This window comes from bacterium SCSIO 12844 (assembly GCA_024397935.1).
In the GTDB taxonomy this organism is placed as follows: domain Bacteria; phylum Pseudomonadota; class Gammaproteobacteria; order Francisellales; family Francisellaceae; genus M0027.
Map to the genome: position 1 here is coordinate 2,592,817 of CP073743.1, position 57,671 is coordinate 2,650,487.

General features: G+C 33.1%; 56 protein-coding genes (2 of these 56 only partly in view). 16 read left to right on the forward strand and 40 right to left on the reverse strand.

What is annotated here, in order from left to right:
* On the forward strand, positions 1 to 718 hold the 3' portion of the coding sequence (locus KFE69_11655; GenBank protein ID UTW42134.1) for a class I SAM-dependent methyltransferase. It extends 149 nt beyond the left edge of the window; 718 of the gene's 867 nt are visible here — the last part of the coding sequence; its start codon lies beyond the left edge, outside the window; it ends in the stop codon at positions 716 to 718.
* Positions 719 to 819: 101 nt separating this feature from the next.
* Here the strand turns inward: KFE69_11655 and KFE69_11660 are convergent, their stop codons facing one another.
* Both KFE69_11660 and nhaA read right to left on the reverse strand, forming a co-directional pair.
* Complete coding sequence (locus KFE69_11660; GenBank protein ID UTW42135.1) at positions 820 to 2,076, reverse strand: serine hydroxymethyltransferase; 1,257 nt, start codon at positions 2,074 to 2,076, stop codon at positions 820 to 822.
* A gap of 143 nt (positions 2,077 to 2,219) precedes the next feature.
* Positions 2,220 to 3,587, reverse strand: a complete 1,368-nt coding sequence (gene nhaA / locus KFE69_11665; protein ID UTW42136.1) for a Na+/H+ antiporter NhaA — start codon at positions 3,585 to 3,587, stop codon at positions 2,220 to 2,222.
* A gap of 122 nt (positions 3,588 to 3,709) precedes the next feature.
* On the opposite strand from nhaA, the gene KFE69_11670 reads away from it, so the two are divergent.
* Positions 3,710 to 4,228, forward strand: coding sequence for a DUF615 domain-containing protein (locus KFE69_11670; protein UTW42137.1), 519 nt, complete (start codon positions 3,710 to 3,712; stop codon positions 4,226 to 4,228).
* Here the strand turns inward: KFE69_11670 and KFE69_11675 are convergent.
* On the reverse strand, positions 4,220 to 4,477 hold the full coding sequence (locus KFE69_11675) for a succinate dehydrogenase assembly factor 2 (GenBank protein ID UTW42138.1): 258 nt from the start codon (positions 4,475 to 4,477) through the stop codon (positions 4,220 to 4,222). The two genes, KFE69_11670 and KFE69_11675, sit on opposite strands and share 9 nt — an antisense overlap.
* A gap of 211 nt (positions 4,478 to 4,688) precedes the next feature.
* Between KFE69_11675 and KFE69_11680 the strand changes: the two genes are divergently transcribed.
* The 6 genes from KFE69_11680 (at position 4,689) to KFE69_11705 (ending at position 9,374) form a co-directional block, all read left to right on the forward strand.
* Positions 4,689 to 5,369 (forward strand): DNA-binding protein, encoded by a 681-nt coding sequence (locus KFE69_11680; GenBank protein UTW42139.1) that lies wholly within the window; start codon positions 4,689 to 4,691, stop codon positions 5,367 to 5,369.
* Between the two features lie 80 nt (positions 5,370 to 5,449).
* On the forward strand, positions 5,450 to 6,172 hold the full coding sequence (locus KFE69_11685; protein UTW42140.1) for a TVP38/TMEM64 family protein: 723 nt from the start codon (positions 5,450 to 5,452) through the stop codon (positions 6,170 to 6,172).
* Positions 6,153 to 7,574, forward strand: coding sequence for an FAD-dependent oxidoreductase (locus KFE69_11690; protein UTW42141.1), 1,422 nt, complete (start codon positions 6,153 to 6,155; stop codon positions 7,572 to 7,574). The genes KFE69_11685 and KFE69_11690 overlap by 20 nt, the downstream gene beginning before the upstream one ends.
* A gap of 14 nt (positions 7,575 to 7,588) precedes the next feature.
* Positions 7,589 to 8,281, forward strand: a complete 693-nt coding sequence (locus KFE69_11695; GenBank protein ID UTW42142.1) for a metal-dependent hydrolase — start codon at positions 7,589 to 7,591, stop codon at positions 8,279 to 8,281.
* A gap of 42 nt (positions 8,282 to 8,323) precedes the next feature.
* Complete coding sequence (locus KFE69_11700; GenBank protein UTW42143.1) at positions 8,324 to 8,575, forward strand: hypothetical protein; 252 nt, start codon at positions 8,324 to 8,326, stop codon at positions 8,573 to 8,575.
* A gap of 73 nt (positions 8,576 to 8,648) precedes the next feature.
* Positions 8,649 to 9,374: a hypothetical protein gene (locus KFE69_11705; GenBank protein ID UTW42144.1), complete on the forward strand. Its 726-nt coding sequence runs from the start codon at positions 8,649 to 8,651 to the stop codon at positions 9,372 to 9,374.
* 105 nt (positions 9,375 to 9,479) lie between these two features.
* Here KFE69_11705 and rlmB read toward each other — a convergent pair whose 3' ends face one another.
* The 4 genes from rlmB to hldE all read right to left on the reverse strand — a co-directional run bounded on the left by rlmB (position 9,480) and on the right by hldE (position 13,626).
* Positions 9,480 to 10,226 carry a 23S rRNA (guanosine(2251)-2'-O)-methyltransferase RlmB gene (rlmB, locus tag KFE69_11710; GenBank protein ID UTW42145.1) on the reverse strand — a complete coding sequence of 249 codons (747 nt, stop codon included), beginning with the start codon at positions 10,224 to 10,226 and terminating at the stop codon, positions 9,480 to 9,482.
* Positions 10,227 to 10,271: 45 nt separating this feature from the next.
* Complete coding sequence (locus KFE69_11715) at positions 10,272 to 10,742, reverse strand: hypothetical protein (GenBank protein ID UTW42146.1); 471 nt, start codon at positions 10,740 to 10,742, stop codon at positions 10,272 to 10,274.
* Between the two features lie 101 nt (positions 10,743 to 10,843).
* Positions 10,844 to 12,205 (reverse strand): UDP-N-acetylmuramate:L-alanyl-gamma-D-glutamyl-meso-diaminopimelate ligase, encoded by a 1,362-nt coding sequence (gene mpl / locus KFE69_11720; protein ID UTW42147.1) that lies wholly within the window; start codon positions 12,203 to 12,205, stop codon positions 10,844 to 10,846.
* Between the two features lie 2 nt (positions 12,206 to 12,207).
* Complete coding sequence (hldE, locus tag KFE69_11725) at positions 12,208 to 13,626, reverse strand: bifunctional D-glycero-beta-D-manno-heptose-7-phosphate kinase/D-glycero-beta-D-manno-heptose 1-phosphate adenylyltransferase HldE (GenBank protein ID UTW42148.1); 1,419 nt, start codon at positions 13,624 to 13,626, stop codon at positions 12,208 to 12,210.
* Between the two features lie 122 nt (positions 13,627 to 13,748).
* On the opposite strand from hldE, the gene KFE69_11730 reads away from it, so the two are divergent.
* Positions 13,749 to 14,459 carry a UDP-2,3-diacylglucosamine diphosphatase gene (locus KFE69_11730; GenBank protein UTW42149.1) on the forward strand — a complete coding sequence of 237 codons (711 nt, stop codon included), beginning with the start codon at positions 13,749 to 13,751 and terminating at the stop codon, positions 14,457 to 14,459.
* The gene (mutM, locus tag KFE69_11735; GenBank protein ID UTW42150.1) at positions 14,452 to 15,264 is read left to right on the forward strand and encodes a bifunctional DNA-formamidopyrimidine glycosylase/DNA-(apurinic or apyrimidinic site) lyase; all 813 of its coding nucleotides are present in this window, start codon (positions 14,452 to 14,454) and stop codon (positions 15,262 to 15,264) included. The genes KFE69_11730 and mutM overlap by 8 nt, the downstream gene beginning before the upstream one ends.
* Before the next feature lies 1 nt (position 15,265).
* On the opposite strand, the gene ruvA is transcribed toward mutM, so the two are convergent.
* From ruvA to KFE69_11750, 3 genes are read right to left on the reverse strand one after another with little or no spacing between them, the layout of a single operon-like run.
* The gene (ruvA, locus tag KFE69_11740) at positions 15,266 to 15,904 is read right to left on the reverse strand and encodes a Holliday junction branch migration protein RuvA (GenBank protein UTW42151.1); all 639 of its coding nucleotides are present in this window, start codon (positions 15,902 to 15,904) and stop codon (positions 15,266 to 15,268) included.
* On the reverse strand, positions 15,901 to 16,422 hold the full coding sequence (gene ruvC, locus KFE69_11745; protein ID UTW44067.1) for a crossover junction endodeoxyribonuclease RuvC: 522 nt from the start codon (positions 16,420 to 16,422) through the stop codon (positions 15,901 to 15,903). The genes ruvA and ruvC overlap by 4 nt, the downstream gene beginning before the upstream one ends.
* Positions 16,422 to 17,168, reverse strand: a complete 747-nt coding sequence (locus KFE69_11750) for a YebC/PmpR family DNA-binding transcriptional regulator (protein ID UTW42152.1) — start codon at positions 17,166 to 17,168, stop codon at positions 16,422 to 16,424. Before KFE69_11750 ends, ruvC begins: the two co-directional genes overlap by 1 nt.
* Positions 17,169 to 17,313: 145 nt before the next feature.
* Here KFE69_11750 and KFE69_11755 point away from each other — a divergent pair, with 145 nt between their 5' ends.
* Positions 17,314 to 17,757, forward strand: a complete 444-nt coding sequence (locus KFE69_11755) for a CBS domain-containing protein (GenBank protein UTW42153.1) — start codon at positions 17,314 to 17,316, stop codon at positions 17,755 to 17,757.
* Positions 17,758 to 17,764: 7 nt separating this feature from the next.
* Here the strand turns inward: KFE69_11755 and KFE69_11760 are convergent, their stop codons facing one another.
* The 6 genes from KFE69_11760 to KFE69_11785 form a co-directional block, all read right to left on the reverse strand.
* Positions 17,765 to 19,093: a hypothetical protein gene (locus KFE69_11760; GenBank protein UTW42154.1), complete on the reverse strand. Its 1,329-nt coding sequence runs from the start codon at positions 19,091 to 19,093 to the stop codon at positions 17,765 to 17,767.
* A gap of 27 nt (positions 19,094 to 19,120) precedes the next feature.
* Positions 19,121 to 20,455, reverse strand: coding sequence for a hypothetical protein (locus KFE69_11765; GenBank protein UTW42155.1), 1,335 nt, complete (start codon positions 20,453 to 20,455; stop codon positions 19,121 to 19,123).
* Positions 20,456 to 20,628: 173 nt separating this feature from the next.
* Positions 20,629 to 21,924 (reverse strand): hypothetical protein, encoded by a 1,296-nt coding sequence (locus KFE69_11770; GenBank protein UTW42156.1) that lies wholly within the window; start codon positions 21,922 to 21,924, stop codon positions 20,629 to 20,631.
* A 168-nt stretch (positions 21,925 to 22,092) separates the two neighbouring features.
* The gene (locus tag KFE69_11775; GenBank protein ID UTW44068.1) at positions 22,093 to 22,830 is read right to left on the reverse strand and encodes a helix-turn-helix transcriptional regulator; all 738 of its coding nucleotides are present in this window, start codon (positions 22,828 to 22,830) and stop codon (positions 22,093 to 22,095) included.
* A 316-nt stretch (positions 22,831 to 23,146) separates the two neighbouring features.
* Entirely contained in the window at positions 23,147 to 23,890 is a 744-nt protein-coding gene (locus KFE69_11780) for an endonuclease/exonuclease/phosphatase family protein (GenBank protein ID UTW42157.1), read from the reverse strand.
* A complete protein-coding gene (locus KFE69_11785; protein UTW42158.1) occupies positions 23,887 to 25,242 on the reverse strand; it encodes a PLDc N-terminal domain-containing protein in 1,356 nt (451 codons plus the stop codon). Before KFE69_11785 ends, KFE69_11780 begins: the two co-directional genes overlap by 4 nt.
* A 214-nt stretch (positions 25,243 to 25,456) precedes the next feature.
* Between KFE69_11785 and KFE69_11790 the strand changes: the two genes are divergently transcribed.
* The gene (locus KFE69_11790; protein ID UTW42159.1) at positions 25,457 to 26,857 is read left to right on the forward strand and encodes an amino acid permease; all 1,401 of its coding nucleotides are present in this window, start codon (positions 25,457 to 25,459) and stop codon (positions 26,855 to 26,857) included.
* Here the strand turns inward: KFE69_11790 and KFE69_11795 are convergent.
* The 24 genes from KFE69_11795 to KFE69_11910 form a co-directional block, all read right to left on the reverse strand.
* On the reverse strand, positions 26,836 to 28,221 hold the full coding sequence (locus KFE69_11795) for a S41 family peptidase (GenBank protein UTW42160.1): 1,386 nt from the start codon (positions 28,219 to 28,221) through the stop codon (positions 26,836 to 26,838). The genes KFE69_11790 and KFE69_11795 overlap by 22 nt on opposite strands.
* Positions 28,222 to 28,325: 104 nt before the next feature.
* Entirely contained in the window at positions 28,326 to 28,637 is a 312-nt protein-coding gene (locus KFE69_11800; GenBank protein ID UTW42161.1) for an integration host factor subunit alpha, read from the reverse strand.
* 4 nt (positions 28,638 to 28,641) lie between these two features.
* Entirely contained in the window at positions 28,642 to 31,017 is a 2,376-nt protein-coding gene (gene pheT, locus KFE69_11805) for a phenylalanine--tRNA ligase subunit beta (protein UTW42162.1), read from the reverse strand.
* Between the two features lie 63 nt (positions 31,018 to 31,080).
* Entirely contained in the window at positions 31,081 to 32,094 is a 1,014-nt protein-coding gene (pheS, locus tag KFE69_11810; GenBank protein ID UTW44069.1) for a phenylalanine--tRNA ligase subunit alpha, read from the reverse strand.
* 131 nt (positions 32,095 to 32,225) lie between these two features.
* Entirely contained in the window at positions 32,226 to 33,086 is an 861-nt protein-coding gene (locus tag KFE69_11815; GenBank protein UTW42163.1) for a phosphotransferase, read from the reverse strand.
* 7 nt (positions 33,087 to 33,093) lie between these two features.
* Positions 33,094 to 33,486, reverse strand: coding sequence for an 8-oxo-dGTP diphosphatase MutT (mutT, locus tag KFE69_11820; protein UTW42164.1), 393 nt, complete (start codon positions 33,484 to 33,486; stop codon positions 33,094 to 33,096).
* Between the two features lie 13 nt (positions 33,487 to 33,499).
* Positions 33,500 to 34,993: a CoA-acylating methylmalonate-semialdehyde dehydrogenase gene (locus KFE69_11825; GenBank protein UTW42165.1), complete on the reverse strand. Its 1,494-nt coding sequence runs from the start codon at positions 34,991 to 34,993 to the stop codon at positions 33,500 to 33,502.
* Positions 34,994 to 35,039: 46 nt separating this feature from the next.
* Positions 35,040 to 36,032 (reverse strand): Gfo/Idh/MocA family oxidoreductase, encoded by a 993-nt coding sequence (locus tag KFE69_11830; protein ID UTW42166.1) that lies wholly within the window; start codon positions 36,030 to 36,032, stop codon positions 35,040 to 35,042.
* 12 nt (positions 36,033 to 36,044) lie between these two features.
* A complete protein-coding gene (gene iolE, locus KFE69_11835) occupies positions 36,045 to 36,944 on the reverse strand; it encodes a myo-inosose-2 dehydratase (GenBank protein ID UTW42167.1) in 900 nt (299 codons plus the stop codon).
* A gap of 16 nt (positions 36,945 to 36,960) precedes the next feature.
* Positions 36,961 to 38,832 carry a 3D-(3,5/4)-trihydroxycyclohexane-1,2-dione acylhydrolase (decyclizing) gene (gene iolD, locus KFE69_11840; protein UTW42168.1) on the reverse strand — a complete coding sequence of 624 codons (1,872 nt, stop codon included), beginning with the start codon at positions 38,830 to 38,832 and terminating at the stop codon, positions 36,961 to 36,963.
* A gap of 18 nt (positions 38,833 to 38,850) precedes the next feature.
* A complete protein-coding gene (locus KFE69_11845) occupies positions 38,851 to 39,672 on the reverse strand; it encodes a 5-deoxy-glucuronate isomerase (protein UTW42169.1) in 822 nt (273 codons plus the stop codon).
* A 36-nt stretch (positions 39,673 to 39,708) separates the two neighbouring features.
* Complete coding sequence (iolC, locus tag KFE69_11850; GenBank protein UTW42170.1) at positions 39,709 to 41,634, reverse strand: 5-dehydro-2-deoxygluconokinase; 1,926 nt, start codon at positions 41,632 to 41,634, stop codon at positions 39,709 to 39,711.
* Positions 41,635 to 41,637: 3 nt separating this feature from the next.
* Positions 41,638 to 42,615, reverse strand: a complete 978-nt coding sequence (gene iolG, locus KFE69_11855) for an inositol 2-dehydrogenase (GenBank protein ID UTW42171.1) — start codon at positions 42,613 to 42,615, stop codon at positions 41,638 to 41,640.
* A gap of 31 nt (positions 42,616 to 42,646) precedes the next feature.
* Positions 42,647 to 44,026, reverse strand: coding sequence for a sugar porter family MFS transporter (locus KFE69_11860; GenBank protein UTW42172.1), 1,380 nt, complete (start codon positions 44,024 to 44,026; stop codon positions 42,647 to 42,649).
* A gap of 147 nt (positions 44,027 to 44,173) precedes the next feature.
* Positions 44,174 to 45,487: an MFS transporter gene (locus KFE69_11865; protein UTW42173.1), complete on the reverse strand. Its 1,314-nt coding sequence runs from the start codon at positions 45,485 to 45,487 to the stop codon at positions 44,174 to 44,176.
* 50 nt (positions 45,488 to 45,537) lie between these two features.
* On the reverse strand, positions 45,538 to 46,197 hold the full coding sequence (locus KFE69_11870) for a response regulator transcription factor (protein ID UTW42174.1): 660 nt from the start codon (positions 46,195 to 46,197) through the stop codon (positions 45,538 to 45,540).
* 3 nt (positions 46,198 to 46,200) lie between these two features.
* Positions 46,201 to 46,545 (reverse strand): carboxymuconolactone decarboxylase family protein, encoded by a 345-nt coding sequence (locus KFE69_11875; GenBank protein UTW42175.1) that lies wholly within the window; start codon positions 46,543 to 46,545, stop codon positions 46,201 to 46,203.
* A 44-nt stretch (positions 46,546 to 46,589) separates the two neighbouring features.
* Positions 46,590 to 47,375, reverse strand: coding sequence for a tRNA pseudouridine(38-40) synthase TruA (gene truA / locus KFE69_11880; protein UTW42176.1), 786 nt, complete (start codon positions 47,373 to 47,375; stop codon positions 46,590 to 46,592).
* Positions 47,376 to 47,408: 33 nt separating this feature from the next.
* Positions 47,409 to 48,923 carry a hypothetical protein gene (locus tag KFE69_11885; GenBank protein UTW42177.1) on the reverse strand — a complete coding sequence of 505 codons (1,515 nt, stop codon included), beginning with the start codon at positions 48,921 to 48,923 and terminating at the stop codon, positions 47,409 to 47,411.
* Positions 48,920 to 49,789, reverse strand: a complete 870-nt coding sequence (locus KFE69_11890) for a hypothetical protein (protein ID UTW42178.1) — start codon at positions 49,787 to 49,789, stop codon at positions 48,920 to 48,922. The genes KFE69_11885 and KFE69_11890 overlap by 4 nt, the downstream gene beginning before the upstream one ends.
* A 13-nt stretch (positions 49,790 to 49,802) precedes the next feature.
* Entirely contained in the window at positions 49,803 to 50,030 is a 228-nt protein-coding gene (locus KFE69_11895) for a prepilin-type N-terminal cleavage/methylation domain-containing protein (protein ID UTW42179.1), read from the reverse strand.
* Entirely contained in the window at positions 50,008 to 50,268 is a 261-nt protein-coding gene (locus tag KFE69_11900) for an acyl-CoA-binding protein (protein UTW42180.1), read from the reverse strand. The genes KFE69_11895 and KFE69_11900 overlap by 23 nt, the downstream gene beginning before the upstream one ends.
* Positions 50,269 to 50,304: 36 nt before the next feature.
* Positions 50,305 to 52,137, reverse strand: a complete 1,833-nt coding sequence (locus KFE69_11905; GenBank protein UTW42181.1) for an alpha/beta hydrolase fold domain-containing protein — start codon at positions 52,135 to 52,137, stop codon at positions 50,305 to 50,307.
* A gap of 296 nt (positions 52,138 to 52,433) precedes the next feature.
* Positions 52,434 to 53,222 (reverse strand): outer membrane protein assembly factor BamD, encoded by a 789-nt coding sequence (locus KFE69_11910; GenBank protein UTW42182.1) that lies wholly within the window; start codon positions 53,220 to 53,222, stop codon positions 52,434 to 52,436.
* Between the two features lie 112 nt (positions 53,223 to 53,334).
* Between KFE69_11910 and rluD the strand changes: the two genes are divergently transcribed.
* The 4 genes from rluD to KFE69_11930 form a co-directional block, all read left to right on the forward strand.
* The gene (gene rluD, locus KFE69_11915) at positions 53,335 to 54,363 is read left to right on the forward strand and encodes a 23S rRNA pseudouridine(1911/1915/1917) synthase RluD (protein ID UTW44070.1); all 1,029 of its coding nucleotides are present in this window, start codon (positions 53,335 to 53,337) and stop codon (positions 54,361 to 54,363) included.
* A 24-nt stretch (positions 54,364 to 54,387) separates the two neighbouring features.
* Positions 54,388 to 54,825, forward strand: coding sequence for a D-tyrosyl-tRNA(Tyr) deacylase (gene dtd, locus KFE69_11920; protein UTW42183.1), 438 nt, complete (start codon positions 54,388 to 54,390; stop codon positions 54,823 to 54,825).
* A 2-nt stretch (positions 54,826 to 54,827) separates the two neighbouring features.
* On the forward strand, positions 54,828 to 55,667 hold the full coding sequence (gene tyrA, locus KFE69_11925) for a bifunctional chorismate mutase/prephenate dehydrogenase (protein UTW44071.1): 840 nt from the start codon (positions 54,828 to 54,830) through the stop codon (positions 55,665 to 55,667).
* A 161-nt stretch (positions 55,668 to 55,828) separates the two neighbouring features.
* Positions 55,829 to 57,671, forward strand: partial view of a hypothetical protein gene (locus KFE69_11930; protein UTW42184.1) — the 5' portion only. The gene runs 26 nt beyond the window's last position; 1,843 of the gene's 1,869 nt are visible here — the first part of the coding sequence; it begins with the start codon at positions 55,829 to 55,831; the stop codon falls past the right edge of the window.

The window sequence follows — 57,671 nt, forward strand, 5'->3', positions numbered from 1 at the left end:
CCAAAAGGTTCAATTACCTGACAAACTCGTTGGCAAAGATATTATACCAACCTATGCTCAACAAGAGTTTCATAACCTACCTAATGGTAATTATTCCAATACTTTAGCAACAGGTTATATCAAAGGGTTTGATATAGCAATGCTTGGCAAAATGAAACAATCAAGAAAACAAATTGCTCAAGCACTTAAATCTTGTCAAAGTGTTTTGGATATCGGCTGTGGTGGCGCTAGAACAACACAATCTATTTTTGAATCAGGTGTTAATGATATATGGGGGATTGATATTAGTCCCTATTTACTTAAACAAGCAGCCATAAATAATCCAGGTATTAAGTTTATTCATGCAAAAGCTGAAGATTTACCCTTTCGAGATGAACGCTTTGATGGTATTTCATGTTGTTATGTATTACATGAAATTCCACCTAAATATATCAGCCAAGCTTTAGATGAAATTCATCGAGTTTTAAAACCAAGTGGTTTATGCATCTTTGTTGAACCATCGCCTATCCACTATTATGGTCAATACTGGAAATTATTCAAACAATATGGATTTAAGGGAGCTTACTTTCGATTTCTATCACATTTTGTTTATGAGCCATTTGTCAAAAGCTGGCATAAATTAGATTTTGAATCATTATTAGTGAATAAATCATTTGATATTATTGAAACGATTAAAGAGACACCCAATTATTTATGGGTGGTTAGGAAAAAGGGTTAAAATAATATTTATTTAAACTGAAATACTAACAACATAAAAACATTTCAAACAAGACGCGATAAAGTCGCGTCTCTACAAATTATTAACCTATAAAGCAATCATTAATGATAAACTGGGAATTTTTCACAAAGTGTTAATACATTTTGCTTCACTTCCATCAACTTATCTTCATTTTCTAAGTTATCTAAAATATCACACATCCAATTTGTCATTAATTCGACTTCATCTTCTTTAAAACCACGCGTTGTAATTGCAGGTGTTCCCACACGTAATCCAGAAGTAACAAATGGAGAGCGCTGCTCATTGGGGACGGTATTTTTATTCACTGTGATATTCGCTCGACCTAATGCGGCTTCTGCTTCTTTTCCTGTAATACCTTTGTCCGTTAAATCAATTAAGCATAAATGATTTTCAGTACCACCAGAGACAACTTGATAACCACGTGATTTTAATACCTCAACCATTTTTTTGGCATTATGCATTACTTGTTGTTGATAGTCTTTAAACTCAGGCGATAATGCTTCTTTAAATGCAACAGCTTTTGCTGCGATCACATGCATTAATGGCCCACCTTGTGTACCAGGAAATACAACAGAATTTAATTTCTTCTCAATTTCAGGATTGCTTTTTGCTAAGATTAACCCACCTCTTGGACCACGTAACGTTTTATGTGTTGTTGTAGTGACAACATCAGCAACAGGTACAGGATTCGGATAAAGACCAGCTGCAATTAAACCTGCAACATGTGCCATATCTACCATTAAGTAAGCACCAACTGAATCTGCAATCTCTCTAAATTTTTGCCAATCAGCGACACCTGAAAATGCTGAGAATCCAGCAATAATTAGCTTTGGTTGATGTTCTTTGGCTAAACGCTCAACTTCTTTATAGTCAATATCACCTGTCTCTAAATCAAGGCCATATTGAATGGCATTAAATAACTTGCCTGAAAAATTAACCTTAGAGCCATGGGTTAAGTGACCACCATGAGGTAAGCCCATACCTAAAATCGTATCGCCTGGGCTAATAAGTGCTAACATTGCAGCTTGGTTTGCTTGTGAACCTGAATGAGGTTGAACATTAACATAATCTGCACCAAAAAGTTCTTTTGCACGTTCAACTGCTAACTCTTCAGCTACATCAACATACTCACAACCACCATAGTAACGCTTTCTTGCATAACCTTCTGCATATTTATTCGTTAAAACAGAACCTTGTGCTTCCATAACATTTTTTGATGCATAATTTTCTGATGCAATTAACTCAATATGCTCTTCTTGACGGCGCTTTTCCAATTCAATAGCTTCATATAATTCACGATCATACATTGCAAGTGACTCCTTTGGTTTAGAAAACATAATATTGGTCTCCCAATTCAAATCTTAATAGCTTAAACATTATTGATAATATGCAAACCAAGTACAAGTATTAGTCGTAAGCTTTTATTAAATTAACGATTAATCAGATATATAGTTAAATAAAATGATTATCAACGCACCGTTTATGCTGCAACTGCTCTTGTTTTATGTTTTGGAAAGCATAGCCATAATAACAAAAATCCTACTATGGCACAAATCACTGACGCACCAAGAATTCCCATTTTAGCTTCAACCATCAACTGTGCATTTTGACCAAAGCTTAATTCAGCAACAAAAATTGACATGGTAAAACCAATACCCAAAAGAATACTCAAAGGAAGAAAGTATATTAATTTCATACCTTCAGGTAACTTAGCAATTTTTAAAAATACACATAAACTGACTATAAAAAATATCCCCAATGACTTACCTAAAACTAAGCCTAAACCAACACCTAAGGTTAATGGTGAACTTAAAAGCTCAGCATAATCGATACCACCGAGCGCAACACCCGCATTGGTTAATATAAATATAGGTACAATATAATACATTACAGGTACATGTAGCTTATGTTCAAGCTTTTCTAATGGTGTTTCATAATAAGTTACAGCTTTTTCTAAGGCATTTAAAATTGCATGTGAGCTTTCAACAAAAGCCTCACCTGTTTTTTCCCTTAAGCCATTAAATTTACAAGTTAAATGCTCTAAGACCTTTTGTACTTCTTCGGGGTTATAAATATCTTTAGCTGGTACTGCTAAGGCAACTAAAACACCTGCAATCGTTGCATGAACACCACCATATAATAAGGCATACCATAATACTGCACCAACTAATAGATAAGGCCAGATATGTCGAACATTAGCACGATTTAAAATAAACAAAATAATCATCATGGCAAATGCTAGCCCTAAATAACCCCAAGCTAATGTTTGCGTATAAAATATAGCGATAATGATCACAGCTAAAATATCATCAACAACTGCAGCAGCAGAGACAAAAATAAACATAGGTTTTGGTATTCGTGAACCTAATAGCGCCATTACACCTAAAACAAATGCTAGATCTGTCGTCATAGGAATCGCCCAGCCAACCAAGGTTTCATGACCATAATTAATCCAAACATAAATCAAAGCTGGCACAACCATACCACCAATGGCAGCAACAATAGGCAATAGTGCTTTTGACAATGTTTTTAACTCTCCGGCAACGATTTCACGTTTTACTTCTAAGCCAACAAGTAAAAAGAAAAATGCCATTAAGCCATCGTTAATCCAATGACTAATTGTTTTTTTCAATGAGAATGTACCGATACTAATACCTGCAATTGCTTTTTGCATATCAAAATAACTTGCTTGATACTGTGTATTTGCCCAAATCATTGCCAAAATTGCGCAAATAAATAAAATCACAGCACCAGCAACTTGGCTTCGAGTAAATGACTCAAATACATCTTTAACTTTTAATAACTTTTTAAGCCTAGATATACCGTTACTTGTTTTGTATGCCTGCATAAGCTCTACTCTCATTAATTTGACTTAAGATAACTCAAGTCTACCAACAAGCCTGTTTTATTTCAGTAAGTTTTGCTATCCTAGGCATAAGAAAAATTTAAAAATATAATTTAATAATTCCAATGAAAGAAAATAACTCTATTGATGAAGAAATTAAAAGCAAAACACAAGTTAAGAAAGAATTACTTGAAATTACAAAAGTAGGTGAACAACTGATTGCTCAATCAACTACAGTTCTCAGTCGCCTACCCTTAAATAATGAAATTAAAAATGCCATTTTGGATGCGAAAAAGATGAAAAAAATCGCACTAAAAAGACAAATTGGCTATATTGGAAAATTACTCAGAAATAGTAATTTTGATGAAATTAATGCCGCTTGGCAAATTATTCAAGCAGAAAACCAACTAGGTAATCAACGATTTAAACAAATTGAAGCCGTCAGAGACAAGCTAATTAATGATCAAACAAAACAAGCACTTGAAGCTTTTTTTAATCAATATCCATTAGCAGATCGACAATTAATCCGTCAATTAGTCAAACGTGCTAGAATCGAAATTAATGAAAATAAAGAATCTAAAAAAGCTTACCGTGAGCTATTTCAGGCAATTAAAAATGTTATCGAAAAAGAAACTTCAGAATGAATTTTTCTTAGCTTCTAATATGATTTCAACCATTTTCTGATGTGCTTTATCAACTGGTTTTGACTGGATAAACCAACCAAAAAGCTCCTGATCCTCACAAGCTAATAATTGATGGAATGCATCCTTTTCTTTTTCTGTTGCGTTTAGATAATGATGTTCTACATAAGGTTTAAGTACTAAATCTAACTCTAACATGCCTCGACGAGCAGCCCAACGAATACGATCTAATTGTTTGTTTTCTTCTGACATAGATGCCTACTTTATATAAGTTATACGATTAATTTTTATTAACTCTATTATAACGGATATTTGACTGAATAAAATAAATTGCTATACTAGTTCGATAAACTTCAACTGAAGTACCTCCATGAGCGAAAAAAAAAGTATTAATCTTAAATTTTATAATTATTGAATTCAACCATGATAAATTCAGCTAAGTAACATTTAAAGGAGCAAATACATGGCACGTCCCGGTCTGACTTTTGAAGAAGTTCAAGAAGCCGCAGAAAAATTAATACAACAAGGTGAAAACCCAACAATTATGCGTATTCGTGAAACATTAGGTGGTAAAGGTAGCCCGAATACAATCAGCAAGTATCTAAAAGAGTGGAAAATGAAAACACAAGGTAAATCTACCACTATAGAATCAAGTCAAGAAATAGAAGCTACGCCAACTAAACCAACAGAAACGATAGAGACTGAGACGATGACACAAACACCTCACCAACCAAAAGCAACCTTTAGAATTGATACTTCAACAGATAAAAATATTCAAATGCTTGTTGCTCATGCCCAAGAATTTAGCCAAGAGATTTTAGCTTCAATGTCAAATGAGTGGGATAATATCTTAAATGAAAAAGATACTAATATTAAAATTAGACGCTTGCATGCAGCTTTAATCAAAGAACAATCAAGAAGAGAAGCAGCTGAGCAAATTGCACGAGAGACAAAAACCTACTCAGCAATGATCAAAGATCAAGTTAACCAAAGAATTCATGATGTTAAAGAATCACTAGAAGAGCAAATTACCTTTTTGAAAAATCAAATCAAATCATTGAAAAAAGAAGCTGAAGAGAATTTACTTTACTACCGTGAAAAATTAGATAACGCAAATAAAGCATTAGAGAATAAATTAAAATAAAATTAATTCACTACTAGGCTTTTTAGCTATTTCATCATAGAATCAATTGATTATCATTTTTAAAAGAGCTTGATTCTAGGATGAAACGCTTAAAAAAATTACTCCCTTTAATAATCTTAATTATTCTATTGGTTATTGCTTATTTTCTTGATTTACAAAAATATTTCTCCTTTAGTTACTTACAAGAACAACACGTAGCACTAGCTCAATGGACTGAAACGCATTTTCTTTTAGCTTCTATGATATTTTGTGTTTGTTATATTATTGCCGTTGCTATTTCTATTCCAGGTGCTTCATTTCTAACCATTACAGGTGGTTTTTTATTTGGTGTTGTATTGGGAAGCATTTATGTTGTCATTAGCGCAACGATTGGTGCTGTTATTATTTTTCTAGCAGCTAAAACAGCACTTGGTAGCTGGTTTGAGAAAAAAGCTTCCAGTTATAAACTCGATAAGTTTGCTCATGGGTTTGAAGAAAATGCGTTTAGCTATTTATTAGTATTAAGACTTGTACCATTATTTCCATTTTGGTTAGTTAATATTGTCCCTGCTTTATTTAATATTCGTACTTCTATCTATACACTATCTACTTTTTTAGGCATTATACCTGGTAGTATCGTCTATGTTTTAGTTGGTAATGGTATTTCTTCTGTTATTGCTGAAAATAAAACACCCAATTTTGGCATTATCTTTGAGCCTTATATCCTTGCGCCATTAATTGGCCTTGCTATTTTATCGCTAATACCTGTTGTTTATAAAAAGATTAAAGCTAGGAGTAAACTTAATGCCAACAAAGAAAGTTGATTTATGTATCATTGGTGCTGGTGCTGGTGGATTAAGTGTTGCAGCTGTCGCATCCCAACTTGGTGTTAATACAGTTTTAATTGAAAATCATAAAATGGGTGGTGATTGCCTTAACTATGGCTGCGTCCCATCCAAAGCACTATTAGCTGCAGCTAAAAAAGTTTACTCAATGAAACATGCAACTAAGCTTGGCGTGCATACAACAGGTATTGAAGTCAATTGGCAAGAAGTTAAAGCACACATTAAAGCTACCATTAAAACCATTGAGCCACATGACTCTAAAGAACGCTTCGAAGGTTTAGGTGTTGATGTAATATTTGGTAATCCAACCTTTATAGATGACAAAACCGTGACAGTTAATCAAGATGAAATCAAAACAAAATATTTTGTTATTGCCACAGGTTCCTCAGCAAGTATTGCACCTATTGAAGGCATCGATACTGTTGATTATTTAATTAATGAAACTATTTTTGATATTGATCACTTACCAGAGCATTTAATTACCATTGGCGCAGGCCCCATCGGTTGTGAATTATCGCAGGCGTTTAAACTATTAGGCAGTGAAGTAACCCTTATTGATATGGGTCTACTACTACCTAAAGATGATCATGAATTAACTGATATCATTCGCCAGCAGTTAATTAGTGATGGTATTAGACTATATGAAAAAACTAATATTATCTCTGTTAAAGAAGATGATAATAAAGAGATCATTGTCACCATTGATAAAGATAATCAAAAGAAAGAAATTAAAGGTAGTCATTTATTAATGGCAACTGGTCGAAAGGCGAATGTTGAAAAGCTTAAGCTTGAACAAGCAAATATTGAATACTCTAAAAAAGGCATTCCAGTTGATAAACGACTAAGAACAAATAAAAAACATATCTATGCAATTGGTGATGTGACAGGTGGATTACAGTTTACCCATATGGCAGGCTTTCATGCAGGTATTGTTATTCAAAATATGTTATTTAAATTACCTAAAAAGCATCTAACGAATGCAACGCCTTGGGTAACCTATACAGAACCAGAACTTGCGCATGTTGGCCCATTATTTTCAGAGCTTCAAAAACAAAACCCAGATATTAATATTATGTCACTTTCATTAAGCAATAATGATCGAGCACAAGCAGAAAAAGAAACCAATGGCAAAATTAAAGTTGCCGTTGATAAAAAAGGCCATATATTAGCAGCATCAATTGTCTCCCCTTGTGCTGGGGAAATGATTTATCCATGGATTATGGCTGTTAATGAAAATATGAAACTAAGTAGAATCACAAGTATAATTGCCCCTTATCCAAGCTGGGGTGATATTTCTAAACGCATTGCAGGAAACTACTATACGCCTTTATTATTCTCAAATAAAATGAAGAAATTAGTGCGTTTTCTTTTAAAATTTTAAGAAATGAGCAGTGTATGGCTAATTTTAATACCCACCTAAGTTCAAGTGTTTGTCTATCTTCAATCGCTTCTATTTGTTTTTATAATATTGATATGTTTTCGCTTCATCAAGCGATTAATCTTGCTATGATTGGCATTTTTTCAGGTTTTATTGCCGATATTGACTCTGATGATGACTATGCCAGTGAATTAATTTTTACATTGTTTGGATTTATTTGTGCCATTTTTATAGTATTAAATTTTACACTTCAGCAATATTCTATATTACTTAATCTAATTATTTTTATCGTTATTTACGCTAGCTTCCGTTATGGATTAACTCATCTAATACCGAGATTTACACAACGTAGAGGTGTGTTTCATTCGATTCCATTTGCTTTCGTTTTAGGCTTTGCAACGACATTGATTGCTGTTCATATGATTAAGGTAAGTATTGAAATTGCCTGGTTTGCCGGCCTATATGTTTTCTTTAATTATCTACTACATTTAATTTTAGATGAAATTTATGCCGTTGACTTAGCCAATAACAGTTATCGATCAGGTTATTTTTCATCCATTAAATTCATTAGTTTAAAGCCCTGGTGGCCTTATCTTATCTGCTATGTTTTAATTGCGATTATGATTTATTTTCTACCAAGCTTTAATTCTCTTATTAAAGGACCATTAGCATTGTCTAATTTTGAAGCTATCTGGTATCATTTAGTTTAATATATTAAGCATAATTTTATTGATCAATTAAATAGGTGAAAAATGGATGCATTCTACTCACAACTAACCAACTCTCTAAGTCATATCAGTATTGTTTTTGGTATTTTAACACTCATTGTCAATTTGATATTCTCTGCAGGTGTTGCTAAAGATATCGGTAATTTACACCAACGAGGTATTCCTACACAGTTTGTTCCTGGTTTTGCTTGGATTATTGCAACTTTAGCAATAGGAATTTGGGCAGCACTTATTTATTGGTTGATGCATCATTCATCTTTAGCTCGTAAATTCTAACTATATTATGCTTGTTGAAAGTAAATAGTATTTATAATCTATAGATAACATCAATCATCATTTATAATATCTAATGAAATCACAATTAGTTAATATTAAAAAAGATCATTCAACCAAAAACAAAAATCATCTATATAGTGTACTTTCTAAAGTCTTTGATGATGCGATAACTCTACCATTAATTGACCAATTATTAGATCAAAGCTGCTTTTTAAATCAAATTGAATTTTATTTTAATGATGATAATCAAGTTATCGGTTTTAATTCCTTTAGAACATTTAAATTAACTTTTAATTCAAAAACATATTATATCAGTAGAGGTTTTTCTAACATCGCAAAGGGTTTTAGGGGTAATAAAACAGCAGCTATTTTTGTTGCTAAATCAGTACTGAAAGTTAAATTTAAAACACTTTTTTCAAATAAAAAACACTATTTTTTCTTTATTGCTTCAGGTGTTGGTAATTTTTATTCATCATATAAATACCTCAATCAAAAGCTATTATACCCAAATATTTTTGCCTCTATAGAGAATGAGCACTACAAACAACTAGCTCAAACAGTCATACATCATTTCGATTATCAAATAACTGATAACAACCCAATTAAAATTAAAGATCCCTATGTGATTAAAGAGCGGCTTGATTTGAATTTTAATAATAAAACGTCTAAGGAAAAAGCAATATTAAGCTACTTTCAAAATCATTCTCAGTCATCTGAAAATTCATTAACTACTATGGTTTATATTAATTGGCAAATGATATTTTCAGTATGCCTAAGATATCTTAAAATAAAAATTTAATTCAAATCTCAAAGCATTACACAGATGTTAGTTTTGAACTTACAAGCCAATTAAGGCTAATTCCTCATTCAGCAGCTTTAATAGCTAATAACACTTGATACTAAATTAACCTACACTTAGACGCTGGCGATAAATCTCATAAAGTGTCACACCTGTAGCAACTGATACATTTAAACTTTCGACTTGACCTGCCATTGGCAGTTTAATTAAGTAATCACATTTTTTACGTGTTAATTGGCGTAATCCCTTACCTTCTGAACCCATCACGATCGCTAATGGTATCGTACAATCATGTGTATAAAGCGTATCTTCTGCTTCACCTGCTAAGCCCATAACCCAAACCCCCATTGCCTTTAATTGATCAATAAAGCGAGCTAGGTTTGTTACATAACTAACAGGAATCACTTCAGCTGCGCCTGAAGCTACTTTACTAACCGTTGCATTAATCGGTGCTGATTTATCTTTCGGCATGACAACGCAAGTTACTTTTGCCGCTTCTGCAGTCCTTAAACATGCACCTAAATTATGCGGATCAGTGATACTATCTAATATCAGTACTAAAGGCTTCTCATCTTTTTGAATTAAATCGAGTGCTTGTACTTCATCTAATAAATTATCACAAGGCTGACAGAGCATAACAATCCCTTGATGAATGCCACCTTCACTACGTAAATCTAACTGTTGGCGCTCAACAAATGAGTAATGTAGATTTCTCGCCTTTATGATATCTAATAATTCCGATAGCTTTGTACTGTCTTGCTTACCTGATTGGATTAATACTTGTTCTACTGATTCCGGAGCCGATTTTAAGCGACTTTTCGCTGCATGAATGCCATAAATAACTGATTTCATAATTGTGATCCAAAAATATCAACTGTCTTTTTTATAATGCTTAAATTAGCGTCTTTTTACTAGATAAAGACTACGAATAGGAATTTGAAAGTGATGTAACTGAATGATAATTTCATCAAGATAACCTTGGCATATTTGACGAATATCTGCTTCATGATATCCTTCTTCAAGCAATTGTTCTGCAAAATCATTAATATACTTAACGATCTCTTCTTTTATTTGATCAAGACGTTGCTGTGGGCTTAAAATATATGCATGACGATTTTTCGGCTTTGACCATGCATCATAGCGATCTTGTAAATATTCAGCAAACTCTTGAATTGATTGATGTAATACCGCTGAAGCCGTTGTTCCAATCTCATCCTGGCGCTTTAATTGTAGTAATGTTGCCTGTTTCTGTAGATAGACATCATCTTGATTGACTGTTTCTATTGGCATTTCTGTACAAGCACTGTCATGAGATAGCTCACTAATTCTTTTTCTACCAGCTAATGTCGCTTTTTTAACTCTTGACATGAATAATACCCTATGGATTCCCTCTATTAGCTCTCTAAAACCATTTTATCTTATATCTTAAATAATATCATAAATTCCCAAGCTACAGTAATTTTACAAGCTTAAAGCGACATTTTCTTAATTTTTTTATAAATATCATCAAAAGCACCATTACTCATAATCACAATATGACTTGGTTTTTTTATAATTTGCGGTAATTTATCCAATAAAGCATCAACACTATTAAAAACATCGCTTCGCTGCTGTGCGCCATTAATTAATTCATCCCATTTAAGCCCAACACCTTCAGGTTGAAATAACATTAAATGATCCGCATCTTGAAGTGCGTCAAATAGCTTTTGACCATGTACACCCATTTTCATTGTATTTGAACGAGGCTCTAATATAGCAATTAATTGATCATTACCTATATTAGCTTTGACTGCCTCTAACGTTGATTTAATGGCTGTTGGATGATGTGCAAAATCATCATAAACATAAACATTATCTTGAGTAACTATTTGCTCTAAGCGTCGTTTCACACCCTGAAAATTTGATAGTGCTTCTATTGCAACGACAGGCTCAATACCCACAGTTGATGCAACTGCAATTGCTGCTAAAGCATTATAAACATTATGACGCCCTAATAAATTCCACGTTAGTCGACCCTTGATTTTATTCTGATAATAAATATCAAAAACACTACCATCTGCCTCTAATAATTTTGCTTGCCAATTGCCAACAGATAACCCGAAAGTCATGACAGGACTCCATACGCCTTGAGCCAATACATCGGTAATTTCTTGATCATCTGCATTGATAATCAGTTGACCACACCCTGAAACACCACGCACCATATGATGAAATTGGCGTTTAATTTCATCTAAGTTTTTAAAAATATCGCCATGATCAAATTCTAAATTATTAATTACCGCAATCTCAGGATAATAATGGACAAACTTAGAACGCTTATCAAAAAAAGCTGTATCATATTCATCTGCTTCAATTACAAACCACTCTGAATCTGTTAGCCTTGCTGAAACATCATAATCATTAGCAACACCACCAATTAAAAACCCTGGATTTAAGTTCGCATGATCTAAAATTTTAACCACCATAGATGTCGTTGTTGTCTTGCCATGTGTACCAGAGATTGCAATGACGCGTTTATTGATTAATATTTTTTCATAAAGCCATTGAGCGCCTGACTTTAAAGGTACCTTTTGATTCATCATTGCTTCAATTATATCAACACCTCGTCTCATTGTATTACCAACAATGACTTCATCTGGTTTATAAATATCCAACTGTGCCTTGTCATAGCCTGAATAAATCTCAATGCCTTGACTTTCTAATAGAGGTCCCATTGGTGGATAGCTTGCTTTATCTGAGCCTGAAACTTGAAAGCCAAGCTGACGTGCTAACAATGCGAGTGACCCCATAAACGTACCACAAATACCTAAAATATGAACTTTTTTCTCCATTATCAAAGCCCTTCAGATTTGATTTTATTAATTATATTTGAGGTTGATAAGCCTTCTGTTAAACGAATTGTCTTCACTTGGCCACCATGTTTTAATACATGTTCATTGCCAGCAATTTCATGAATTTCATAATCAGCACCTTTAACTAAAACATCTGGTGATAATTCACTAATAATACGCTCTGGTGTCTCTTCTTTAAATGCGACAACCCAATCTACACATTCTAAAGCACTTAATAAAGCCATTCGCTCAGCTAGTGGTACAATTGGGCGTGATGGGCCTTTAAGGGTTTTTACTGACTCATCAGTATTAACGCCAACAATAAGTCGATCCCCCATTGCTTTTGCTTCTTTTAAATAATCGACATGGCCCTGATGCAAAATATCAAAACAACCATTGGTAAAAACAACTTTTTCACCTTGTAAATGTGCTTGATGCATGGCCGCTTTAATTTCACTTTCACTCAAAACACCAAAAGGGATTTGTGTTGATACATGTAATGCATGATATAATTCTGGCAATGTTAATGTTGCAGTTCCAAGCTTACCTACAACAACGCCAGCTGCCGTATTGGCAAACTTCATTGCTTCTTGATAACTATAACCAACAGATAATGCCATACCCATAACTGCAATTACTGTATCACCAGCACCTGTCACATCATAAACTTCTTTAGCATGTGTCGGGATGCTATAAGTTTTACCTGTATGATGAATGATCATCATACCTTTTTCACTGCGTGTGACTAATAGTGCTTCTAAATCTAATGTTTGAATTAAAGCTAAAGCTTTTGATTTTATTTCTTCTTCACTGTGACAAAATCCAACAACGGCTTCAAATTCTTTCATATTCGGTGTTATCATCGTAGCACCCTGATACTTTTCAAAATCAGTACCCTTAGGGTCAACTAAAATACGTACTTGATGATTTCGAGCTAATTGAATTAATGCTTGGGGATTACTTAATGTGCCTTTGCCATAGTCAGATAAAATAATTGCGCCAACTGACTGAATAACTGCTTCTACATGCTGAATTAATTTTATTTTATCTACCTGATGAAAACCTTCTTCGAAATCCATGCGAATCAATTGCTGGTTCTGCGATAAGACACGAAGTTTTGTGATCGTTGGTAATCCAGTTTCGACAAAGTGAGTATTAATTTGTTGTTCTTGTAATTTATTTTTAAGGCTTATTGCAGCTTCATCTTCACCTACACAACCACATAAATAAGCCTTGCCTGATAATGCAGCAATATTTAATGCCACATTACCTGCCCCACCTGCTCGCTCTTGTATTTTATTAACATGAATCACAGGTACTGGCGCCTCCGGTGAAATTCGCCTGGTTAGCCCTTCCCAATAACGATCTAGCATCACATCGCCAACTACCAAGACATTAGCATTTTCAAGTGTTAAACTCATTCTTAAGCCTTAAATTAAATGTTAGAATAACTTGATTTGAATCGATTTTACGTGAAAATAAGAAGAAGTTACACCCCCAACCATTCTTAAAAGAGAAGATAAACATAAAGATATATAAAAATATGAGCATTTACATTATTTCTGATTTACATCTAAAACAAAATGACCCTGAGGTCTTTAATCAGTTTAAACAATTTTTAAAGCAAATTTCGAATAATAAAAACACATTATATATCCTCGGTGATTTTTTCGAATACTGGGTTGGCGATGATGTAGAAGATCTATTTTCTCAATCGGTCATTGCCTTATTAAAATCTGCTACAGAGCATGGTTTATCAGTTTATTTTATGCATGGTAATCGTGACTTTCTTATTGGTGAAATATTTGCACATAAATGCGGCATTCAATTAATTGATGACCCCTTTTATCTACATTGGAAAAACCAATCGATTTGCTTAATGCATGGCGATTTATTATGTACCGATGATACAAGTTATTTACATTATCGAAAAATTGTACAGTCATCATGGTTTAAATGGTTTTTTCTAAACCTACCACTTAGATTGAGAAATAAAATGGCCAATAAAATGCGCATCAAAAGTAAAAATCGTAACCGCTATGAAATAAATTTTGATGCTACTGAAAAAGGCATTAATCATTATGCTAGAGAATGCCCTATTATCATCCATGGTCACACCCATAAATTAGCCATTCACAAACATGCCAATAAATTACGTTATGTTTTAGGTGACTGGCATAAAGATCAATATAGTTATATTCAAATCAATGATCATATAACATTATATAACTCTGGAGTTATGCAAAATGCCTGAATTACCTGAGGTTGAAACCGTACGAAATGGTCTTGCACCTAACCTTGAACATAATACGATTAAAGCTATTGATATCCACTTTCATACCTTAAGATACCCAATTCCAGAACTTAAGCACTTAGTTGGTCAAAGCGTTGAAAAAATTTACAGACGAAGCAAGTATCTTATATTTGAGTTTCATCATGGCAACTTACTGGCTCATTTAGGCATGAGTGGCATTTTTCGCCTCTATGATTTACCTGCACCACAAAAACTTAAACATGATCATCTTGAGTTTTATTTTGATGATTTTGTATTACGCTACCATGATCCAAGACGCTTTGGTGCAATACTTTGGAGTGATCAACCCATCGAACAGCATCAGCTAATTAAATCACTTGGCCCAGAACCATTATTAGATACATTCAATGTTAAATACTTGCAGTCAAAACTTAAAAAAACGAAAAAAGCGATCAAACTTGCAATTATGGATAGTCAAATTGTTTGTGGTGTCGGCAATATTTATGCTTCTGAAGCACTATTTAAAGCTAAAATTCACCCACAATTACCTGCCAATCAACTAACATTAGAACAATGTAAACTACTGATTGATTCAATTAAACAGATTCTCACATCTGCAATCAAACAAGGTGGCACAACACTTAAAGATTTTAAAAACTCCAACGGCAAGCCCGGTTACTTTGCACAGCAACTCTCTGTATATGCTCAAGATAAAAAAACTTGTCCTAACTGTAAAAGTACAATTGAAAAAATAACACTTGGGCAACGTAGTACTTTTTATTGCCCAACTTGCCAACAATTATAACTTAATGACGCATTAACTCTTTTAGTGCTGATTTAATTAATCCTTCCGTCGTATCAGCTTGATCTTTAATTTTAAAGATCACCTTTTGCGCTTCGCTTTTACGATAACCAAGTGCAATCAAAGCTTCTGTCGCCTCATTAGTTTTTCCAGATTCATTACCTATAGCTATTTGTGGTTGGTCTTTTGATGATGTATTTGAAGCCAATGCTGTATTAATCTCAGATAGTGATAGTGTAATTTGTGGAATCTTATCGCGCATCTCAACAATTAAGCGCTCTGCTGTTTTTTTGCCAATCCCAGGAATACTCACTAATAAAGCACTGTCATCACTTTCAATACAAGATAAAATCGTATTTGCATCCATCCCAGATAAAATAGCCAATGCCATTTTTGCACCAATACCATTGACTTTAATTAATTCCTGAAACAGCTTTCTATCTGTTTTACACTTAAAGCCATAAAGAAGGTGCGCATCTTCTCTAACAATTAAATGTGTATATAAGATGGTCTCATGATCTAATTCAGGTAATTGATAGATGGTTGTCATCGGTGCAAGTATTTCATAACCAACACCACCGACCTCAACTAATAATAAAGGTGCTTGCTTTTCAATTAAAATTCCTTTGATTCTTCCAATCATTCTCTTAATCGTCCTCTTACAATTTTTGATGCACCAGATAAATGCTTTAGTGATTGCGCCGTATGAAAGTGACAAATTGCAACTGCTAATGCATCTGCTGCATCCGCCTGTGGTTTTGCACTTAATTTTAAAAAACTCTGAACCATATGTTGCACTTGAGATTTTTGAGCTGCACCTTTACCTACAACGGCTTGTTTAATCTGTTTTGCTGAATACTCAGAAGTATCTAGCTTATGATGTGATAAAGCAACCAATGCAGCCCCTCGGGCTTGGCCTAATTTTAATGCTGCCTGAGGATTTTGAAACATAAAAATTTGCTCAATTGCAGCTTCATCTGGCCTATAAGCTTGAACAATTTGTGAAATACCATCAAAAACCTCATGCAAACGATCATGTTGTAACTCACTTTTGATACGAATACAACCGCTTGTAACATACTCACACTGTCGGCCAATCGCCTTAACAATACCAAAACCAGTTATCCTTGAACCTGGGTCTATCCCTAAAATTAACATAATTATTGTGCCAGTAATGCTAAAACATCCGCTGAAATCTCGGCATTACTATAAACATTTTGAACATCATCTAAGTCTTCTAATCTTTCAATCATGTTTAAGACTTTTTCAGCTGTATCTTTATCTAAATCCGCTTTGGTTGATGCAATCATCGTCACTTCTGCATTTTCTGCTTCAAAGCCTGCCTGATCTAGCGCATCTTTTACATCAGAGAAGTTATCCGCTGCTGTAATAACTTCAACACCATACTCATCTGATGTTACATCTTCTGCGCCTGCTTCTAGTGCAACTTCAATAATTTCATCTTCATTAACTTCTAAGCTAAAGCTAATAACACCTTGTTTAGAAAATAAATAACTAACTGAACCATCGGTGCCTAAATTACCACCTGCTTTTGTAAAGGCATGACGAACTTCTGCAACCGTACGATTACGATTATCAGTCATACAATCAACCATCAATGCAACACCACCTGGTCCATAACCTTCATAACGAATTTCTTCTAGTTGTGTTGTATCATCACCGCCTGCACCGCGCTTAATCGCTCGATCGATTGTATCACGCGTCATATTCTGACTTAATGCAGTCTGCACTGCTGCTCTTAATCGTGGATTTGCAGTTGGGTCATCACCACCCATTCTAGCAGCAACGGTTAATTCACGAATCAATTTGGTAAAAACTTTCCCTCGTTTGGCATCTTGAGCAGCTTTTCTATGTTTGATATTTGCCCATTTGCTATGTCCTGCCATGTAACCACCTGTTTTTCTATTAAATATTTTATTTGAATCTACGCTAATGGTTATTGTAGCAATCTTGCAAGCATTTGAAAACTCATCTAATCTTTCTAAAAAGTAAATTTAATTTTAACTCAATGATAAAAGGATTCGATGTATAATGGATACACCGCTTAAAGAAATATTAAATCCCAGTAAGAAAGTCTTTGTTGTCAATGCAGATGAAACATTATTAAAAGCAGCTCAAATTATGGCAGAGAATAATGTAGGCTCATTATTAGTCAATGATCATAATGGTGATTTTCAAGGTATTGTGACTGAACGTGATTTTGCCTTTAAAGTTGCAGCTAAATCAATTGATACAAAAACAACACTTGTTAAAGCAATTATGACACCTGATTTAATTACAATGAACTATAATGCTACTGCATATGATGCCTTTAAAGTAATGACACAAAAACGCATTCGCCACTTACCAATCTATGATGATAACCGTACATTTTTAGGTCTGTTATCTATTGGTGATCTAATCAAGCATATCAGTTCTCGTTATGCTGAAAAACATGAAGAAGTTGAGCACTTATATCAGTATATTAATCAATAAAATATTTTTATTCATTACCGCTGGGGCTTGGCAATATTGGTGTTGATTGAGAGGATAGATATGTTTTCTCCAAAAATGGGGTTGGTAACAAAAGCTCCTGCATTGATTGAGCTTCTGGTTTAATAGAGCGCCGCCATGTTGTTTCGACATGATGTTTACTTATTGTATTTTCATTTTCTTTCAGGCATTTATACAATGCCGAACTATTATTACTAGAGTATTGATCAATAACAGCTAATGTCTGATCAAATAGCATACTTAATAACTTTAATGATTTATCAGGCAAACTTAGGCTATCGGACGATAGGGTATCAATTAGTAATTTTTGGTATACAGTTGCGTATTGGTACATACATTCTCTTAAAAACTCAAATGGTGGAACCATTTTTTTTGTTGCTTTATATTTATCTGCTTGCAAAATATCGAATGAATCAATGAATTCTTTGAGGTCGTTGATATGCTTTTTCTCAAATTCTAAAAAGATTGAACTGTAATTTTCTAATGTATTCAATATGCTTGATAATAATTTTGTTTTTAATTGTGAAGTTAATTCAGCAAAAATCATTATCTCTTTAAAATCTATTGTTAAATAATTAGTTATATCAATTCCACTAGAATGATTTGAGTGCTTTAAGGCCAAAAGCAATTGTCTAAAACAGTGACTTTTCATTGCAATAAGTTTTGCATCGTGATCAATTAAAAGGCTATACTCAGGCAGCTGGGTTGTTAATTGAAATAGCTCTTTTAATTTGCTTAAGTCCTTTGAAAAGGCTTGATTATTAATAGACTCATAATCTCTCTTATGATTCTCAGATAAATATGGCAAATTTAAATATTTGTTAATAAAACTTTTTTCACTTTCTAAATAATATTTAGTTTCTACCAACCAAAGGTTTAACTGATGACTTTGTAATTTAAAATACCTCATAGCACTACTAATAAGGAGAAGATTACCGTAGAAGTTAGTATCAATACATTCAAGCATTTTGTTATGCATTTCTTCATTTTGAAAAATTTCTACAAATGCATTTAAAATATGTAGTAACTGATCAAAATTATGCTGAGGACCAGTTTTTGTTTTGGCAATTTCACTGATAATTAAAAATTTTAATTCTTTAAATTTAACCTCAAACAAATTAACTAAATCTTGTTGTATTGGATTTTCCATATAATTATTCAAATCAGTTAAACGGTTAACTGAAACCTTATAAATATGCTTTAAGTTACTTGAAAGAGCATCATGTCTTTTACTGTCAAAATCATTTAAATATTTTTCTACTAGAGACAATTTTTTAAACTTAGCATTGCCTTTATGAGTTGTTTTATTTCCATACATATACAAATTCCTTATTATTTTGATTTACTAAGGCTCACAAGAGTTTGAAAATTTTTGATACGTTATAAATTGTTCAAAAAACGGCTTTTTTTCTAAAGCAATAGAGCGTTTACGTCTTGGTACTGGGAATTCACTTTTCGTTAAAATCAACGCCTCTTCTTGGTCAATTTCCTTATTTAAGCGATTAAATGACTCAAGTGAAACTAATAATTTAAAGCTATTTGAGCATTGATAGCGATTTAATAGATCTAAAGATTGATTAAGTAATTCACCTAACAGTGACATTTCATGATCAATTGTCACCTTCTGATTTAGAAAAATATTAAATAATTCTGTAGCTGATATTATGATTTTATTCACACAAAATACTAAAAAATCAAATAAATCTTTCGATTGCTTTTGACGAATATAACTTTCTATATATCCATTAATTGGGTATAACTTTATAAAACCAGCTAACTCAACCATTACTTGTTTTACTTTATCTTTATCTTTATCCGTAAAATATAGTTGAAATATCTTATATTCAATATTTAATTGTAAGTTATTACACTCATTTGCAAACTTTTGGATATTAGCAAGATGAACCTCACTACCCAATAACTTACTCTGGCTAAGAAAGTTAATGATATTTTCTTTATTCCCTTTATCCATAAAATGACTTTCAATTGTCTTAGACAACAAAGCAAGATAATCAACCAATGCACTGCGTTTTGTATCATGTAAATATAGAAATACTGGAAAACCCACTTGTCCTTCATATTCTGGCAAACTTAAGCATAAGGCATACATTTCTTTGTAATTTTCAATAACATACTTAACACCCTCTTCAGTAATCTTGTTTGTTGTTATATTAAATAAAATATTTTCTGAATATGATTTAAATTGATTTTGGCCAGCTTGATTAATTTTTAATAATTGTTTAAAAATATGATTATGATATTGGCACGTATTAGTTATGTATTCATACTCTCTAATAAAACTATCTTTATTAAAAAAAGAATTTGCTAATATCAACGTAAAACCATTGAGCATATAGCCATTAAATAACTTGCCCAAAATATCAACTAAATCAATATAATTTGAGCGAATACTAGCCTGACTTTGAAACGAATCATTAGCAATTAATTTATAGAACTCTATCAAATCTTTTTTTAATGTATCTATTACGATAGATATTAATGAGCTCATATTTTCTGAAATAGTTTTTGAACGTATAATCTCAAATAATTCATTCAAAAAAAGTTCATAAAGCGCTTTTTTACCATTTGATATCTGAAGTTTTTTAACTTGAGCTTTAACTTCATTAATCGATTTTATCATCTCAGATTCTAAACTATATATAACTTTAATTTCATCCATAAAATTTCTACTACTTTATATAAATCATTTAAGGTTTTAGTTTTCTTAAATAATGGTAATTTCAGCACTTATAATATATGATGCATTGCTTCTTATCTTTATTCAATAGAAGATTTATTACAGAGATGATTAAAAATTAAACAAAAAAATTATTTAAAATATATACTTAAAGATTAAGCCATTTCTGGGGTTAGAGTTGATTGTATTTGTTCATCCTCATTCTTTTCTGCAAATGGTAGAGGGGGAGTATTAGATTGTAAATTTGCTATTTGATTAAATTTATCAATAGCTTTTAAAAAACCAGCATCTTTAGCACAGCTAAAATCATTTAAAATTTTCAATGATTGATTAAATAATTCAACTAAGGTTTTAAATGACTCACCTAAACCTTCAGTATTTCTAAGTGATATTTCGGTAATTTTAGCTGCAGTAATTGCTAATGCATTAATGCATTTTTTCATAAAGCTAAAAGGTTCTAATATTTTATTTTTCTCTGAATGCTTTTCATAATCAGAAGTTATAGTATATTGGCTAATAAATTCTTTTAATTGTCGCATAGCTTCTAGCTTTTCTGGATCAAATGATTTAAATTTTGAGGGTTTTCTGTTAAGATAGCTATCTATATCAATTATAAATTTCTCTTTAAATTCCTCGCAATTCTTTTGATATTTGCTAATAATATCTTTAAATTGAACTTTGGTATTTTTATCAATACCATGTGCTGTTTTATAATTAATTATTTCGCTATCTTGGATATCCTCTTCTAAGAAACTTTTTGCTCGCTCTAAAGCATCTTGACTACTTTTCCTTTGGGGGTTCGCATTTACACACATTGCAATATGGGATAAAAAATTATTTAAATGCTTTGATTTTACTGGTTCTGGATAGGTCATATCACGTGGTGGTGCAGAATATTCAGGTAAATTTCTTATCATTTGCAAGGCATTATTTATATTAGTTAATTCCATAAATTGATCATTCTGCATATTTCCCATAGCATTAAGGTTATAATTAACCGTGGCAGTATTTTTGTCAAATTGATTTAATTTTAATAATTTAGTATATAACTGAGCACTTGATTCCAATGCCTTAATCAACTCGTTATATTGATTTTTAACTGGACTAGCGACACTTGCCTGATCTACTGCATATTGTATAACTAATTCATTCTTTAATAAATCAATTACTACATTTGCTAAATATAATATAGATTTATTTAGGCTAACTGGATCATTTAAATTATGATTAGCTATCATCCTATATTCATCTTGAATCATTATTTTAAAATTCTTTATCTCTCTCTTTAACGTAGAAAAATTCCATATAGGATTTTTAATATAGCCAACAAATGCATTAAGTAACTTTAAAGTAGTTTCTTTTTGGTTATTATCCAAACTTACTACTTCTTGGGACTCAATATCCTTAATCTTATTTTCAAATAGTTCAATTAACTCTTTATTATTTGCCATATTTAACACCTTCATATTAAACGCAATGCTTCATTTAATGTAAAATTAATGATACGCGTTCTTATCAATTTAACAATTAAACATTTATTACAAAACTGATCAAATAAAATACAAAACTTTTTGCATCTATTTTAATTTGCTGTTTTACATTAAGAAATAAATAGTAAATTATAGTTTTAGCTTATCTTGAGATGCTCTGTATTTCTTAGAAACCCATTCAAAACCAATATGCTTTAAAATACTAAACGTTGAAACTAATTCTAATTTATTACGCGCATTGAGTTTTTCTTTAGCTTTTTGAAGGTGAAACTCAACCGTTTTATTGGATAAAAACAAAATCTCAGCAATCTCTTTAGCTGTTTTTCCTTGAGAGGTTAATTGTAAAACCTGTTGCTCTCTATAAGATAAGTTTTGTTTAGCTGCAAGTTGATTAAATACACCAATATCATGCAAAAAAGAAGCCTTTCTATCATTATTTGATCTTACAAATGGCTCATTACTTTCTTCAATACAATGATTTTTTAAAATAATATTATTATTTGAATAATAGTGATAGTCATAAACTGAATAATGCATCTGCATTAACTCTTCTCTTAAAGGCGTACTTTCTTGAATAAAATAATGAATGAATTCACGCAATGCACCTCGTTCATTATGAAAAATATCTTTAACACCATCTTTAGTATGACCTGAAAACCAAAATTGCTCTCGGCCATATTCTGTATTCTCACAAAGACATAAAGCAATATCTTCATCAGGCAACCATTTGGCTGCATCCATTTCAACTTGAAGTTTAGGTAAATTCGCATTTAATTTAGCTAATGGCAAAACCAAAGAATCATACTTTGGCCAGGGAATATCTTGATAGTATAAATATAATTTTCCCTTAATAAAATCTTCTGCCATTTTAGGCCGGCTACCATAAAAGAAAAATTCACCGCTATAAGAATAGGCAACACTTCTAAAACCAATAATATTAAAATGCTTAGACAATGGTTGGGCAAGCTTTTGAATTAAATTGCAATATTTCTTAGCGCCTTTATTATGCATCTGCATTAAATAATCACCATACTGCGAGTTATTTGCATCAAAATTTTTTAATGTCTCTGGAAGCTTTATCATTTGATATCAACTTAAGTTACCTGTTATACCCATAATCGAACAAACGCAACATAATATATGTCTGATTAAATACTGTCAAATTGATTACAGCAGCTTAATTTTAGCAAAATTTTACATACAGTGGATTATGATCTGATAATTTATGACAGTCCAAAACAAATGACTCATCTACTGTTAAGTTTCGATAGAGAATATGATCTAATGGTGATGATATAAATGATTTAATTAAACGGCTATTTTCAAATTTAACAGAGTTTAGATTTAACTGATGAATTAACTGATCTAATAATAATAATCGACCTGTTCCCCAACTATTAAAGTCACCAGCAATGATTAATGGTCCTTGATGTGATAAAGCAAATTCATATAATTGTTGCAATTCTTTTTGATAAATTTGAACGCTTCTAAAATTAATTGCATGCACATTAATTAGCATAAGTGCATCAGCTGATGTTAAAGGGTAAATACTCACCAAAAATGCTTTATGCGTTCTAAAAATAAACTCTTTATAATGGCTAATTACATAATTACTATGCTTACTTTCTGCATTTGATGCTGTTAGTAAACCAAATGATCTATTTTTAAATTCAAGATTAGAAAAATAATACTTTTCATATGCTTCTAATGCTGAGGTTGATTGCGCAATACGTTTTAATGATGGGCTTTCCTGAAAAGTCAATAAATCTGGTTTATATTGAGATAATAATTTCATTAAATAAGTAATTTGTTTTGGTTTATGTAACTTTTTATAGACATTCCAACAAATAAGTGAAAACGACTTTTTTAATACTGGATTTAGCATAGCTGGCGAATGACGTTTTAAATCAACAGCAGGTTTAATCATAATAATGGCACAAATACTTTCATTAAATTGGCAACAAATTGCTTAATAGGACCCGTTTTCTTAATCTCATGACGTGCATTTAAAATAAACCCTTCCATCCAAACTTTAATTTGGTTTAAGATTACTTCAGAGTGAAAAAATACACCTAATTCATAATTTAAAAATAAACTTCGATAATCTAAATTAACAGAACCTAACATCACGGCATCATCAAATAGCACTGCTTTTGCATGCACCATTTCCCCTTCAAAAAGGCAAACATCAATATTAGCATCTTTTAAGCGCTCTAAATAATGACTTCTACCAATATCTGCTAGTAAATGATTGGACTTAGATGGCGTTATTAATTTAACATCAACGCCTCGATAGTTTGCTATAACTAAAGCTCTAACTAATTCACGAGGTGGAATAAAATAAGGAGTCATAATCCAAATACGTTTTTTTGCCTGGTAGATTTTACTCATTAAAACATTATATACAATATCTTTTTGGATATCAGGCCCCGATGGTGCAATCTCCACTAAATAATTACCACCTGAAGCTTCAGGTAAAATACTTTTTAAACGCTCACCCGTTGCAAATTGCCAGTCATCAATAAATAATCGTTCTAATGTTTTTAAGGAATTTCCCTTAAGAGAAAATAAAATATCTTGCCAACGCTTTTTATTGGGCTTAGCACCCATATATTCATCGCCTAAATTCATACCACCGGTAAATACACAGCGATTATCAATAATATAGATTTTTCTATGATCTCGTAAATTAATCGCATTTTTAAATGGATTTCTAAATATGGGCATAAAAAAACGTAAGTTAATACCAAAGCTTTTTAATTTTCTTCTTAAGAAAAAGCTAAAATATAGCTTCCAAGAGCCTACACCATCGGCTAGTATTCGAACATCAACCCCCTCTTTAACCTTAGTTTTAAAAATATGTAGTAATGATTTAGTCATAACATCATATTGAAATACATAGGTACTGATATAAATACGTGTTTTTGCTTTCTTTAATTCATCAACAAATGCTTGATATGCTTTAACACCATCAGTATATAAAGTAAAATCATTACCACTAGATGCCGTATCTAAGCCATAACCTTTAAATAAGGTTGGAATTAATTTGTCTGACTCAAGTATTATTTTATCTTGGTTTAAACTTGACTGTGTCGGTGTTGGACGCTTTCTAATACCTATGACAAAATAAAGTGGCACAGAGATATATGGCATAAATGCCAAAGCTAATGTCCATGCAATAATACTGGTAGGCGTTCTTTGCTTTTGACTGATCACGCGGATAAATGCAACTAATGATAGAATATGACAAATTAACAAATAGATATTCCAAAATCCCATTAACTACGTATCTCTTTTGATCTCTCACTTGGTTTAAGTATAGCAACAGCTTCATCCAATAAGAATTGTTATATTAATATTAAGGCCTATCTTTAATCATTTTAGTTCCTAAAGTCGCCAAATACCTACTGATCATTAATTACTACTTGCAATTGATCATCACTAACCTATGATAGTATCATCTTAATTTAATTACACAGATACTAAAATCATTATGTCCACAGCTAAAATTGGCTTTTTTATGCTTGCTATGTTAATGGCTGGCGCTATCGATAATATGAGAAATTTACCAACAACAGCATTATTTGGTACTTACTTACCCTTCTTTTTTATTTTTGCTGCTTTATTTTTCTTTATTCCAGTTGCACTTGTTTCTGCTGAACTTGCTTCAACCTATACTGAAAAAGGCCATGTTGGGATTTATGGTTGGGTTTATGAAGCTTTTGGAGATAAAATCGCTTTACTGGCGATTTGGTTTCAATGGATTAACACCGTTTTTTGGTTTCCTACTGTATTATCCTATTTAGCAGCAAATATTGCTTATTTAATCTCACCTGAGCTGGTTAATTTCAAGCTTTATTTAATTACAACAATGCTCGTACTTTTTTGGATCATAACGATTATTAACTTAAAAGGGTTAAGAATATCTGCTGAAGTTGCAAGTATCTGTACTGTAATTGGTGTTGTTATTCCGATGGCTTTAATCATCATATTAGCCATTATTTGGCTTATTATTGGAAATCCTAGTGAACTGCATTTTACGCTACAAAATACCTTACCATTTCATAACGGCCATCAACAACTATTAACATTAACTGCCATTATCACTTCATTTTTGGGGCTTGAATTGGCAACAGTACATATCAGAAGTGTAAGAGACCCTAAAAAAACAGTACCTAAAGCACTCATCTTTGCTATGATTTTTGTTTTAATTACGATGGGATTTGGTTCTTTATCGATTGCCATGGTTGTACCAAAACATCAATTAAACTTAGTTGCTGGGGTTTTCCAGTCTTTCCAAAATTTTCTTAATCACTTTCATATTGGCTTTTTATTACCCATTTTAGTTATTATGATTTTAGTTGGTTCGCTTGGAACTATGATCAATTGGATCATCTCACCAGCTAGAGGCTTAATGCATGCTGCAGAAGATGGTTTTCTACCATTATTTTTACAAAAACGTAATAAAGCCAATGCACCTGGACGAATTTTAATATCCCAAGCAATATTAGTTTCTATTATTTCTCTTGCTTATCTTTTAATGCCGAGTGTTAATGGTTCCTACTGGCTTTTAACTGATTTAAGTACTCAAATTTATGTTATGATGTATGTATTAATGTTCCTTGCTGCAATTAAGCTTCACTATAAACATCCTAATATCGAACACCCTTTCTGTATTCCTGGTAAAACCGCGGGTATGTGGATTGTCACAGTGATGGGACTAATTGGTACTACAATTACATTAGCTGTCGGTTTTATTCCACCAGAGAATATTGATGTGGGTAGTAAAATTCATTATGAGATTATTTTTATCAGCGGGTTACTTATTGCAATTTTACCTGTAAGCATTTTATATTTTTATAAATCACTTAATTATCGTTCGGCTAAGTTCTGAATAACAATCATTGCTTTTAAAACATTTAAAGCTTCATTCAATTGATAATCTTCATGAACTAAATGTTTTTGAACTTTATCCTTATCTTTAATTTTATTGGTATACTCTTCGACTATTTCTTGATCATTAACTTCTAACACTTCTTCAGTATTATCATCATTTTGTTCTAATGCATGGTTTAAATGTTCTTCTCTAATTTGCCACTGTGCCATTAATTTTGACTTTTCTTCATCGAAAGGTACTTCTAATTCATTTACTGTAATATCAGGCATAACACCTTCTGCCTGAATACTTTTTCCTTTTGGTGTATAATAGCGTGCTGTTGTAATTTTTACAGCAGAATTGCCATTGAGTGGTAATACCGTCTGAACTGAGCCTTTACCAAATGTTTTAATTCCCATAATAATTGCACGACCATGATCTTGTAGTGCACCTGCAACAATTTCTGATGCACTTGCTGAGCCACTATTAACTAATACAACAATAGGTAGCCCTTCTGAAGCATCTGATGTTTCTGAAATACCTTCAAACTTTGATGCTTTTAATCGCCCTTTTGCATAAACAATCTTTTTATCATATTTAAGCTTATTAGCATCCAAAAACATATCAGCTACATCAACTGCAGCTTGTAAAATTCCACCTGGATTATTTCTTAAATCAAGAATGATTCCTTCAAGCTTGCCATTTGACTCTTTTTCAAGATCTTCTAATGCTTTAAATAAATTCTTTTCTGTATTCTCTTGAAATGCACTAATACGGATATAACCATACTTATCTTCAATTAATCTTGATTTCACTGAAGTGATCTTAATAATATCACGATAGATTTTGAATGTTAAAGGTTTAGCTGAACCGACTCTAACCACCGTTAAAGTAATTGGTGTACCTTTTTTGCCACGCATTAAATCAATTGCTTCAGTTAGTGTTAAGCCTTTAACTTGGTGGTTATCAATCCTTACAATTAAGTCACCTGCTTTAATACCTGCTTTTTGTGCAGGTGTATCATCAATTGGAGCGACAACTTTCACAACTCCATGCTCAATGGTCACTTCAATACCTAAACCACCAAATTCGCCTTTTGTTGCAAGACTAAGATCGGATAACTCTTTTTCATCCAAATAAGTTGAATGTGGATCAAGCCGCTCAAGCATGCCCTCAATCGCATTTTCAAGCATTTCTTTGTCAGTTATTTTTTCAACATAAAGTGTTCTAATAATTTCTAATACTTGAGTAAACTTCTGTACCTCTGCAACAGGCAAGCGTTCTTGACTATCTTCACCTTTAGCATAAACATTTGTAAAGCATATCATAATCAAGAAAATTATGATCATTCCCCCCAAACGGAATAATCGATATGTAATCATAATAAACATATCCTCCCTTCTACTCAGGGCAAAATACCAGATGAATTTGGTACCGAAATAGATTTTTTTAAGAAAAGTTAGAAGCTTGATTAATCTTCTACTACTTAATAGCCTCTTTTTCTTCTATCCAATGCTACTTGTACTTCACCTTTTAATTTCTGCCCTGGTTTAAATGTAACTACAGTACGTGGTTCAATCGCCACTTCCTGACCTGTTTTAGGATTTCTACCGGGGCGTCCCGATTTACGACGTAAATTAAAATTACCAAACCCTGACAGTTTCACATCATCCCCTGCAATTAATGTTTTAACAATATCCGTATAAAACTGATCTACAAACACTCTAGCTTGGTCTGGGGTCATGTGACATGATTTAACGACAGCATCTATCACTTCAGCTTTTGTCAATGTGCTCATACGCTTACTCTCTTAGTGTTGCTTTATAATTTTCTTCAAGTCGTGCCACCAATTGACTGACTACTTGATTGACATCTTCATCTTTAAGTGTTTTCGATGAATCTTGTAAAATCAAGTTAAATGCGACACTTTTTTTATTTTTTGGCATATTTTCGCCCTGATAAAGATCAAAAACACCCACATCTAATAATAATTCTCCACCTGTCTCAATGATGGTTTGTCTGATATTTTCAACGGCAATATCTTCATCTACAACAATTGCAATATCACGAGAAATAGATGGATATTTTGACCAATGTTTAAATTTTGCTAATTTAATATGGTTTAGTACATTCCAGTCAAGTTCAAACACAATCGGTGCTTTACCTTTTAAGGCAACTAATTTTTGCAAATTCGGATGTATTTGACCAATCAAGCCAACTATATCACCTTCTTGATTTAAAATGGCTGCACTACGCCCAGAATGTAAATAAGGTAAATTAATTGGTTTAAAGCTAAACTGACTATTTGTCATAGCCAATAGCATTGAAACATCACTTTTTACATCATAAAAATCACTTTCATGCATATTTGACCACTGAAGCGGTGTTAATGTACCTGAAACAACACCTGCTAGCATCTGTTTTTGCTCTAATACCCCTTTTTTATCATATATAAAACAATTGCCCGTCTCAAAACTACGGATACGACTTTGCTGGCGATGAATATTATTCTTCAATGCAGTTAATAAACCAGGTAGTAAGCTTTGTCTCATTACAGCCATATCAGAAGCTATTGGATTTTTTAATGCCAAGCTTTCATGATGCAACGCAAAAAACTGATCGAACTTTGGATCAATAAAACTATAGGTAATCGCTTCTTTATAGCCGCGTGCAGCTAATAAATGCTTTACTTTTGATACTTCAATTGCTGATTCTTGCATAGTAACTGTTGGCATTGTTAGTTTAGGCAATGTTTGTGGCAAATTTTCATAACCATATAAACGTGCAACTTCTTCAATTAAATCTTCCTCAATTGCAATATCAAATCGCCATGATGGAACATTGACCTGCCATTGATCTGATTGAATATTTTTAAGTGTGAACCCTAAAGCAGTCAAAATACTGACTACCTCATCAGCAGTCGTCTCAAGGCCCAATAAACGTTTAATGCGCGTTAAATTTAATGTAATAGTATCTCTTTTAGGTAAATACATTTCATTTGACTTAACCACAACGTCACCAGCCTCTCCACCACAAAGGCTTACTAATAATTCAGTTGCTCTTTCTATTGCTCGCTCAACTAATACTGGATCAACACCACGCTCAAAGCGATGTGATGAGTCCGTGTGAAGACCATAGCTACGTGCTTTGCCTGCAATTGCTAATGAAGAGAAAAAGGCTGACTCAAAGAATATATCGACTGTTTGATCTGTTACAGATGAACCTTCACCGCCCATAATACCAGCTAACGCCAGTGCTTTTTTATGATCTGCAATAACTAAAGTATCCTTGTTTAAGTTAACTTCATTACCATCTAATAAGATCAGTTTTTCGTTTTCTTTAGCCATTCTTACGATTATACCATCATCGATTTTGCCTAAATCAAACGCATGCATGGGCTGGCCTAACTCAAGCATAACATAATTGGTAATATCAACAATAATACTAACCGGTCGAATACCACAACGGCGTAGTTTTTCAGTAAGCCATAATGGTGATTCTACCTTTGGGTTTACATTACGAATAATTCGCCCAGCATATTTAGGGCATGCTTGATCATTTTCAAGCTCAATGCTTACTATATCTGATATCTCTGCTTGAACTGGTTTAACATCAACTGGACTATACATAACACGATTTAATGCAGCAACTTCTCTTGCAATGCCTTCAACACTTAAACAATCTGCTCTATTTGGTGTTAAGTCAACTTCAATAGAACTATCATCTAACTGTAGATATTGACGAACATCATCACCAATTGGAGCGTTTACAGGTAGTGACATAATACCACTATGCTCATCAGATAGGCCTAATTCTCTTTCTGAGCATATCATCCCATTAGAGGTTTGCCCTCTTAATTTACTTTTTTTAATCTTTAAGCCTGGTAGCTCTGCTCCAACTAATGCAACGGCAACTTTCATACCTTCAGTTACATTTGCTGCTCCACAGACAATATCTAATACTTCATTGCCTACATCTACCTTACAACATGAAAGCTTATCTGCATCAGGGTGCTTAGCTTTTCCAATTACTTGACCAACAACTACGTTCGAAAATTCTGCAGCAACAGGTTCAATACTATCAACTTCTAAACCTGCTAAAGTTAATTGTTCAGTTAATGCTTTTAATGATAAATCTGTTTGAACAAACTTATTTAGCCACTGGTAAGATACTTTCATTTAATTTCTACTCCGAAAATCATCCAATTGTCTCTTTAAAAGAATCATTATTTTCAATTCATATTAAAACTGTTTTAAAAATCTTAAATCATTCTCAAAAAACAATCTTAAATCATTAACGCCATAACGTAACATCGTTAAACGTTCAACCCCCATTCCAAATGCAAATCCTTGATAAACACTTGGATCAATACCACAAGCTTTCAATACATTTGGATGCACCATACCACAACCTAATACTTCTAACCAACCAGTTTGCTTACAGACTCGACAACCTCCACCTTGACACATAACACACTCAATATCAGTTTCAGCAGATGGTTCTGTAAATGGGAAATAACTTGGACGAAAACGTAACTTGATATCCTTTTCAAAAAAAGCATTTAGAAACTGCTGCAATACGCCTTTTAGATCTGCAAAGGTAGCACTTTCATCAATCCATAGACCTTCGACTTGGTGAAACATAGGTGTATGTGTAATATCTGAGTCGCATCGATAAACTCGTCCAGGTGCAATAATGCGAACTGGCGGCTTATGATTTTCCATATAACGAATCTGGACATTGGAAGTATGCGTTCGTAATACTGAATTTTCTTTAAAATAAAACGTATCATGCATAGCTCGAGCTGGATGATGCTCTGGGATATTTAATGCCTCGAAGTTATGAAAGTCATCCTCTATCTCAGGTCCTTTCTCAACAGAAAAGCCCGCTTGGGTAAAAAAGCTTTCAATGCGATTTAATGTATGGCTAATTGGATGAATATTACCTAATTCATAGCCTCGACCACTTAAAGTAACATCAATTTTTTCAGCTTGTAGTTTTAATTCTAACTCTTCATTTAATAACGTATTTCTTTTATTAGAAATCGCTTGATGTATTTTTTCTTTAACCACATTGACCGCTTGCCCTGCTTGAGGGCGTTCTTGTGGAGATAGTTTTCCCAAACCTTTTAAAATATCTGTTAATAAGCCTTTTTTACCCAAATACTCAATACGGATATCATCTAATCTTTTACTATTATCTGCACTTTCTACTGCATCTAATGCTTCCTGTTCAATCTGCATGATTTCCTGCATCTTCAACATACGCCTCACTTTGTAGTTATAATTAAAATTTCTAGTATAAGAAAATGATTATAACGCTTATATAGCTTAAGCTCTAGCGTAAAATAAATTAAGTCAGGTAATATCTAAATGTTCTGTAACATTTAATCAATTATTTCTAATAAATTTTTAAAATAACTTGGATCTAGGTTATCTTCTAAATCCCAAACCCAGCCTAAAACTGCTTCTACAAAGAACCACTTATCAATTCTATCTTCCGATAAACTAAGTAATCTAGCACAATGAACAATTCGTTGATTGATTACGGCTTTCGAATTATTTTGCTCTAATAAATCAGGAATTGGATTTCTGATAAATGCACAAACATCAAATGCAGGTTCTCCAATAATGCCTTTTGGATCAATCATCATCCAGTCGTTTTGATGCTTTATAATATTATCATGATGTAAATCACCATGAAGTAATATTTCTTTTTCTTGAGTTTTTAATAACTCTTTATATAAAATTCTTGCTTTCGATAAATATTTCAAAGGAATATCATAGTCTTTATCCAGTGCTACCAACCATTTCTCTATCGATTGAAAACTATGATTATTAGGCAATTTTACTTGATGTAATGCATTCAAAATGCCACAAAATATTTCGATTGAATCAGTTTCTTTATTTGGGAAATGATTTTTTAAAGTATCACCAGGTATTGCCTGAGCTAAGATTAAGAAATCTTTTTCTTTAGCATAAATTTTAGGTGTGTAAAATCCTTGAAATGCTTCTAGTGCATCAGCTTCATTTTCTAAAGATTTTTCATCGATTGCTATTTTTAAAATAATTGCCTGACCATTTTGAAAACCTTTTAAAATATAATTAAAACTAAGATTTTCAATTGGTTGTAGCTTAGTTAAATGATATTGATCTTTAATTTGTTGAATTCGATCAGGCAGTAAATCCAACCAAGTTTGACCTTTTTGGCCATAAATATTAATAATATTGTTTTTGAATGTATGCATAAGTCTATCATACAAATTCAGCCACAAGCATCTCAACTACTGGTTGATTAGCTTCTGGTAATTGAACTGATGTTAATTGATTGACTTCAACCCATTTTAATGCTTGATTTTCATTTGCTTTTATTTCTCCCACGTAATCATCAATCAAATAGAATGATAAACAAACTGACCGTTCAGGATAGTCATATTTAAGCTTATGATAAGCTTTATAATTTAATGGTTTAATATTAATTTCTTCTGATAATTCTCGTACTAATGCGCGCTCACTCGTCTCATTATTTTCTACTTTACCACCCGGAAATTCCCAATACTGGGCCAAATGAGTATCTTTTTTTCTCTGTGTTAAACAGACTTGATTATCTTTTAAAATAATACCAGCGACAACTTTTATTGTATTCATTATACTCCTTAAATTAATCTAGTGTCGGCATAAAAAACTGATTATCTGAACTTAATTGGCTTGCAGACCACTTAGATGTTACTGTTTTTAATCGGGTATAAAAACGAACACCTTCTGGCCCATGCACTGACATATCACCAAATAAAGAGTTTTTCCATCCACCAAAACTATGAAATGCCATTGGTACTGGAATGGGTATATTAACACCAACCATACCAACTTGAATATCTGAAGCAAATTCTCTTGCTGAAGCACCGTCTCTTGTATAAATAGCAACGCCATTTGCATACTGATTATGATTAATTAATTGAATTGCTTCTTTTAAACTTCCCACTCGTACAACACATAAAACAGGACCAAAAATTTCTTCTTTGTAAATAGTCATATCTGGCGTTACTTGATCAAATAATGCAGGTCCAACAAAAAAACCATTTTCATGCCCAGAGCAAGTAAAGCTTCTACCATCTTTAACTAACTTAGCACCTTCTTTAACACCTAAGTCAACATAACCAATGATTTTTTCTCGGTGCGCTTTGGTAATGACAGGCCCCATTTGAGCACCTTCTATATCACCAGGGGCAACTTTTAATTGATCAATCTGCTCTGATAATTGATTAATTAAATTATCTGCTGTTTCTTCTCCTACAGCCACAGCAACTGAGATCGCCATACAGCGCTCACCTGCCGAACCGTAAGCTGCTCCCATTAAACCTGCCACTGCATCATCCATATTTGCATCAGGCATCACAATACAATGATTTTTAGCACCACCTAATGCTTGAACTCGCTTAGCATTTTTAGCTGCTGTTTCATAAATATACTGAGCAATCGGCGTTGAACCGACAAAGCTTACGGCTAAAATATCTGGGTGATGTAATATTGCATCGACAACTTTTTTATCACCATGAACAACATTTAATACACCATCAGGTAAACCAGCTTGTTTAAATAATTCAGCTAAATACATTGAAGCCGATGGATCCTTCTCAGATGGTTTAAGTATGAATGTATTTCCACAGGCTACCGCAATTGGAAACATCCACATTGGCACCATAGCAGGAAAATTAAATGGTGTTATACCTGCACAAACACCGACAGGTTGACGTAATGAATAGCAATCTACTGAAGTTGATACTTGATAAGAAAAGTCACCCTTTAATAACTGTGGCATGCCACAGGCAAATTCAACAACTTCAATACCTCTTTGTACTTCTCCTAGCGCATCTGAATAAACTTTTCCATGCTCTTTAGTAATTAATTTTGCGATTGTCTCTTTATTGTCATTTAATAATTGATAATACTTAAATAATACTCTTGAACGTTTAAGTGGGCTTAATTTACTCCAACTTGCAAATGCATTTTTTGCAGCTGTTACCGCTTGGTCAATTTCACTTTCTGAACCCATAGCTAATGTATCTATGATTTCACCAGTCGCTGGGTTGTATATATCATAAGTATCACTGCAACTACTTACTTTCTTACCATTGATAAAATGCTCTATCATCATTCACTCTCCCAATGAGTCTTAAATTTACTTTTACCAACACACAAGCTTAAAGTACAATCGCTTGATTATTATCATATGAACGTTGTACTGCCATAGCAACTTCTACAGATTGAATCATATCATCGATCCCTACAGGTGAACCAACATCATCTGAAGCATTTAAATAATCAGCAAATGCTTTAAATTCATTTAAGTATGCTTGATGATAGCGCTCAACAAAACTCCAATAAGGTAGTTGTGATTGTTGCAGGTTATTAGATGAAATACAACTTACATTTGTTGGGCTAAAATTATCAACCTTTAGCATACCCTTTGAACCAAATACTTCTATTCGTTGGTCATAACCAAAATTTGTTTCACGAGATGCATCAATCATAACAAGCGCACCGCTGTCTAATTTTAATGTAATTAATGTTGTATCAATATCACCTAACTCTTTAAGTCTTGATTCAATCAATGCATCACCAATAGCATAAACTTCTTTAACCCTCTCACCAGATAAGAAATGCACCATATCAAAATCATGAGTATTAAAATCAAAAAATAAACCACCCGATTTACCAACAAATTTCAAATCTGGGCGCCTAGGATCGCGATTAGTAATCTTAATAATCTGAATAGAACCAATCTTTTGCTTATCAATTGCATTTTTGAGCGCTAAAAAATCAGGATCAAATCGACGATTAAGACCAACTTGCAGTTTAAGGTTTGCTTCTTTAACTAAATGAGCAAGCTCATTTAAAGCATTGACATCAAATGAAATAGGTTTTTCACAAAAAATATGCTTTCTAAAGTCAATCGCTTTCTTAATCAAATCAACATGGGCACTAGAAGATGCAGCGATAACACAGGCATCAACTTGATCATCAGATAATACTTCTTCTAATTGTGATGCCTTTTTAACAATTACCTCAGAAAAATCATCAGCATTAATATAATCATCAACAATATACTTTACATTAATGCTATCAATTATTGCTAAGTTATCAAAGTGCATTTTACCAATACGGCCACAACCAATTAACACAATATTTTTCATAAAGATTCCCTTTTATAAACCAGTTTTTTCTCTAATAAACACCCTGGCTTTATTAGCATACTCTAAAGGATTTGCTTTTGCTGGATCTTGCTCTGCCTCAACAATAAACCAACCTTGATACTGTTTTTGTGCTAATTGTTTAAATACTAAATCAAAATCAATACAGCCATCGCCAGGAACGGTAAACAAGCCCTTTCTTACTCCATCCATAAATGTTAGTTGATCTTTATGTACTTGATCTAAGACTTCTGTTCGCACATCTTTTAGATGAACTTGATTAATTCTTGCTCCATAATGCTTAAATAAGTAATCTAGTGATATATCCGCTGCATATGCATGCCCTGTATCAAGTAATAATCCAAGTAAGCTTGGTGATGTATGTTTCATCAAGTAATCAACTTCATCTTGGTTTTGAACACCCGTACCTAAATGAAAATGATAAGAAACACGCATTTGATAATCATAAGCCAACCTTCCTAATTCATGTAAACCATTAATTAATAACAGCCACTGTTTATGATTAAAGACTGGCTTATGACTAGAAAACACAGGGTAATCAGCTTGTTGAATACCATGACCACATTCACATAAATTAATAACATCAGCACCAACTGCTTTCATAAATGATAAGTGATGCATAAAATTTTCTAACGTTTCTTGATAGCGTCCATTTTCAGTAAAAAATGTACTTATCCAAGCACTTGATACTTGCATTTGATACTCAGAAAGAAAATGACGTAACTTATGTGCATCTTTGGGATATTTATTTCCTATTTCAGTGCCTTGAAAACCTGCTTGACTCATTTCTTTAATACAAGTTTCAAAAGTAATATCACCGCCTAAATTTGGATCATCATCATTCGTCCAATTAATCGGTGAAATGCCAAGTTTAACATGATTGAATTTCGTCATATGATTATACCTTTATTTAATACTTGCGTACTTTTTCTAATTCAACTTGCATTGTTTCAGAAGCTTCTGAAACACTTTGTGCATTTGACTGTTCAGCAACACCCACTCGCCACCATGATTCATAACCATCAGACATGGTTTTTGCTTCAACTTTTACTTCAATTAGTATAACTTGCTGCTGTAACTTAGAGTCTTCTAATGCATTTTTTAATTCATCTATCGTGTTGGCTTTATATGATTTAGCACCTAAAGCTTGTGCATAAAGTGCAAAATCGATTGGAATGGTTTCACCTTGATATCGCCCTTGATTATCTCTATATCTTAGCTCTGTACAAAACCCTTCACTGCCATGTCTCATCTGAAGATTATTAATACAATGAAAGCCAGAATTATCGAGTAGTATAATAATAAATTTTTGACGCTCTTGAATTGCTGTTACTATTTCAGAATGAAGCATCAAATAACTGCCATCACCTACAACGACATAAGGACAGCCTGAAACCCCCTCACTTTCCTTTGCTAAAGCCACGCCTAAGCCTGCTGCAACTTCATAGCCCATGCAAGAAAAAGCATACTCTAAGTGATAATCTTTAGGCTTTTTACAGCGCCATAGCCTATGCAAATCACCTGGTAAACTACCTGCTGCACAAATCACCGTATCATCTGGCTGAACAAATTCATTTAAAACACCTAAAACCTGCAACTGGCTTAATTTTCCCGTTGATGTTTCTTTGTGATATAAACGATCAACTTCCTCATTCCAATTCTGTTGATACATGGCTATTTTTTGCTGATAATCCAAACTTGTTTCATAGTCATCTAATGCTTTAGATAACTGCTCTAATACAATCTTAGCATCGCCTTTAAGTGCAACAGCATCCATTTTATAGGCATCCATAGTATTAACATTAATTTGAATCATTTCGGCATTGGCATAAAGCCATTTTGATGCTGTTGTAAAATCCTGTAGACGTGTACCAATCGCTATAATAACATCGGCTTCTTTGGCTAATTGATTAGCAGCTTGTGTACCTGTTGTACCAATACCTCCTAAATTAAATGGATGCTGCCAAGATAGTGCACTTTTACCTGCTTGAGTCTCTGTAACTGCAATTTTATGTGTTAATGCAAACTGTGCTAATGTTTCACAAGCAAATGCATACTGAACACCACCACCACAAATAATTATTGGATTATTCGCATTTTTTAATAACGCTGCTACTTGATTAATCGCTCGAGCTACAGCTAATTGGCGATCTAGATGCCATAACCTTTTCTTAAAGAAATACTCGGGATAATCATAAGCTTCTGACTGCACATCCTGGGGCAAAGATAAAACAACAGCGCCTGTTTCAGCTGGGTCTGTTAATACTCTCATTGCATTAATACAAGCTGTCATTAGCATTTCAGGACGACTGATTCTATCCCAATATTTACTGACAGGTTTAAATGCATCATTCGCCGTTATATTATAATCATATGTTTGCTCAATTTGTTGTAGTACTGGATCTGGCTGGCGATCAGCAAAAATATCCCCAGGCAAGAGTAATAGTGGCAGTCGATTTGACGTTGCAACACCTGCTGCAGTTACCATATTTAATGCACCTGGGCCAATTGAAGAAGTACAGGCAATAATACCTAATCGATTTTTTTGCTTTGCATAGGCAATCGCTGCATGTGCCATCCCCTGCTCATTATTACCACGTATACTTTTTATCCCATAGGTATCGTATTCTAGCGCCTCTCCAAGACCTGTGACATTACCATGACCAAAAATATTAAACATACCCTGAATAAATTGATATTCATTACCATCTAATACAATATATTGCTGCGATAAAAACCGTAATAGCGCTTGAGTTGTCGTTAATCTAATTGTTTTTTCCATTGATAAAACCTTATAAACTTATTCAATATCTTCTAACGGTTTCCAAACACGTAAATTGGCACTTTCATGGCGTGCCCAGTCATGCTCTTTTCTAAATGTGGGCACGATATAAGGATTGTTTTCTAGATGCTTAATAAACCATAAAGTATATAATGCATAGCCAGGCGCACTACTATGAGCATGCTCTTTTTCATCCAATATCACCATCGTATCATTTTGACGAATTCTGCGGATATGCTCACCATCCTCACCAATAGCAAACCCTTGTGGTTCAGAAAAACGATAATAGTAGATTTCAGGTTGTTTATGATAATGTGGTGGCGTACTTGACCAATGGCCTGAAAAAGTAATAATTTCACCAACAACTAGGTTTGATTCAGGGCGGTTTCTTGTATCAAATACCGTTCTAACAATACGGTAAGAAGCATCATCTAATAATCCTTTACCTCGACGCTCAGATTCAAGCATATTACTACCATCGAAAACCATTGATTTAAATTTTTGCCCATTCTCTGTTTGCATCACCATAATTTCACAATTGGTTTTAGCAGTCACTTGGGCTTTTTCATTCGCACATAAATGTAATACAATAGGTTCTTGATCAAAATAACTTGTTCTAAATGCTTGATAACTCTTATTTAAATAATTAAATTCCACTTGACCTGTCATTAATAAATAAGCACTTTCTAAAGTAGAACTTAAATCATAAACTTCTCCCTGTGAAAGATGTAACACACCAAAATTCATTCCAGTTCGATATAAATCATTGATTTCAACGATTGAGTTATAGCCATTCATATATGGACTATTTTGATGAATAATTGGATCAATTTCTGACATAATAATACTCCAAAAAATAATAATGATTAATTTTAACTAACTGTCTACCCACATCTGTAAAATAGTTTCATAACGCTTAGCAATTTGAATGATCACTTCATCTTCAGTCAGTTTATTTTGGATATATAATAGCCAAGCTTCCCAGAAAATACTTCGGCCAAATGCAAAACCATTAATCTGTTTGATTCCTTTTAATAATTTAAAATCTTCTTTATAAGCTTCTAGTGACTTCGCCTGCCCACCTAATACAATGATTCTTGCCTCTCTATCATAAAAGCGGATACTTTCATCAATAAGTTGCCACTGCGATTGGCTATCAACCATTTGTAACTTCCACCAAAAAGGATAAACTGATGCTTGATATACTTCTTCAATGGCATCTTTTATTGCCTCTGCTGTCAACTCAAATTCACTTGGAATAATAAGTTCCAACATTAACTTTCTTTCCAGCGAACAACATGCTTGATATAAAGACTTAAGTTTCATTAACTGCCATTTTTTCATATCTACATTACAGTTTCTATGATATTTCCATAAGACTTTTACACCCCACTGTTGAGGCTGAGCATTTAAAATTTCATAAGCTGACTTGCCTTCTTCTAACCATTGGATTAAGTCAATATTTGATGCTTCAATAGGTGTTAGCGCAAATACACCTTCTTTGATTGCTTCTCGTAAAACATCTTTACCATAGATTGGGTCACAGATAATACCTAACCGCTGTTGTCCTTTATAACTTGAATTCACTTGTTTAAACCCTTGATAAACAAGTCGCTTAAAATCTTTAATTTTTTGATAACTCAAATTGTTTTCATCACATACCTTCTCAAATTGCCAACGATGGTCATACGCTAATAATGCCAATGGATAATCAGATGGTTTACCTATAGTTACTCGTTGATGCATCCGCTCTAAAATTGGGTCACTTAAAACAATTTGACCTATTTTTTTGTACTGAGAAATAAAATAGTTTAATTCTTTTAAATCTGGAATTGCTGGCGCACAGCCATGGCGAGCACAAACAATTGCGCCTGAAGCATTAGCATAACTTAAAGCAACCTGCCAGGTTTCACCTTTTAATAAACCAGCTAATAGACCGCTCATATAGGCATCACCAGCACCTAGCGTATTAAATACATCAACTATAAATGCCTCTGCTTTAATGACTTTTTTATTAGCATATAAATGGACTTCACTGCCTTTTAACCCTGTTTTAAAAACAATATCCGCCTTTGACATATCTTGAATAATTTTAATTGCTTGATAAGGATCATCAACACCTGCTGCAATACATAACTCTTCATCTGTACCGACAATTAAATCACAATAAGGTAAAAATTCTTGATAATGCTTTGTTACCTCTTTATTTTTTTTAAATCTAAGCTCACCTTCACCTTTAGCAACCAAATTCCATAATACTGGACGATAGTCAATATCTAAAACTATTTGAGTTTGATGTCTCTGACATAAAGAAAGTGCTTTTTGAGTGGTCTGTCGCATTGATTCTGTTGAGATACCTGTACCAGAGAACTGAAATGCCTTTGTTTGAGCAATGATGGATTCATTAGCATCTTGTGGCTTTAGTTGCATATCTGCACAATCATTACGATAAAATATTAATGGGAAAGTACTTGGTGGCTGCACACCTAAAATCACTAAAGCTGTTAAATGATTTGAATATTCTTGTAATAGTCGTGTATCAACATTTTCATGTTCTAATTTTTGTTTGAGAAATTGGCCCATTTCATCTTTGCCAACACCTGAAAATAAAAATGATTTTAAACCTAAGCGCGCAGCTCCCACACTAATATTACCTGGAGAGCCACCTAAATATTTTTTAAAGCTTTGAACATCTCTTAGGGGAGCATCGATTTGCTCTGCATATAGATCAACGCCAACACGCCCCATACAAATTAAATCATAAGCTCGATTTTGATCTGCTTGAAATATATCATCTGACATTAACTAGACCCTCACTGGCTTTTTCAGCTCAAACGACTTCTGTGCTGCCTTTGCAATTTTTACTGCTTGAAGCCCATCAAAACCAGATACTTTCGTTGGCTGATCATTTTCAATCGCATCAAAAAAAGCTTTAAATTGATTAATATAAGCATCCTTATAACGCTCTAAGAAAAAGTTTTTTAATACCGGTTTTTCAATCACATCATTCGCATAACACTCAAGATAATTAATTAGCTGATTTTCTGCCTGTAGTAGTGCATGATTTGAAAATACTTCAATACGCTGATCATAGCCATAAACAGCTTGTCTTGAATTATCTATAACCCCTAAGGCGCCATTTGCAAATTTTAATTGAATCATTGCCGTATCAACATCATCATACTGGGCAAATACAGGATTAACTAAACAGGAACCCGTTGCATAAACTTCTACTACCTCGCTACCTGCTAGAAAACGCGCCATATCAAAGTCATGAATTGCCATATCCAAAAATATACCGCCTGATTTTTTAATATATTCTTCAGGTGGTGCAGCTGGATCTCTTGAAGTAATACGAATAATCTGAGGTACTTTAACCTTATCATTAATCTGATTTTGTAATTGAGCAAATGTTGGATCAAAGCGTCTGTTAAAGCCAACTTGTAATTTAATTTGGTGCTGGTTTACAGCTTTTAATGCCAATTCAATTTGATCAATATCAAGTCCAATTGGCTTTTCACAAAATATATGTTTTTTATGCTCTGCCGCTAAAATAATTTGTGCAATATGTTCTGTCGATGGAGAGCATATTAATACAGCATCAATTGCTTGTTTAACCAATATCTCTGTCGAATCAACTCTTTCAATATGATTTTCCTGAAACCATTTATCATCACCAAACGGATCATAAGCATGCGTAACTGTATAGCCTTTTAAATACTGTTTGATATGATGCACATGAACTTGCCCTATACGCCCTGTACCAATTAAGCCTAATTTCATAAATTAACCCCATTGTTAATTTGATTTTTATTTAGTTAAGATTTGCTTGTTTCTCACCCAATTGTCTTGATGAAACACCTGCTTGAAGATTCTCTTCAATTAGCTCCAATGATACACCTTTTGTCTCTGGTAAAATGACCAAACCAAATATCACTGAGCAAAAACAAAAAATAGCAAAGATAAGCATAGTATAACCACCACCTAACACACCAAATAATGGTAAAAAACAAAGTGATACTACAAAGTTTGCTAGCCATTGTATTGCCGTTGCAAAGCTCATCGCAGCACCTCTTATTCGAGTAGGGTAAAGTTCAGAAATCATTAACCAAAAAATACAACCTAAACTCACCGCAAAAGCCATCATATAAACCATCACGCTAAAAAATGCAATCCATGGACTTAAGTGCGGATTAAACTGATGCCATGCTAGTGCAAGTAATGATAATCCTGCAATTAGTGACCCACCAATTAATAATGGACGCCTACCAACCTTATCAACCGTAAATAGTGCAACAATCGTAAATACCGTATTAACTAAACCCATAATAAATGTAGCAAATAAAGAAATATTCTGACTAAAGCCTGCTTCATTAAATACAAAAGGACCATAATACATAATAATGTTAATACCCGCTACCTGTTGTAATACCCCAAGCGCAACCCCAATTAGAACAACTGTTCTAATCGGCTTTCTAAAAATTGCCCGATATTTTGTATTCTTTTTAATTGCCAACGCATGAGCAATTTCTGATAACTCTTTTTCAACTTCATCATCGTCTAAACGAATCTTCTTTAAAATTTTTCTTGCTTGCTCTATACCGTATTTAGAAGCAACCCAGCGAGGAGATCTTGGCATAAACTTAAGCCCAATCAATAATAAAATTGGCGGAATAACACCAATAAAAAACATTAAACGCCAACTTGAAGGGCTTAAATCATGTAATAGATAACCTACTAAAAAAGAAACAGCTTCACCACCTGTAATTGCCACACTATTAAATAAAACCAACTTACCACGAATATGCATAGGAGCAACTTCAGAGATAAATAAAGGCGAAGCAAACGAAGCAATACCAATACAAATACCTAAAATAAAGCGCCCCAATAATAAGCTATACCAATCGATAGAAAATGCTGCAATTAAAGTACCAATAATAAATACACATGAAATGACAATTAATGTCTTACGCCGTCCAATATAATCAGCCATTCTACCACAGAGTAATGCACCTAAAAATGCGCCTAAAACTGTTGCACTAACGACTGTTGACCACTGCCATGAAGTTAAATTAAATTGGTGTGTAATCTGCCATTGCCCATCTGCAATAATGCCTGTATCAAATCCAAATAATAATCCCCCCATTCCAGCAATTACGGCAACAAAGTATATAAATGTATTAGATTCTTTCATATAGCCAGAGATCCTTTCACTTTGCTTATTATGAATATACTATATAAATTTGCTAAATTTCAAATCTTGTTATATGAAAATAATCTTTAAAAACTAACCTAGTTCCTAGCACAATTATAAAAAGTTAATTTCAAGTCGTTACTGAGCTTATGAATTTTCATCAATTCTTTTACAATAAGTTTCCTTAATCATAAAGATACTAATAATCAGTGAAATAAGGAAAAAAATAATGGATATGCTAATTGCATAAGTATATCCATGCAAAGAATAGATCGGTACATTATCAGCTGTTTTTTTACCCAGCCAAAAATATTGTAATAAATAGCCACCAATGATTTGAATCACCATTGCACCTAATAAAACAAACATATTATTGACACCCATAGCAGTAGCTTCAAGAGATTTAGGTACACGCTCCACAACAACTGTAAATGATAATGATTGAGATGAAGTAGCTAAGCCAATTACAAAAAACAGTACACTATATAAAAATGCATTTAAATAAGGCACCCATAGAATTAAAGTAATGGCAATTAACCCAACTAAAGAACATACTGTAAGCACAATCTTACGGCGCTTGATTAAATCAGATAATAACCCTACCGCTGGACTACCAAGTGCTAATCCAACCCAAAGTAAAGATACCATACCCGTTGCAGCCTCACGAGAATAACCGTGATGGATCATTAAACTTGCACCAAATAATGAACCTAATAGCTCAATGGTTGCATAACTGAAAAATACATAGGCTGCGACAATCCATAACTGACGGTACGATAATAGTGATTTTACTTGTTTAAAAACAGATACCTTCTTATTGATATTTTTATCACGCTGTATTTGCTTAATAGTATCAACCTTTGTACTATCTCGAACAAATAGAATAAAAATAACACCTAATATAACACCAGCTAAAGCAATAAAGTGGAAAATCAAACGCCAGTCATTATCCATTGTTGTTAATAGATAAGCAAAAGGCGCTCCAGCTAAAATTGGACCAATCGAACCTAGTAATTGAGTCATACCTGCCATGGCACCAAAAATATGATGTGGAAACCAATCAAGGGCGATCTTTAACATCATGACAAAAGCAAATGCAGAACCAAAGCCAATTGCAAAGCGCCCCCACCAAGCCGATGTAAAACTATCAGATAAGCTAAATAAAAAACAGCCAACAGAACAAATAATAATTGCGACAGCACCAACTCTTCTAACACCAAAACGATCGACTAAAAAGCCAACCGGTATTTGCATAATTGCATAAGCTAGATAATAGGCAGATGAAATTAAACTAACTGAACTTGCATTGATAGCTAAATCTTTTCTAAATAATATCTCCATTGAACCAAATGACGTTCTTAGAAAATATTCATAAAGAAAAAACACACCAGCTAAGGTAAAAAATAAGCTACCCAAGAGTAATCTTTTTTTATATCCGAGTTGTTCATATTTCAACTTCACTTAAATATACCCTACTAAGTAGCTACAACATCTCTTAAGTGTAGATGAAATTATTCTTTATTGATGATATAGCCAACCCCGCGAACTGTTTTAATCAATTGGCTACCAAATTTCTTACGTAAATGATGAATATGCACTTCAATTGCATTTGAATCAACTTCTTCACCCCAACCATAAAGACTTTCTGTTAATTGCTCCCGTGTTAATACACGTCCAATATTTTGTAATAAATAATTTAATACTGCAAATTCTCGTCTTGATAATTCTACGACTTGATTGTTTTTCAATACCTCATAATTCGCTGGGTTTAACTCTATATCTAAATGACGAATAACTGGATCTGCACGCCCTGATGAGCGTCTAACGAGTGCTCTTAATCTTGCTAATAACTCTGAGATTGCAAAAGGTTTTGTTAAGTAATCATCAGCACCAGCATCTAAGCCACCAACACGATCCTCTACTGTGTCACGTGCTGTTAATAAAATTACTGGGATTTTAAAGCCTTTTTTTCTTAATCTTGATAAAACTTCAATACCATTTATATTAGGTAGGCCAATATCCAAAATAATTGCATCAAAAGACTCCACTTCAACTGCTGGCACAACTTGGGCACCATCTTGAATCCAATCAACCGTATAATTGGCTTGTTTTAAGCCTTCACAAATACCATCACCTAAAATAAGGTCATCCTCAACAACCAATAATCTCATAACTTAAGACTCTTTTTCTATATTTTCATCACCATAGGCTATTAATGCATCTGCAGCATACATTAAAGATGCACCACCCCCAATATACACAGCCATACCCAAAACTGCTAATAATTCATCACGACTTAATCCTAAACGTTTCAAGTTTTCTGTATGTGATCCAATACAACCATCACAGTGAACTGCAATACCCAATGATAAAGCAATCATCTCCTTAAGTTTTGGATCAAGTTTAATATGCTCAATTTGCTTAAATGTTTTATCACCTTTTGTATGGGTATGACTTCCATAAGTAGTCGCTAAATATTCATTTAACTCTTCTAAAACTGCCTGGTATGCTTCACTCATAACCTATCCTATATTCAATCATAGACCTATTTCTCTAGCTTACTTTAAGCATGCAAAAAATCAGGTCCTAAAGCAAGTTTTGGCAGAGAATATTCTTCATCATAGCCAACATCAACCAAATAAAGGCCATTTGATGGTGCTGTCTTACCGGCGCATTTACGATCTTTCAATAGGAGTAATTCTTTTATCCAACTAGTATCTCTTTTTTGTAACCCAATCTCTAATAAAGTACCCACAATATTTCTAACCATATGATGCAAAAATGCATTGCCTTTAATTTCAAAAACAAGAAAATTCCCAATCTCGGTTAATTGAACATCGATAATATTTCGATAACTACTATGTGACTGACACTCTGCTGCACGGAAAGATGAAAAATCCTGTTCACCTAATAAATCTTGCATTGCCACTTTCATTGCTTGAATATCCAATGGCTCTTTCACCCATGTCACTAAATCATCTAGTATTGCTGAAGATGTAGCCCTTCTATAAATAACATATCGATAAGTTCGCCACTTTGCTGAAAATCTGGCATGAAAGGAATCAATCACTTCATTTGCCCAAAGTAATTTAATATCTTTTGGTAATCGCGCATTTGCCCCTTTAATCCAAGCTTGATTATGGCGCTTATTATTAGTTTGAAAATGAATTACCTGATAGCTTGCATGGACACCTTGATCTGTTCTACCTGCGCATATAACCTCAATTGGCTCATCTGCAACAAAGCTTAAAGCATTTTCTATTTTTTCCTGGACACTTAAACAATGACTTTGTCTCTGCCAACCATGATAATGTTTACCTAAATACTCTAACGCACAAGCAATTTTCATTTGCTACTCAACTTAAAACTCTATCTTTTTTCTCTAATGATGATTAAAAGGCAGAACTTCCTTTAAAGCCTGTCTTTGATATGGGTGTACTATATCATTTATTTTAACTTCTGTATTGTTGCATAAAAGCTTAAAGCCTAAAAATGTATTAAAAAGACACTGATCAGCTTTAATTTCTGATAACTTTTTACCTAAATCACCCCAGTTATAAACTGTTAATTCTCTTAGCGCACTTAATAACCAAACTGAGCCATAACGAGCGGTTGCATTGATAATTTTAAAATGGATCCGTTTAGATAAGACTTTCTTTTTAAGTTTAAATTGATCATCTAAAATAAAGACATCAACTTTATCGGCATAAAAAACAAACAGCCAATATTGATCATAATCAGCAATTACCGATACATTAACTAAATGATTAGTTGCATTATTATGTAGAATTTTTATAGGCTTTAATGATTGATTTAAATACCAAAGTACATGCTTATTATCGTAAATAAAAATACCGCTTGTTTGTAAGTTTAAGTTTGCTGAAATTGCAAACATATTTATTGCTTTGCCAATTTTATCAATCGTTATCTTACGCATATGATTACTATTATCTAGTGGCAAGATTAACCATTTAAGTCCATTTTTACTGTGTACTTGAGATAAGATAACTTGTTGCTTTTTTTGATTTAACAATAATACTGGATAAGAGAATTGAGACTGGCTATGCTCATCATCTAACAAATTAATTAACAATTTCTGATGATTATTAATATTACTTAAGTCTGAATAAGGGCATTCCCATGCTATTAAATGAGCATCATTTTTTACCATTAGAATATAACTGTAATTATTATTTTTATAAATCCAACCATCCACTACAATACAATTGTTTTTACCTTGTTTATCTTTACAATTAAATCCTAGATCAATACGAATACTATAAGTTTTTCTAGCTTTTCCTTTTGATAATAGTAAATGATTATTATCAACTGATATCTGATAAACATTGTTTTTAAAATGATTAATTAAAGCCATATAAGATTGTTGCTGGAAATTAGAAAGCCTTATAAAATTTACCACTGGCGGCTGAATGACTTTATGTATCAATTTATTAGAGTCATTAGCAATTTGATCAAATGATAAAATATCCCAATAATAACTCTGATAAGAAAGCGTACTATGATTATCACCTTTATCATAAACATTAGACTGTAGTTTAAAGACTTGATATAAGCTGCCATGGTAATTATCGATATTATCATTTTGACTAAATAACGCCATAATTTGATAATCTCCTAACCACATTGGATAGTGAAATACTTTCTTTACTGATTTTTGTCTTATTAACGCCAAAGGTGATGAAGCTATATATTGTTGTGCTTGTTCTAGTTGCTTAAAGCCAATCACTCTTAATTTATTGGCTTGATTAAACGTGTTAATAATATTTATTTTTTCATTAATAATATAAGCAAAGGTTAAAGCAAAAAGACTCATCACAATTGTAATCATCAAAATACCAACAAGCACACCACCTTCAAACCCATGTTTTTTAATCACGCTTGATACCTTTGAACTGCAATGACTCTATCAATAAGATGTGTTTTACTACCAAGTTGCAACTTAAGCCCTTTTAAATGATGCCAATTCGTAATGGTTGCTGGTTTTTTATTTATAATATGTCCTTCTTGCTCTACTAAGCCCACTATCTTTAATGAATCAATATTCGGCATTACTTCATAACGCCGATTATTTAATTTGACATATAATGAATTAATTTTCTGATTTTGAGCATCCTTTTGGTTACTTTTACCAATATAAAATATTGTTTCATTTAGCTTAGATACAATACTGTTTTTTGGTATTGTATCTGCTAATGGATTTGTTAAATAAACACGCTGCATTTGATTGCGATCATTCTCAATCGCTTTAATATCAAAATAATAAAAACGATTTACAGTTGCAATTACTAGTGTATCAGAAAGCTTTAGCTTTAAATATTTAGGTAGATGAAGAACATCATTACCTTTAAGTAAATTTGAGAAAGTAGTATAAAATAAATTTGATGTTGAATTAATCACTAATACATCACTATCATTCGTATATTGACCACTACCTTTCTTATTCAAACCTAAATTAGCAATTATTTGTTTGCTCGTTTTTGATAGCACATAAATTACAGGTCTATCTATAGCTGGATTTGATGAATGAATAACCGCTTTAAAGCGACTTGCATTAAGATTACTAAGACCAGCTAATCCTGCATTATCAATTGACTTTGTAATTAAGTCTAATGCCGCTAATTGGTTTGTAGTGATGGTTAATGATTTAACTTCTTGATTGTATTGATAAGAAGATAAGCTATAATCTCGAATTGCAAATGCTATTACAATACCACCAAGGCTCATTGCAATTAAAAGTTCCATTAAACTAAAACCACTAGCTATTTTGATCAATTTTAATCCATTCTAACTCGATCTTATTTATTTTTTCTGTCTGTTTAAGAATTAATTGTTGTATCTGATTAGAAGACTCTATTGTCATTAATTGTGCTTTTATCACCCCTATAAAAGCAATTGAAATAATACAAATTGAAATGAGTACTTCTATCAGAGAAAATCCATTTTGGTTATCAATATAGTGATTATATATGTGCTTTAAAAACATCAATATAAGCTCTCATGGCATCATCCTTTGACATGCCTTGACAACGTTCCCAAGCAGTATATTTTGCCCTTTCAACAAATTTTGTCATCGATGGTTTTTCTCCATGAACATCACCTTCAGTAATCTGCTTAAATAAGCCATAAAGCTTTAGCTTTTCTTGTTGGCTTGGGCGATAATCCATATCTTCATTTTTTATCCGTTCTAATAATACTTCAAATTCTTGCTCTAGTTCAGTCATATAACTTTATCCTCCTTTTATCCATTTTTTTCTATTTTACAATTGTTTTGTAAATGCTGCGACTCTGTTATAGAAAACTTCCATTTCATGTGGTATTAACTTACTGAAATTAATAAACCCGTGAATTAAATTATCAAAATGGTAATGCCTAACTGTAACGCCTAGTGATTTTAATTTTTCTGCATAAATCAAACCTTCATCACGCAATGGGTCATAGCCCGCTGTCATTATAAATGTGCATGGCATTTGATTTAGATTATCAACATACAGTGGTGAGATTTCAGGTGATCTTGGATCCATTGCTTCTGGCAGATAAGATTTGTTATACCACAAGACGCTATCTGCTTCTAGTAGATAGCCATGCGCAAACTTCTTCATTGAGTGTGTCTTATGAGAAAAATCAACTGTTGGATATAATAACACTTGTGCTGCAAAGTTAATTGATTCTTCTTTCTTTCTTAATCTTGAAACAGCCATTGTAATTAAATTAGCACCTGCACTATCTCCCATGACAACAAAATCATCATTCGTGCCTTTAATATCTGCTGCATGATGGTAGCTCCAATGAATGACCGCTTCAACATCTTCAATCTGAGTTGGAAATGGATACTCTGGTGCCAAATGATAATCAATTGAAATCACGACACGATTGGTATGTAATGCCAATTGACGACAGGGTGTATCAAAACTATCTAAATTACCTGAGACAAAGCCACCACCATGCGCATAGACCATAATGGGTAATAATTGATTTGGATCAGGATGATATAGCCTTACTTTAACTTGCCGCTCACCAACTTTGACTGTAAATTCTCTCACTGAGGCAACTTCTGGTGCCTTATCTGCATAAAAAATTAGCGAATCAGCATTTTTACGTATTTCCTCTAGACTTAATTCTTTTTTACCCGCCTTATGCTTATTAATAAAGCGAAGAAAATCTGCTAATTTCTTCGGTAGTGGTTGTGTACCATAATAAAAGTCACTAACAAAGCTCTCTTGTGCTTCTTCCTTAATATCAACTTGTACATTACTTTGAGTAATTACATTAAACCAAGCTCGCTGATTGGGTGATAACATCTCTTCTGTTGCTGTTAAAGAACCTGCCAAACCCTCGTTATTACAATCTTTTTGGCTATATTGATCTAAATTATCTAATATCCAATTAACCATATTTAATGCTTTTGATTGGTTTTCTGAGCGAATTTGTAAAACGGACTCAAATGGATGATGCTCTGTACTTGTTTGCACATAATCAACCACAAAATGACATGGCAAATAAAATAACCCTGCTTCTCGCGCAAGTGCGTATTCAGGAAATGCAGTCATACCAATGATACTACCACCCATACTTTGATAACAACGTGCTTCGATCATCGTTGGAAACTGTGGTCCTTCAATACAAACATAGACTGCGCCAAAATGCATATCAAATGAAAAGTCATTGCGCTTTTCTTTTAAAATCTCTGCTATTTCTTCAGAAATTGGCTGACTTAAAGAAACATAGCCTAATAAACTATCATCACAAAAAGTGCACTGTCGCAATGCTTTTGTGCGATCAATATACTGATATGGTATAACCATCTCACCAGGCTTCATACTTGGCTGAATACTTCTAACTGACGATAAAGCTAAAATAGCCGTTGCACCATATTTTTTTAAGGCAAAAATATTGGCTCTATAATTAATATGTGAAGGTAATATATTTTGTTCATAGCCTGTACGACATAAAAATAATGCTTCTTTTTGCTGATACTTAATGCGATACAAACCATTTGAGCATAAGCCATAAGGTGTTTCACGTGATAATTCTTCAATTATTTCAAATTCATCAAAATGTTCAAAACCACTAGATCCAATTATTGCCCACATTCACAAGCACTCCTATATTCTTATAAGGACTCTAAACTCAATGATAGCTATATTATTACTGAGTTAATGCTAATTCGCTAGGGTGATGTCTATTTAATTCTTAATATACCAAGAATTAAATAATCATTTACAATAACAACTGCGAAAACAACGAAATTTGGAGGAGTAGTGCCAGTTAAATAAAGTATAAGAACTTTACCATAGCACTGCTCCTGGGGGGGGTACTAAAAAGTATAACACAAAAAATTAATAAATAGCAATCATTAATTAGAGTGAACGCTATGTCAAACCTAGCTTTATAAGCGTGCCGTTGTACGTTTCCTAGATTTTTCTAGTGAGGTTAAATAACTGTTATTTGGGTAATTTTCTTTTATTACTTCCACTGTTGAATTAACCAGTTTTGGTAAATTCAGGCGTTGATATGACTTAAGCATAACAACCAAAGCATCTTCAACTTGTGTCGTTTTAGGGTATTGTTCTACAATAATTTTTGCACGATTTACTGCAGCAACATAAGCACCTTTATCTAAATAAAACTGTGCAATATTAAGTTCATACTGTGCAATGACACCTTTTAAATAAATCATACGACGTCTTGCATCTTGTGCAAATGGTGTATCTGGCGCTAACGTGACCACTTGTTTAAAATTATAAAAAGCACGTTTATAGCCTGTTGGATCATGTGTTGTCATATCATAAGGCAAGTATTTTTGTAAAAACCCACGGCCATTATCACTATAGACGATACCTAGGATATAATAAGCATAATAACGATCTTTTGCCGTTGGATACAATTTCAAATATTGCTCTGCAATTGCTAACGCCATTGGATCATCACCTTTCTGGTGATACGAATACATTAAATCTAACATGCCTTTTTGTGAATAATACTCAAATGGATACTGAGCCATTAAAGAGCGAAATGCCTCAATGGCATCAGTATAATTTTCATCGACCATGTAGTTATGCCCTGTCGCATAAATAAACTTTGCTGAATCTCCTTGATAAGGAAGTCCTTTATCACTAGCACAGCCGGCAACAGAAATAATGACAATAACACAAATAAAAGCGAATATTTTTCGCATATTCTCAACCTTTTTTTTCATTTTTCCACTATTTCGATTACAATGACCCAAGTAATTAAAGAAGAAGTGGAATTAATTTACTTTGGTAAAAAATAATAAACAATTTGAACGCATACAGCAAAGCTTAATTGTACCAAATGCATTAAGTGGCAAACGGCTAGATCAAATTTTATCCAAACTATTCCCAGAATACTCTCGGGCAATGCTACAACGATGGCTAAAAGAGGGTTATATTCTAGTCGATGGAAAAGAGCAAAAAGCTAAAACCAAACTTTATGGCAACGAACAAATCACACTGGATGTTAAAATACACAGCCAACATGATCACTGGCAGCCACAAGCATTAGATTTAGATATTATCTATGAAGATGAAGATTTAGTTATTATCAATAAACCGGTTGGTTTAATTGTTCACCCTGGTGCAGGCAATCCTGATCAGACACTCTCTAATGCTCTACTTGCTTATGATAAAGCTTTTAGCCTTATACCTAGAGCTGGTATTGTACACCGTTTAGATAAAGATACCTCAGGTTTAATGGTTTGCGCTAAAACCCTAAAAGCACATACATCCCTTGTGGAGCAACTACAAAATAGAACGGTCAAACGCCAATATGAAGCAATTGCTTGTGGCCTGATTCCTTCTGGGGCAACCATTAATGCTAATATTGGTAGAAACCCACATAACCGTTTAAAAATGGCAGTTATTAAAGAAGGAGGTAAAGCTGCCATTACACATTTTAATGTCATAGAGCACTATCGTGATCATACACGTATCCGCTGCCAATTAGAGACAGGTAGAACACATCAAATTCGTGTCCACTTACTACATCTTAAATACCCATTATTAGGTGATCCATTATATAACCCAAGACTCAAATTGACTAAAGGTATATCAGATGAATTAGCTGATTATCTAAAAAGCTTTAAACGTCAAGCTCTACATGCTTATCATTTATCGTTTAAGCACCCCCAAACCAATGAGATGATCTCATTTAAACAAAAGCCCCCAGAAGATATGCTGACATTAACTCAACTTCTACGCTTAGATATGGACTATTTAAAAGATGCTTATAAAGCATATGCAGCGGATGATAATGACTACTGGTATGACAATGAAGATGATAACTACATCGATGATTAACATAATGATATTAAAGGCAATCAAATGATAGGATTGATTCAACGTGTTTCATCTGCACAAGTTAATGTTGATAATCAAACAGTTGGAAAAATAGACCAAGGAATTTTAGCATTAATTGGTATTGAGAAAACAGATAACCAACAAACTGCACAAAAATTAGCACAAAAACTAATTAATTACCGTGTTTTTTCTGATAATAACGATCAAATGAACCTAAATCTATCGCAAACAAATGGAGCTCTATTACTTGTACCGCAATTTACATTAGCTGCTGATACGAAAAAAGGCTTACGACCAAGCTTTTCATCTGCATGTAAGCCAGAAGAAGCCGAACGCCTATTTTTATATCTTTTAGGCTATACTAAAACACAATACCCACATGTCGAATCTGGTAAATTTGGCGCTAATATGCAGGTTAGTTTAACCAATGATGGGCCTGTTACATTCTGGATTAAAGTATGAGCATGATAAACCATAATAGCAAGACTCAAAAATCAATTGCCATTATTGGTGGTAAAGGCCAAATGGGGCAAATGATCAATCACTTTTTAGCTAACGATCCTAATCTAGTTGTACATTTAATTGATAAAGATGACTCTATTTTTGATAGCCAGTATAAACAGTTTGATTTGGTCCTAATCTCTGTACCAATTGCACACACAAATTCTATCATTGAAGCAACTGCAAAAAAGCTTTCAAGAGATTGCATTTTATGTGATTTTACCAGTATTAAAACTCAACCACTTAAGTGTATGCTTAATTCACATACAGGTCCGGTCATTGGCTTACATCCTATGTTTGGCCCTACTATTACTGAGACTAAAAATCAGGTAATTATTCACTGCCCTGGCCGTAGTCAAAATAAATACCAATGGTTTTTAGATCTGCTACAAAAACTTGGTTTTCAAATAGAGACGATGGATGCAAATGAGCATGATCAATTAATGAATTTTATTCAAGGCGTTGAACATTTCAGTACATTTTGTTTAGGCAGTTTTCTAAAAGAGCAGTCCGTTGATTTAGCTAAATTACTTAAACTTGCAAGTCCAGTTTATCAAATGGAATTAAACATTTTAGGGCGTTTATTTTATCAGTCAGCCGAACTGTATGCTGATATTATCGCCTCAGATGAGAAGCGTATTGAATTACTGGAAGCTTATGCCGATCATATTAAAGAAATGGCATTAAGCTTAAAAGCAGGCAAACGTGATGCATTTATACAACGCTTTGAAGCAATCAGAAACCAAATGGGTGAGTTTTGTCAGAGCGCTTATGAAAAAACCGATCAAACACTCACCAAATAACAACTTAAGTTTAGTGATTTCTTTTATCTGTCAAATAATCTAATACATTAATAAATCACCATATAAGATCAATAATTAAACATTTGATTATTGAATAGATTTACAGCAGAAAAATTATTACAGTTAGCTACTGTTTATAATTAATGATAGGAAGCCATTATATGAAAACTCTGACTAAACTTATTCTAACATCACTTGCTATAACAAGCCCAACTTTAGCACATACAACGTTTGCGAATACACCTGATTATGCTTATGATTTAAACAGTGTACAAGCGCAATACCATAATTGGTTACTTGTAAATGATACAGCAGGTAAAATTTCAGATCCAAATCAAAGATCATTTAAAAATACACTAGTACAAGGTGGTCTTACAACTGACCCTAGCATGGTAAAAGATAATTATTTTATTACTTCTGAAGGCTTAGGGTTTCAGGTGCTACTAAGCGCTGGAATTTTAAATTTAGCTGATGCAAGTAACCCTCAATTAATAGACCAAAAGCAACATGCACTTAATGCAATTGAAGCCGTCTATCAGTTTATTTATTCACCTAACCCAAGTCAGCCAAACTCTAAAGATAAATTAGTTAACGGACTATTGCCTTGGGCCTGGTGGATGAATAAAAATACTTATATCGTATCGGTTGCCAAAAAAGGTACAGATATACAAAACTACAGTGCAACTGATGGTGATATTTTCTTAGCAAAAGGATTTTATCAAGCATCTTTATACTTAAAACAAACTAACCCTACTATAGCAAGTAAATATAAAACAGCTGCAATTAACCTAATGCATGCTATATTGAAATATGATACTGCTTTTGGTGATAATATTCCACCATATTACTTAAACGAAGGCGGTAATAATGCTTCTGGAAATCATAATGCCAGTGATGGTTTAGCCTATACAAAAACACCTTTTTCATTTATTAAAGATTTTTCAAACTGGGATAATCAAAATAAAGATAAATGGGATGCAATTATAAAAAACACATTATCTGTTATGGATCAAGCTCAAAAAGATGCAGCAAATTATAACTCTCAATGGGGAGGAGTATTAGGATTTATTAATCAAGAAGTTCCTGGTGCTGCATTTGTCACAGTTAAAGATAATACTTTAACATTTGACTCGACTAAAACATTCCAGCAGTGGAATTTTAACTATGATGCAGGTAGAGTTCCTATGTTTTTAGGTGCTTATATTATAAAAGCAACTGCTAATGAAAATGATTTTGATATGGCAAACGTTAATCTAGCAAAACAAATTATCCAAAATGAAATGGGATCACGAAATACGATAGGCTTAAATACATTTTTTGACTATCAACATAATCCAAGCAATGGCTTTTTGATCAATTTACCTGAGAATATTGGTGCCCCAATTTTCATTAATGGTTCAGCTCAACAAAGAGTTAGTAGTGATGGTGGCTATACTGATGACTTTCTTAATAGTGCTGTATTTCTTGGAAATATAGCAAATGAAGGTAATTTATGGTCAACTGCTAACCCTAACTCTGACCCTGCAGCATTTACAGCAGTAACACTAATGAATAGTTACAGTGGCTCCTATTATGATGGTGCTTATAAAATAATGTCTGGACTATTTACTAATGGCGCATTTGGCGCTTCTTCTATCACCCCTAATAATGCCGTATTAGCTGCTGTTCATCAAACACAACCTGTTATTTTTAATCCAAATACTTATGTCTACTTATACCCTGGCCAAATAAAACCATACTATGCAAATTATTATGTTGCTCCAGGCACAATGAAAGCTGATCAAACTTACTATGTTCGAGTAGAAGCCCCCGTTAATGAAAATGTCACATTTATGGATTATCAAAATTGGGGTGGCTCTCAACGCACAACTGAACAGTTAAATACAAAAAACTGTGCAATTTTTAAAGTTGAAGCTAACCGTACCGATTACTACAATATAGGTCTTTTAGAAATGAATGGCTTTAATGTTGAAAAACCAACAATTAGCTACCAAAGTGCCCAAA

What these genes read in the sequence shown, in the direction of transcription:
- KFE69_11660 (UTW42135.1), bottom strand. Translation starts at nt 2,076, where the DNA reads ATGTTTTCTAAACCAAAGGAGTCACTTGCAATGTATGATCGTGAATTA.
- nhaA (UTW42136.1), bottom strand. Translation starts at nt 3,587, where the DNA reads ATGCAGGCATACAAAACAAGTAACGGTATATCTAGGCTTAAAAAGTTA.
- KFE69_11670 (UTW42137.1), top strand. Translation starts at nt 3,710, where the DNA reads ATGAAAGAAAATAACTCTATTGATGAAGAAATTAAAAGCAAAACACAA.
- KFE69_11675 (UTW42138.1), bottom strand. Translation starts at nt 4,477, where the DNA reads ATGTCAGAAGAAAACAAACAATTAGATCGTATTCGTTGGGCTGCTCGT.
- KFE69_11680 (UTW42139.1), top strand. Translation starts at nt 4,689, where the DNA reads ATGGCACGTCCCGGTCTGACTTTTGAAGAAGTTCAAGAAGCCGCAGAA.
- KFE69_11685 (UTW42140.1), top strand. Translation starts at nt 5,450, where the DNA reads ATGAAACGCTTAAAAAAATTACTCCCTTTAATAATCTTAATTATTCTA.
- KFE69_11690 (UTW42141.1), top strand. Translation starts at nt 6,153, where the DNA reads ATGCCAACAAAGAAAGTTGATTTATGTATCATTGGTGCTGGTGCTGGT.
- KFE69_11695 (UTW42142.1), top strand. Translation starts at nt 7,589, where the DNA reads ATGGCTAATTTTAATACCCACCTAAGTTCAAGTGTTTGTCTATCTTCA.
- KFE69_11700 (UTW42143.1), top strand. Translation starts at nt 8,324, where the DNA reads ATGGATGCATTCTACTCACAACTAACCAACTCTCTAAGTCATATCAGT.
- KFE69_11705 (UTW42144.1), top strand. Translation starts at nt 8,649, where the DNA reads ATGAAATCACAATTAGTTAATATTAAAAAAGATCATTCAACCAAAAAC.
- rlmB (UTW42145.1), bottom strand. Translation starts at nt 10,226, where the DNA reads ATGAAATCAGTTATTTATGGCATTCATGCAGCGAAAAGTCGCTTAAAA.
- KFE69_11715 (UTW42146.1), bottom strand. Translation starts at nt 10,742, where the DNA reads ATGTCAAGAGTTAAAAAAGCGACATTAGCTGGTAGAAAAAGAATTAGT.
- mpl (UTW42147.1), bottom strand. Translation starts at nt 12,205, where the DNA reads ATGGAGAAAAAAGTTCATATTTTAGGTATTTGTGGTACGTTTATGGGG.
- hldE (UTW42148.1), bottom strand. Translation starts at nt 13,626, where the DNA reads ATGAGTTTAACACTTGAAAATGCTAATGTCTTGGTAGTTGGCGATGTG.
- KFE69_11730 (UTW42149.1), top strand. Translation starts at nt 13,749, where the DNA reads ATGAGCATTTACATTATTTCTGATTTACATCTAAAACAAAATGACCCT.
- mutM (UTW42150.1), top strand. Translation starts at nt 14,452, where the DNA reads ATGCCTGAATTACCTGAGGTTGAAACCGTACGAAATGGTCTTGCACCT.
- ruvA (UTW42151.1), bottom strand. Translation starts at nt 15,904, where the DNA reads ATGATTGGAAGAATCAAAGGAATTTTAATTGAAAAGCAAGCACCTTTA.
- KFE69_11750 (UTW42152.1), bottom strand. Translation starts at nt 17,168, where the DNA reads ATGGCAGGACATAGCAAATGGGCAAATATCAAACATAGAAAAGCTGCT.
- KFE69_11755 (UTW42153.1), top strand. Translation starts at nt 17,314, where the DNA reads ATGGATACACCGCTTAAAGAAATATTAAATCCCAGTAAGAAAGTCTTT.
- KFE69_11760 (UTW42154.1), bottom strand. Translation starts at nt 19,093, where the DNA reads ATGTATGGAAATAAAACAACTCATAAAGGCAATGCTAAGTTTAAAAAA.
- KFE69_11765 (UTW42155.1), bottom strand. Translation starts at nt 20,455, where the DNA reads ATGGATGAAATTAAAGTTATATATAGTTTAGAATCTGAGATGATAAAA.
- KFE69_11770 (UTW42156.1), bottom strand. Translation starts at nt 21,924, where the DNA reads ATGGCAAATAATAAAGAGTTAATTGAACTATTTGAAAATAAGATTAAG.
- KFE69_11775 (UTW44068.1), bottom strand. Translation starts at nt 22,830, where the DNA reads ATGGCAGAAGATTTTATTAAGGGAAAATTATATTTATACTATCAAGAT.
- KFE69_11780 (UTW42157.1), bottom strand. Translation starts at nt 23,890, where the DNA reads ATGATTAAACCTGCTGTTGATTTAAAACGTCATTCGCCAGCTATGCTA.
- KFE69_11785 (UTW42158.1), bottom strand. Translation starts at nt 25,242, where the DNA reads ATGGGATTTTGGAATATCTATTTGTTAATTTGTCATATTCTATCATTA.
- KFE69_11790 (UTW42159.1), top strand. Translation starts at nt 25,457, where the DNA reads ATGTCCACAGCTAAAATTGGCTTTTTTATGCTTGCTATGTTAATGGCT.
- KFE69_11795 (UTW42160.1), bottom strand. Translation starts at nt 28,221, where the DNA reads ATGATTACATATCGATTATTCCGTTTGGGGGGAATGATCATAATTTTC.
- KFE69_11800 (UTW42161.1), bottom strand. Translation starts at nt 28,637, where the DNA reads ATGAGCACATTGACAAAAGCTGAAGTGATAGATGCTGTCGTTAAATCA.
- pheT (UTW42162.1), bottom strand. Translation starts at nt 31,017, where the DNA reads ATGAAAGTATCTTACCAGTGGCTAAATAAGTTTGTTCAAACAGATTTA.
- pheS (UTW44069.1), bottom strand. Translation starts at nt 32,094, where the DNA reads ATGCAGGAAATCATGCAGATTGAACAGGAAGCATTAGATGCAGTAGAA.
- KFE69_11815 (UTW42163.1), bottom strand. Translation starts at nt 33,086, where the DNA reads ATGCATACATTCAAAAACAATATTATTAATATTTATGGCCAAAAAGGT.
- mutT (UTW42164.1), bottom strand. Translation starts at nt 33,486, where the DNA reads ATGAATACAATAAAAGTTGTCGCTGGTATTATTTTAAAAGATAATCAA.
- KFE69_11825 (UTW42165.1), bottom strand. Translation starts at nt 34,993, where the DNA reads ATGATGATAGAGCATTTTATCAATGGTAAGAAAGTAAGTAGTTGCAGT.
- KFE69_11830 (UTW42166.1), bottom strand. Translation starts at nt 36,032, where the DNA reads ATGAAAAATATTGTGTTAATTGGTTGTGGCCGTATTGGTAAAATGCAC.
- iolE (UTW42167.1), bottom strand. Translation starts at nt 36,944, where the DNA reads ATGACGAAATTCAATCATGTTAAACTTGGCATTTCACCGATTAATTGG.
- iolD (UTW42168.1), bottom strand. Translation starts at nt 38,832, where the DNA reads ATGGAAAAAACAATTAGATTAACGACAACTCAAGCGCTATTACGGTTT.
- KFE69_11845 (UTW42169.1), bottom strand. Translation starts at nt 39,672, where the DNA reads ATGTCAGAAATTGATCCAATTATTCATCAAAATAGTCCATATATGAAT.
- iolC (UTW42170.1), bottom strand. Translation starts at nt 41,634, where the DNA reads ATGTCAGATGATATATTTCAAGCAGATCAAAATCGAGCTTATGATTTA.
- iolG (UTW42171.1), bottom strand. Translation starts at nt 42,615, where the DNA reads ATGAAATTAGGCTTAATTGGTACAGGGCGTATAGGGCAAGTTCATGTG.
- KFE69_11860 (UTW42172.1), bottom strand. Translation starts at nt 44,026, where the DNA reads ATGAAAGAATCTAATACATTTATATACTTTGTTGCCGTAATTGCTGGA.
- KFE69_11870 (UTW42174.1), bottom strand. Translation starts at nt 46,197, where the DNA reads ATGAGATTATTGGTTGTTGAGGATGACCTTATTTTAGGTGATGGTATT.
- KFE69_11875 (UTW42175.1), bottom strand. Translation starts at nt 46,545, where the DNA reads ATGAGTGAAGCATACCAGGCAGTTTTAGAAGAGTTAAATGAATATTTA.
- truA (UTW42176.1), bottom strand. Translation starts at nt 47,375, where the DNA reads ATGAAAATTGCTTGTGCGTTAGAGTATTTAGGTAAACATTATCATGGT.
- KFE69_11890 (UTW42178.1), bottom strand. Translation starts at nt 49,789, where the DNA reads ATGGAACTTTTAATTGCAATGAGCCTTGGTGGTATTGTAATAGCATTT.
- KFE69_11895 (UTW42179.1), bottom strand. Translation starts at nt 50,030, where the DNA reads ATGTTTTTAAAGCACATATATAATCACTATATTGATAACCAAAATGGA.
- KFE69_11900 (UTW42180.1), bottom strand. Translation starts at nt 50,268, where the DNA reads ATGACTGAACTAGAGCAAGAATTTGAAGTATTATTAGAACGGATAAAA.
- KFE69_11905 (UTW42181.1), bottom strand. Translation starts at nt 52,137, where the DNA reads ATGTGGGCAATAATTGGATCTAGTGGTTTTGAACATTTTGATGAATTT.
- KFE69_11910 (UTW42182.1), bottom strand. Translation starts at nt 53,222, where the DNA reads ATGCGAAAAATATTCGCTTTTATTTGTGTTATTGTCATTATTTCTGTT.
- dtd (UTW42183.1), top strand. Translation starts at nt 54,388, where the DNA reads ATGATAGGATTGATTCAACGTGTTTCATCTGCACAAGTTAATGTTGAT.
- tyrA (UTW44071.1), top strand. Translation starts at nt 54,828, where the DNA reads ATGATAAACCATAATAGCAAGACTCAAAAATCAATTGCCATTATTGGT.